At 71.2% G+C, this 54995-nt stretch carries 60 protein-coding genes and 1 pseudogene (2 of these 61 cut by a window edge); 25 read left to right on the top strand and 36 right to left on the bottom strand.

The annotated features are described in order from the left end of the window. Positions 1-294 carry the 3' portion of a BTAD domain-containing putative transcriptional regulator gene (locus tag AB0A63_RS09405; RefSeq protein WP_360387494.1) on the top strand. 3219 nt of this gene lie to the left of the window's left edge, so 294 of the gene's 3513 nt are visible here — the last part of the coding sequence; the start codon falls outside the window, past its left edge; it ends in the stop codon at positions 292-294. Between the two features lie 34 nt (positions 295-328). Further along, a complete protein-coding gene (locus AB0A63_RS09400) occupies positions 329-1009 on the top strand; it encodes a GntR family transcriptional regulator (protein ID WP_360387491.1) in 681 nt (226 codons plus the stop codon). A gap of 6 nt (positions 1010-1015) precedes the next feature. On the opposite strand, the gene AB0A63_RS09395 is transcribed toward AB0A63_RS09400, so the two are convergent. Both AB0A63_RS09395 and AB0A63_RS09390 read right to left on the bottom strand, forming a co-directional pair. Beyond that, the gene (locus AB0A63_RS09395; RefSeq protein ID WP_360387488.1) at positions 1016-1417 is read right to left on the bottom strand and encodes an ATP-binding protein; all 402 of its coding nucleotides are present in this window, start codon (positions 1415-1417) and stop codon (positions 1016-1018) included. Between the two features lie 82 nt (positions 1418-1499). Further along, the gene (locus tag AB0A63_RS09390; protein ID WP_360387485.1) at positions 1500-1910 is read right to left on the bottom strand and encodes an ATP-binding protein; all 411 of its coding nucleotides are present in this window, start codon (positions 1908-1910) and stop codon (positions 1500-1502) included. Positions 1911-2026: 116 nt separating this feature from the next. Between AB0A63_RS09390 and AB0A63_RS09385 the strand changes: the two genes are divergently transcribed. Beyond that, positions 2027-2575 (top strand): copper resistance CopC family protein, encoded by a 549-nt coding sequence (locus AB0A63_RS09385; RefSeq protein ID WP_360387482.1) that lies wholly within the window; start codon positions 2027-2029, stop codon positions 2573-2575. Here AB0A63_RS09385 and AB0A63_RS09380 read toward each other — a convergent pair. The 3 genes from AB0A63_RS09380 to AB0A63_RS09370 all read right to left on the bottom strand — a co-directional run bounded on the left by AB0A63_RS09380 (position 2483) and on the right by AB0A63_RS09370 (position 4606). Next, complete coding sequence (locus tag AB0A63_RS09380; RefSeq protein ID WP_360387479.1) at positions 2483-3700, bottom strand: DUF6596 domain-containing protein; 1218 nt, start codon at positions 3698-3700, stop codon at positions 2483-2485. The genes AB0A63_RS09385 and AB0A63_RS09380 overlap by 93 nt on opposite strands. Next, positions 3697-4047 (bottom strand): YciI family protein, encoded by a 351-nt coding sequence (locus AB0A63_RS09375; RefSeq protein ID WP_360387477.1) that lies wholly within the window; start codon positions 4045-4047, stop codon positions 3697-3699. The genes AB0A63_RS09380 and AB0A63_RS09375 overlap by 4 nt, the downstream gene beginning before the upstream one ends. A gap of 91 nt (positions 4048-4138) precedes the next feature. Continuing rightward, the gene (locus tag AB0A63_RS09370) at positions 4139-4606 is read right to left on the bottom strand and encodes a redoxin domain-containing protein (RefSeq protein WP_360387474.1); all 468 of its coding nucleotides are present in this window, start codon (positions 4604-4606) and stop codon (positions 4139-4141) included. Between the two features lie 162 nt (positions 4607-4768). Between AB0A63_RS09370 and AB0A63_RS09365 the strand changes: the two genes are divergently transcribed. Then, a complete protein-coding gene (locus AB0A63_RS09365) occupies positions 4769-5404 on the top strand; it encodes a DedA family protein (RefSeq protein ID WP_360387471.1) in 636 nt (211 codons plus the stop codon). 18 nt (positions 5405-5422) lie between these two features. Here the strand turns inward: AB0A63_RS09365 and AB0A63_RS09360 are convergent, their stop codons facing one another. After that, positions 5423-6172, bottom strand: a complete 750-nt coding sequence (locus tag AB0A63_RS09360; RefSeq protein WP_360387468.1) for a hypothetical protein — start codon at positions 6170-6172, stop codon at positions 5423-5425. Between the two features lie 208 nt (positions 6173-6380). On the opposite strand from AB0A63_RS09360, the gene AB0A63_RS09355 reads away from it, so the two are divergent. Beyond that, positions 6381-6692 carry a hypothetical protein gene (locus AB0A63_RS09355; protein ID WP_360387465.1) on the top strand — a complete coding sequence of 104 codons (312 nt, stop codon included), beginning with the start codon at positions 6381-6383 and terminating at the stop codon, positions 6690-6692. 16 nt (positions 6693-6708) lie between these two features. Here AB0A63_RS09355 and AB0A63_RS09350 read toward each other — a convergent pair whose 3' ends face one another. From AB0A63_RS09350 to AB0A63_RS09340, 3 genes and pseudogenes are all read right to left on the bottom strand, one after another. Further along, positions 6709-6972 (bottom strand): hypothetical protein, encoded by a 264-nt coding sequence (locus tag AB0A63_RS09350; protein ID WP_360387463.1) that lies wholly within the window; start codon positions 6970-6972, stop codon positions 6709-6711. 152 nt (positions 6973-7124) lie between these two features. Further along, positions 7125-9380, bottom strand: coding sequence for an NB-ARC domain-containing protein (locus AB0A63_RS09345; protein WP_360387461.1), 2256 nt, complete (start codon positions 9378-9380; stop codon positions 7125-7127). Positions 9381-9579: 199 nt separating this feature from the next. Further along, a pseudogene (locus tag AB0A63_RS09340) lies at positions 9580-10463 on the bottom strand (NB-ARC domain-containing protein); the annotation flags it as partial. A gap of 390 nt (positions 10464-10853) precedes the next feature. On the opposite strand from AB0A63_RS09340, the gene AB0A63_RS09335 reads away from it, so the two are divergent. After that, the gene (locus tag AB0A63_RS09335; protein WP_360387458.1) at positions 10854-11369 is read left to right on the top strand and encodes a lytic polysaccharide monooxygenase auxiliary activity family 9 protein; all 516 of its coding nucleotides are present in this window, start codon (positions 10854-10856) and stop codon (positions 11367-11369) included. 1 nt (position 11370) lies between these two features. Here the strand turns inward: AB0A63_RS09335 and AB0A63_RS09330 are convergent, their stop codons facing one another. The 4 genes from AB0A63_RS09330 to AB0A63_RS09315 are packed head-to-tail and all read right to left on the bottom strand — an operon-like array spanning position 11371 to position 14885. Next, positions 11371-11778, bottom strand: a complete 408-nt coding sequence (locus tag AB0A63_RS09330) for a DUF1992 domain-containing protein (protein WP_360387456.1) — start codon at positions 11776-11778, stop codon at positions 11371-11373. Then, positions 11775-12695 (bottom strand): prolyl aminopeptidase, encoded by a 921-nt coding sequence (pip, locus tag AB0A63_RS09325; protein ID WP_360387454.1) that lies wholly within the window; start codon positions 12693-12695, stop codon positions 11775-11777. Before pip ends, AB0A63_RS09330 begins: the two co-directional genes overlap by 4 nt. A 2-nt stretch (positions 12696-12697) precedes the next feature. Beyond that, positions 12698-13888 carry an MFS transporter gene (locus tag AB0A63_RS09320; protein ID WP_360387452.1) on the bottom strand — a complete coding sequence of 397 codons (1191 nt, stop codon included), beginning with the start codon at positions 13886-13888 and terminating at the stop codon, positions 12698-12700. A 4-nt stretch (positions 13889-13892) separates the two neighbouring features. Further along, a complete protein-coding gene (locus tag AB0A63_RS09315; RefSeq protein WP_360387450.1) occupies positions 13893-14885 on the bottom strand; it encodes an ABC transporter substrate-binding protein in 993 nt (330 codons plus the stop codon). 116 nt (positions 14886-15001) lie between these two features. Between AB0A63_RS09315 and AB0A63_RS09310 the strand changes: the two genes are divergently transcribed. The 4 genes from AB0A63_RS09310 to AB0A63_RS09295 all read left to right on the top strand — a co-directional run bounded on the left by AB0A63_RS09310 (position 15002) and on the right by AB0A63_RS09295 (position 18277). After that, positions 15002-15292 (top strand): hypothetical protein, encoded by a 291-nt coding sequence (locus tag AB0A63_RS09310; protein ID WP_360387448.1) that lies wholly within the window; start codon positions 15002-15004, stop codon positions 15290-15292. Positions 15293-15355: 63 nt separating this feature from the next. Continuing rightward, complete coding sequence (locus AB0A63_RS09305) at positions 15356-16336, top strand: NlpC/P60 family protein (protein WP_360387446.1); 981 nt, start codon at positions 15356-15358, stop codon at positions 16334-16336. Positions 16337-16599: 263 nt separating this feature from the next. Then, complete coding sequence (locus AB0A63_RS09300; protein WP_360387444.1) at positions 16600-17541, top strand: NlpC/P60 family protein; 942 nt, start codon at positions 16600-16602, stop codon at positions 17539-17541. Between the two features lie 169 nt (positions 17542-17710). Beyond that, positions 17711-18277, top strand: coding sequence for a LysM peptidoglycan-binding domain-containing protein (locus AB0A63_RS09295; RefSeq protein ID WP_360387442.1), 567 nt, complete (start codon positions 17711-17713; stop codon positions 18275-18277). A 67-nt stretch (positions 18278-18344) separates the two neighbouring features. On the opposite strand, the gene AB0A63_RS09290 is transcribed toward AB0A63_RS09295, so the two are convergent. Next, complete coding sequence (locus AB0A63_RS09290; RefSeq protein WP_360387439.1) at positions 18345-18659, bottom strand: iron-sulfur cluster biosynthesis protein; 315 nt, start codon at positions 18657-18659, stop codon at positions 18345-18347. A 475-nt stretch (positions 18660-19134) separates the two neighbouring features. After that, positions 19135-19779, bottom strand: coding sequence for a hypothetical protein (locus AB0A63_RS09285; RefSeq protein WP_360387436.1), 645 nt, complete (start codon positions 19777-19779; stop codon positions 19135-19137). Positions 19780-19922: 143 nt separating this feature from the next. On the opposite strand from AB0A63_RS09285, the gene AB0A63_RS09280 reads away from it, so the two are divergent. From AB0A63_RS09280 to AB0A63_RS09265, 4 genes are read left to right on the top strand one after another with little or no spacing between them, the layout of a single operon-like run. Continuing rightward, a complete protein-coding gene (locus tag AB0A63_RS09280) occupies positions 19923-20624 on the top strand; it encodes a VIT family protein (protein WP_360387433.1) in 702 nt (233 codons plus the stop codon). 24 nt (positions 20625-20648) lie between these two features. Then, positions 20649-20873, top strand: coding sequence for a hypothetical protein (locus tag AB0A63_RS09275; RefSeq protein ID WP_360387430.1), 225 nt, complete (start codon positions 20649-20651; stop codon positions 20871-20873). Positions 20874-20880: 7 nt separating this feature from the next. Next, positions 20881-21558, top strand: a complete 678-nt coding sequence (locus AB0A63_RS09270; protein ID WP_360387428.1) for a beta-phosphoglucomutase family hydrolase — start codon at positions 20881-20883, stop codon at positions 21556-21558. Continuing rightward, a complete protein-coding gene (locus tag AB0A63_RS09265; protein WP_360387425.1) occupies positions 21555-23903 on the top strand; it encodes a glycosyl hydrolase family 65 protein in 2349 nt (782 codons plus the stop codon). The genes AB0A63_RS09270 and AB0A63_RS09265 overlap by 4 nt, the downstream gene beginning before the upstream one ends. On the opposite strand, the gene AB0A63_RS09260 is transcribed toward AB0A63_RS09265, so the two are convergent. The 3 genes from AB0A63_RS09260 to AB0A63_RS09250 form a co-directional block, all read right to left on the bottom strand. Continuing rightward, complete coding sequence (locus AB0A63_RS09260) at positions 23900-24235, bottom strand: hypothetical protein (RefSeq protein WP_360387423.1); 336 nt, start codon at positions 24233-24235, stop codon at positions 23900-23902. The two genes, AB0A63_RS09265 and AB0A63_RS09260, sit on opposite strands and share 4 nt — an antisense overlap. Position 24236: 1 nt before the next feature. Then, entirely contained in the window at positions 24237-24938 is a 702-nt protein-coding gene (locus AB0A63_RS09255; protein WP_360387421.1) for an SDR family oxidoreductase, read from the bottom strand. Between the two features lie 141 nt (positions 24939-25079). Then, complete coding sequence (locus AB0A63_RS09250) at positions 25080-26054, bottom strand: alcohol dehydrogenase catalytic domain-containing protein (protein WP_360387419.1); 975 nt, start codon at positions 26052-26054, stop codon at positions 25080-25082. Positions 26055-26136: 82 nt separating this feature from the next. Between AB0A63_RS09250 and AB0A63_RS09245 the strand changes: the two genes are divergently transcribed. The 4 genes from AB0A63_RS09245 to AB0A63_RS09230 all read left to right on the top strand — a co-directional run bounded on the left by AB0A63_RS09245 (position 26137) and on the right by AB0A63_RS09230 (position 30468). Next, positions 26137-27303, top strand: coding sequence for a beta-1,3-glucanase family protein (locus tag AB0A63_RS09245; RefSeq protein WP_360387416.1), 1167 nt, complete (start codon positions 26137-26139; stop codon positions 27301-27303). An 82-nt stretch (positions 27304-27385) separates the two neighbouring features. Next, positions 27386-28057, top strand: a complete 672-nt coding sequence (locus AB0A63_RS09240) for a response regulator transcription factor (protein ID WP_360387414.1) — start codon at positions 27386-27388, stop codon at positions 28055-28057. Further along, positions 28054-29382 carry a HAMP domain-containing sensor histidine kinase gene (locus tag AB0A63_RS09235; protein WP_360387411.1) on the top strand — a complete coding sequence of 443 codons (1329 nt, stop codon included), beginning with the start codon at positions 28054-28056 and terminating at the stop codon, positions 29380-29382. Before AB0A63_RS09240 ends, AB0A63_RS09235 begins: the two co-directional genes overlap by 4 nt. Positions 29383-29427: 45 nt before the next feature. Further along, entirely contained in the window at positions 29428-30468 is a 1041-nt protein-coding gene (locus tag AB0A63_RS09230) for an NAD-dependent epimerase/dehydratase family protein (RefSeq protein ID WP_360387408.1), read from the top strand. Here the strand turns inward: AB0A63_RS09230 and AB0A63_RS09225 are convergent. Continuing rightward, complete coding sequence (locus AB0A63_RS09225) at positions 30455-31621, bottom strand: hypothetical protein (RefSeq protein WP_360387405.1); 1167 nt, start codon at positions 31619-31621, stop codon at positions 30455-30457. The two genes, AB0A63_RS09230 and AB0A63_RS09225, sit on opposite strands and share 14 nt — an antisense overlap. Positions 31622-31744: 123 nt before the next feature. On the opposite strand from AB0A63_RS09225, the gene AB0A63_RS09220 reads away from it, so the two are divergent. From AB0A63_RS09220 to AB0A63_RS09205, 4 genes are read left to right on the top strand one after another with little or no spacing between them, the layout of a single operon-like run. Next, a complete protein-coding gene (locus AB0A63_RS09220; protein ID WP_360387402.1) occupies positions 31745-32383 on the top strand; it encodes a glycosyltransferase family 2 protein in 639 nt (212 codons plus the stop codon). Next, positions 32380-33039, top strand: coding sequence for a DUF2064 domain-containing protein (locus AB0A63_RS09215; RefSeq protein WP_360387399.1), 660 nt, complete (start codon positions 32380-32382; stop codon positions 33037-33039). The genes AB0A63_RS09220 and AB0A63_RS09215 overlap by 4 nt, the downstream gene beginning before the upstream one ends. Then, entirely contained in the window at positions 33036-33635 is a 600-nt protein-coding gene (locus AB0A63_RS09210; protein WP_360387396.1) for a class I SAM-dependent methyltransferase, read from the top strand. Before AB0A63_RS09215 ends, AB0A63_RS09210 begins: the two co-directional genes overlap by 4 nt. Then, positions 33632-34675: a molybdopterin-dependent oxidoreductase gene (locus AB0A63_RS09205; protein ID WP_360387393.1), complete on the top strand. Its 1044-nt coding sequence runs from the start codon at positions 33632-33634 to the stop codon at positions 34673-34675. The genes AB0A63_RS09210 and AB0A63_RS09205 overlap by 4 nt, the downstream gene beginning before the upstream one ends. Before the next feature lie 326 nt (positions 34676-35001). On the opposite strand, the gene AB0A63_RS09200 is transcribed toward AB0A63_RS09205, so the two are convergent. Further along, positions 35002-35817, bottom strand: a complete 816-nt coding sequence (locus AB0A63_RS09200; RefSeq protein ID WP_360387390.1) for an ABC transporter permease — start codon at positions 35815-35817, stop codon at positions 35002-35004. Next, positions 35817-36677, bottom strand: a complete 861-nt coding sequence (locus AB0A63_RS09195; protein WP_360387387.1) for an ABC transporter ATP-binding protein — start codon at positions 36675-36677, stop codon at positions 35817-35819. Before AB0A63_RS09195 ends, AB0A63_RS09200 begins: the two co-directional genes overlap by 1 nt. A gap of 99 nt (positions 36678-36776) precedes the next feature. Here AB0A63_RS09195 and AB0A63_RS09190 point away from each other — a divergent pair, with 99 nt between their 5' ends. Further along, entirely contained in the window at positions 36777-37829 is a 1053-nt protein-coding gene (locus AB0A63_RS09190) for a histidine kinase (RefSeq protein WP_360387384.1), read from the top strand. Then, the gene (locus AB0A63_RS09185) at positions 37826-38470 is read left to right on the top strand and encodes a response regulator transcription factor (protein WP_360387381.1); all 645 of its coding nucleotides are present in this window, start codon (positions 37826-37828) and stop codon (positions 38468-38470) included. The genes AB0A63_RS09190 and AB0A63_RS09185 overlap by 4 nt, the downstream gene beginning before the upstream one ends. A 100-nt stretch (positions 38471-38570) precedes the next feature. Here the strand turns inward: AB0A63_RS09185 and AB0A63_RS09180 are convergent, their stop codons facing one another. Together AB0A63_RS09180 and AB0A63_RS09175 are read right to left on the bottom strand one after the other, a co-directional pair. Then, positions 38571-39017, bottom strand: coding sequence for an Lrp/AsnC family transcriptional regulator (locus tag AB0A63_RS09180; protein ID WP_360387378.1), 447 nt, complete (start codon positions 39015-39017; stop codon positions 38571-38573). Next, positions 39014-40135, bottom strand: coding sequence for a Xaa-Pro peptidase family protein (locus AB0A63_RS09175; RefSeq protein ID WP_360387375.1), 1122 nt, complete (start codon positions 40133-40135; stop codon positions 39014-39016). Before AB0A63_RS09175 ends, AB0A63_RS09180 begins: the two co-directional genes overlap by 4 nt. Before the next feature lie 28 nt (positions 40136-40163). Between AB0A63_RS09175 and AB0A63_RS09170 the strand changes: the two genes are divergently transcribed. Beyond that, positions 40164-41108 carry a 5'-3' exonuclease gene (locus tag AB0A63_RS09170; RefSeq protein WP_360387372.1) on the top strand — a complete coding sequence of 315 codons (945 nt, stop codon included), beginning with the start codon at positions 40164-40166 and terminating at the stop codon, positions 41106-41108. Here the strand turns inward: AB0A63_RS09170 and AB0A63_RS09165 are convergent. From AB0A63_RS09165 to pafA, 13 genes are all read right to left on the bottom strand, one after another. After that, on the bottom strand, positions 41105-42274 hold the full coding sequence (locus AB0A63_RS09165) for a GNAT family N-acetyltransferase (protein WP_360387369.1): 1170 nt from the start codon (positions 42272-42274) through the stop codon (positions 41105-41107). The two genes, AB0A63_RS09170 and AB0A63_RS09165, sit on opposite strands and share 4 nt — an antisense overlap. Positions 42275-42406: 132 nt before the next feature. Then, positions 42407-43093, bottom strand: coding sequence for a DUF4333 domain-containing protein (locus AB0A63_RS09160; RefSeq protein ID WP_360387366.1), 687 nt, complete (start codon positions 43091-43093; stop codon positions 42407-42409). Between the two features lie 96 nt (positions 43094-43189). Beyond that, the gene (locus tag AB0A63_RS09155; protein ID WP_360387363.1) at positions 43190-45937 is read right to left on the bottom strand and encodes a DEAD/DEAH box helicase; all 2748 of its coding nucleotides are present in this window, start codon (positions 45935-45937) and stop codon (positions 43190-43192) included. A 195-nt stretch (positions 45938-46132) separates the two neighbouring features. Further along, positions 46133-47977, bottom strand: a complete 1845-nt coding sequence (htpG, locus tag AB0A63_RS09150) for a molecular chaperone HtpG (RefSeq protein WP_360387360.1) — start codon at positions 47975-47977, stop codon at positions 46133-46135. 45 nt (positions 47978-48022) lie between these two features. Next, positions 48023-48883 carry a YegS/Rv2252/BmrU family lipid kinase gene (locus AB0A63_RS09145; protein WP_360387358.1) on the bottom strand — a complete coding sequence of 287 codons (861 nt, stop codon included), beginning with the start codon at positions 48881-48883 and terminating at the stop codon, positions 48023-48025. Then, positions 48880-49803 (bottom strand): twin-arginine translocase subunit TatC, encoded by a 924-nt coding sequence (gene tatC / locus AB0A63_RS09140; protein ID WP_360388362.1) that lies wholly within the window; start codon positions 49801-49803, stop codon positions 48880-48882. The genes AB0A63_RS09145 and tatC overlap by 4 nt, the downstream gene beginning before the upstream one ends. A 114-nt stretch (positions 49804-49917) precedes the next feature. After that, positions 49918-50244 (bottom strand): Sec-independent protein translocase subunit TatA, encoded by a 327-nt coding sequence (gene tatA, locus AB0A63_RS09135; protein WP_360387355.1) that lies wholly within the window; start codon positions 50242-50244, stop codon positions 49918-49920. After that, positions 50237-50509: a bacteriophage holin gene (locus tag AB0A63_RS09130; RefSeq protein WP_360387352.1), complete on the bottom strand. Its 273-nt coding sequence runs from the start codon at positions 50507-50509 to the stop codon at positions 50237-50239. The genes tatA and AB0A63_RS09130 overlap by 8 nt, the downstream gene beginning before the upstream one ends. A gap of 18 nt (positions 50510-50527) precedes the next feature. Further along, positions 50528-51499 (bottom strand): YafY family protein, encoded by a 972-nt coding sequence (locus tag AB0A63_RS09125; protein ID WP_360387349.1) that lies wholly within the window; start codon positions 51497-51499, stop codon positions 50528-50530. Next, entirely contained in the window at positions 51496-52461 is a 966-nt protein-coding gene (locus AB0A63_RS09120) for a WYL domain-containing protein (RefSeq protein ID WP_360387347.1), read from the bottom strand. Before AB0A63_RS09120 ends, AB0A63_RS09125 begins: the two co-directional genes overlap by 4 nt. 90 nt (positions 52462-52551) lie before the next feature. After that, positions 52552-53397, bottom strand: a complete 846-nt coding sequence (locus tag AB0A63_RS09115; RefSeq protein WP_360387344.1) for an alpha/beta hydrolase — start codon at positions 53395-53397, stop codon at positions 52552-52554. A gap of 35 nt (positions 53398-53432) precedes the next feature. Next, positions 53433-54437, bottom strand: a complete 1005-nt coding sequence (locus AB0A63_RS09110) for an oxidoreductase (RefSeq protein WP_360387342.1) — start codon at positions 54435-54437, stop codon at positions 53433-53435. Positions 54438-54469: 32 nt separating this feature from the next. Beyond that, positions 54470-54995, bottom strand: partial view of a Pup--protein ligase gene (gene pafA / locus AB0A63_RS09105; RefSeq protein ID WP_089955448.1) — the final stretch only. The gene runs 833 nt beyond the window's last position; only the last 526 of its 1359 coding nucleotides appear in the window; its start codon lies beyond the right edge, outside the window; the stop codon is at positions 54470-54472.

The following is a 54995-nucleotide window of genomic DNA, read 5'->3' as shown; positions in this document are numbered from 1 at the left end:
CTGCAGCACCCGCTCGTGCTGGCCGCACGGCTCGCGCTGCTCGACGGCCGGCCCGCCGGAAAGTGGGTGGACGAGCTGCTCACCGTGCTGCCCGGCCACCAGATCACCGGGCCCATCGGCGCCGGTCTGCCGCTCGTGCTGGCCGCCACCGGGCACGGGCCGGAAAGCCTCGCCGGGGTCTCGTGGTCGCGGTGGCGCGACGCGGCGGAGGCGTTCCTGCGCGGCGACCGGGCCGCGGCGGTGCGCGAGTACGAGCGGATCGGCTCGGTGCCCGACGTCCGCGAACTGCGATGAGCCGCTGGTTATCGCACGGAAATAGCGTCCGGGTGTGCCCTTCACGCCGCGCTACTACCAGGCCAAGACCCAGTTGGTCGACCTGCTCGCCGAGCTGCCGGACGGCACACCGTTCCCGCCGGAGCGCGAGCTGGCGGAGCTCTACGGCATGTCGCGCACCACGATCCGCAAGGCGCTGGACGAACTGGTGCTGGAGGGCCGGCTCATCCGCAGGGCCGGCCGGCAGGGCACGGAGGTGGCGCCGCGCAGGCCGTTGCACCGGGTGAGCCTCGACGCGCTGGTCAACGACCTGGCGGCGCGCGAGTCGGTGGCGGTGCGCACGATCGGCGCGCAGGACGTGGTCAACGTCGAGGCGGTGCTGGTGCGCGGGGACGAGCCGATCGGGGTGCGGTCGACGTTCCTGCGCGCCTCCCAGTACCCCGGTCTCGCCGAGCGCTACGACCACGAGGTGCCGCTGCGGCGGTTCCTCGCCGACCACTACCGCGTCCGGTTCGGCGACCTGCACCCGTGGTGCACGACCGCTCTCGCGACCCCGCGCGTCGCCGGTCTGCTCGGCGTGCGGCCGGCGACACCGCTGCTGTCGGTCGCGTGGATGGCGCACGACGTCCACGGCCGCGCCGTCGAACGGTCCTGGGTGGTGCTGCGCAGCGACCGGGCGCACCTGACGATGCACCTGCCGCGCACCGACCACGTGGTGCGCAGGTCGACGGCGTGACCCTCGTCAGCGCACGGTCGTGATGTCCGCCCACACCGTCTTGAACTCGGGGAACCGGTTGTGCCCCCACACCTGCGCCAGCCCGTTGACCAGCAACAAACCGCGTTGCCGCCGCCCGAGGAACCCCATCCGCCCCAGCTGCGGGAAGCGGCCGGGCGTGCCGTCCTCGACCTCCACCCGCACGACCTCGCGCTCGGGCAGGGACATGACCCGGACCCGGCGCGGTGGCGCTGCGTGGTGGTAGGCGTTGCTGACGAGCTCGGTGGCCACGACCATCACGTCGACCACCACGTTCTCATGCATCCCCAGAAGGAGGCGACGGACCTGCGCGCGCACGTCGGCGAGCGGCATCATCCCCTCCGGCAGGACGAGGTCCACGTGCTCGCTGGACCGTCCGATGACACCCATCAGCCTCTCCCCGCGCCCTGTTGCTTCAAGGCAGCGGGATCCGTACCCAAAGGCGCGACGATCGAAACCCACCGAACCGAACTCACTTCTCTTCCCTCGGGAGGTCGGCCCACACGACGGTGCCGCCGTGCGCCCTGTCCACACCCCACCGGTCGGACAACCGGGCCACCAGCACCAGGCCGTAGCCCCGCTGCGGCCGGCTGACCTTCCGCAACGGCGGCCGGGCCTGCGCGTCGTGGGTGATCTCGACCCGGATCTTGCCCGGTGAGAGGACGACCCGCAGGAACGACGGCTCGGAGGTGTACCGGTAGGCGTTGCTCACCAGCTCGTTCACGACCAGCAGCACGTCACCGACGCAGTTCTGGTCCTCGCCCATGAGCTCCAGCCGCACCCAGCGCCGAACGGTCGCGAGCGAGGGCCGCTGCCTGCCCAGCGGCAGGTGCGACACGTCGTCCGCTCGTGCTGCCTGGTCGTGCGCCAAACCGCTCCCCAAGGGTCACGTTGATCAGTTCTGCGCGGGTTACCCAAGTGCATCGGCGACCAAACCAGTGACTTGCACCCGATCTTCGAGGGTGCCGCCGGGACCGTTCCCACCACTACTCTGCGCACGTGATCCGTTACCTCATCGCGTTCGTGCTGGTCCTGCTCGCCGCGACGGGCACCGCCGGACCCGCGTCGGCCCACGCCGAACTCAAGAGCAGCACCCCGGCGGCGGGCGCCACGCTCGACGCCGCGCCCAAGCAGGTGGAGCTCGTCTTCAGCGACACCGTGAGCCTGCCGGAGGGCGACGCGGTCGTCATCACCGGACCGGACGGCGCAACGTGGCCGGTCACGCGGGCGGCCGCGGTCGGCAGCACCATCACCGCGACGGTCGACCCGGCCGCGGCGAAGTCCGGGGCGCACACCCTCACGTGGGCGGCGCAGGCCGACGACGGCGACGTCGTCCGGGGCACGGTCGCGTTCACGTTGAACGTCGTCGCGGTCACGACCTCGGCACCGGTCACGACCACCACGTCGGCCGCGGCGGCGTCGACCGCTCCCCCGGCGGCCTCGGCCGAGCAGGGCTCAGACGGGCTGCCCGCCTGGGTGTGGGTCGTGCTCGGGCTGGTCGTGGTGGTCGGCGCGCTCCTGCTGGTCCGCCGCCGCAAGCAGGCGTGAGCGCAGGAGGTCGCGTTCGGCCGGGTGCACGGCCAGGTCGAGCGCGGCCTCCAGCGCGGGACGCGGGTCGGCGCCCAGGCGGCCGAGCAGGTCCGCGCGCACCGCGTGGAACAGGTGGTACCGCTCCAGCCCCAGCTCGTCGACCAGCCGCAGCCCTTCCGCCGGGCCGGCGACCTCGGCGACCGCCACCGCGCGGTTCAGGGCCACCACCGGGCTCGGTGCGAGTGCCATCAGCTGGTCGTAGAGGGCCACGACCTGGGTCCAGTCGGTCGGCGGGTCGCTGTGCACGGCGTTGATGGCGGCCTGGACCTGGTACGGGCCTGGCTGGTTCCGGCGCAGGCACCGGCGCACGAGGTCCTGCCCTTCGGCGACCATGTCCGCGTCCCAGCGGGACCGGTCCTGGTCGGCCAGCAGCACCAGCCTGCCGTCCGCCAGCCTGGCCGCGCGCCGCGACCGGACCAGCAGCATCAACGCGAGCAGGCCCTGCGCCTCCGGCTCGTCCGGCATCAGCGAAGCCAGCACCCGGCAGAGCCGGACCGCCTCGTCGGCCAGCGCTCCTTCGCCGAGGTACCCCTCGGTGAAGACGAGGTAGAGGACGGCGAGCACGGCCGCGAGCCGTTCGGGCAGGTCGGCGTCGCGCGGCACCCGGTAGGGGATGCGGGCGGCGCGGATCTTGCCCTTCGCGCGCACGATCCGCTGCGCCATCGTGGTTTCCGGCACCAGGAACGCCCTGGCGATCTCACCGGTCGACAGCCCGCCGAGCAGCTTCAGCGTCAGCGCCACCCGCGCCGGCAGGGCGAGCGACGGGTGGCAGCAGGTGAAGATCAGCCGCAACCGGTCGTCGGGCACGGCACCCACGTCCTCCACCTCCGGTTCGCGCGGCACCAGCGCCGACTGCTTCTCCCGGCCCTTGGCCTCGCGGCGCAGCCGGTCGACGGCGCGGTTGCGGGCCGTGGTGATGATCCAGCCGGCCGGTGCGGGCGGCACGCCGTCGACCGGCCAGCGCGCGGCGGCCGTCGCGAAGGCGTCCTGCACCGCCTCCTCAGCGAGGTCGAGGTCGCCGAGGAACCGGGTCAGGACGGACACGGCGCGGCCGTACTCCGCGCGGAAGACCTCCTCGATCATCCGGACGCGACGGGCCGCACCTCGACCGCCAGCGGGCTCAGCACGGTGGCGAGCCGGCGCCCCCACTCCAGCGCCTCGTCCAGGTCGGCGGCCCTGATGACGGTGAACCCGCCGATGTGCTCCCTGCCCTCGGCGAACGGCCCGTCGGTCAGCAGCACGTCACCGTCCTTCGCCCGCAGCACGGTCGCGGTCGTCGGCGGGTGCAGGCCGGCGGCGAACACCCACGCCCCGCGCGCCTTCATCTCCTCGTTGAGCGCGCCGAGGTCCCGCATGATCGGCTGGAGCACCTCGGGGGGCGGGACCTCACCGTCGGGCTGGTAGATGCTGAGCAGGTACTGCTGCGTCATGGTGGACTCCTCTCGCCCTCCACACGAACGCGGGCGGCCCGATTCGACAGGGTGAGCCCATGATCCCCGCTCGACGCCCCGGACGGGGTGGTCACGGCGTGAGGGCCGCGACGCGCTCGTCGAGCTGCTCCTCGGTGGGCGCGCCGATGAGGAGCTCGACGGACCCGTCACCGCGGACGAACGCGAAGGTGGGCTGCGCGGTCACCCCGAACCGCTTCCACACCGCCCCGTCGAGGTCGGCGAGGTGCGGGAACCCGTCGAGCCGGTGGCCGGACACGAACTCCTTCATCGCGTCGAGCCGGTCCTCGGCCGCGACACCGACGAACTGCACCTCGTGGTGCTTGCCCGCGACCTTCGCGACGGTCGGCGCCTCGGCGTTGCAGGACGGGCACCACGGCGTCCAGAACCACAGCACCGCGGGGTTCCCGACGAGCTTGTCGCCGCGGAACTCGGCGCCCTCCAGCGTCGTGGCCGTGAACTGGAACTTCTCCGGCGCGGGCGGCGGCTGCGCGCAGCCCGCGAGCACCAGCACCGCGAGCAGGACCCCAAGGACGCGCACGGTCCTCACCTCCTGCCTGGGCCTACGGCCTCGCACCTCCTGCGGTTCAGCGGCAGGCCGCACGGAAAGCGGCGAATGTTGAAACGGACGAACAGCTCAGATGCCGATTGCGGCGATGTCGCGGAGGCAGCCCCGTTCCGGCACCGGGGATAGAGTTGCGAGGTGCCGGTCGAACAGTGGCTCGAAGCCATCCCTCCTCTGCTCGTGTACGCCATCGTGGGCCTCGTGATCGGCTTCGAGTCGCTCGGCATCCCGCTCCCCGGCGAGATCGTGCTGGTCACCGCGTCCCTGCTGGCCTCGCAGCACGACGAGCTGAGCCCCCTGTGGATCGGCGTGTGGGCGAGCGCGGGCGCCATCATCGGCGACAACTTCGGCTACCTCATCGGCCGTCGCGGCGGTCCGCGCCTGTTCGCGTGGATGGGCCGCAAGTTCCCCAAGCACTTCGGCGAGGCACAGCTCACCCACGCCCGCCGCGTGTTCCACAAACGCGGTGCCTGGGCGGTGTTCTTCGGTCGTTTCGTGGCACTGCTGCGCATTCTCGCCGGCCCGCTGGCCGGTTCCATGCACATGCCCTACGGGAAGTTCCTCGTCGCCAACGCCCTCGGCGGCGTCGTCTGGGCCGGCGGCACCACGGCGGCCGTGTACTACCTCGGCGTGGTGGCCGAGAAGTGGCTGAAGGGCTTCTCGTACGCGGGCCTGGCCATTGCCGTGGTGGCCGGCGTGGTGGGCACCGTCGTGATCAAGCGCCGCCTGGCCCGTGCCGCGGAGGAGCCCGCGGAAGAGGTCACCTCCGCCTGAGCCGTCCCCGGACGGCGCTCACCCGGTCTCCGCGTCCGGTTCGACCACGGTGCCCTCCAGGACCTCCGTTCCGTCCTCCCCCTCCGGCCACGCCTCGGGCGCCGGCCCGAAGGCCCGCCGCGCGGCTCGCACGGCCAGTGCGGCGACGGCGGCGTTGGCACCGCCGCCGATCACCGCGCCGATGCCGAACGGCGCCGCCCGGCCGAGCACGATGATCCCCTGCTTCGTGCCGTACTTGGTGACGAAGTTCTTGCCCAGCACCTTGTTGATCCGCAGCAGCGTCGCCGCCGGCACCTTGCCGACGAGCTGGCGCGCCCAGTGCTGACCGGTGCGCTCGGCGACCTTGCCGATCGTCTTCGACCCGGACTCGCCGAGCAGGACCCCCAGCACGAGCGTCCGGCGCCGTTCGACCTCCTCGACGCGCACCCCGTGCACCTCCGCGACGGAGAGCACGAACAGGGCGCTCAGCTCCAACGACGAGAACGCCTCCCCCGCCGACAGCGCGATCGCGACCCCGGTCCCCACGGCGGGAGCGGCGGCGGCACCCCCGACCGCGGCACCGGTTCCGGCGAGGGCGCTGACGTACATCCGTTCCAGGGTGCGGACCACCTCCGCCGGGGTGGCCTCCGGGTTTCGCTGGCGGGCCCTGGCGATGTTCTTGCGCACCAGCGGTGCCTGCAGGCCGATGGCCTTGTCGAGCAGGCCGAGCACCGGGTTGCCCCGCTCGCCGGGGTCGGGAACCGGTCCTTCCGGGACGTCAGCGGACACGCCGAACTCCTTCACCTCGTCACGTTCGCGGGCAGTCTCGCACCGGCGCGGCCGGAACCGGTGCGGCACCGGAGGGCGACCTGCGGGTTCCCGGGAAACTGTCCAGAACCGGCGTCGAACAGGACACGGGCCGGGGTCTCGGCCGGGTTCGCCGGCCGATCCGCACGAACCTGGCGGAGCATCAGCTCGCCGACCTGCAGCCCGCCAGGTGGACCTGGACATCCATCCCTGCCGTTGTCCGGACCTGGTTGGCGGTTTCGGCGCTCTGGGACGGCGGAGCGGCATCGTGGGTGTCGAGGTCGTCGAGCTGTTGTCGGACGCGGTCGGCGTCAGCGTGACGGCCTTGGTCCCGGTACAGCTCCAGTGCCTCCCGCCACACCGTGCGGGCCTGCCCCTACCGGCCGAGGACGGCGTGGGGCTGGCCCACGTGGTCGAGGGTGTTCGCGACCTCGCAGGCGTCGCCGAGGCGGCGGCGCAGGGTGAGGGCGTGGTGGATCTTGGTCGACGGGCCGCCGCGTGACCGGCCGATAGCATGATCATCTGGTTCGGTCTGCCCGCCACACGACCCGCTCGCCCCCTGTGCACGCAGGCGTGCGGCGGCGGGCACCGGCCGTGTGCTGATGGGCGCGCACGATGCTGGAGCCGACCGAGACCTCCCGGTCCAGCTCGTCGACCGCCTCCGCGATCACCCGCACCTTCGACACCGGCATCGTCAGGATGCCGTTGCGCGAGCACCGCCAGAACCGGTTGCACACCGTCTTCCACGGCCCGTACCGCTCCGGCAGATCACGCCACGACACAAGGTCAAAGCACGTCAGAGCAACCAGCTTTGAGGACGGGCCCCGGCACCCGTCCTCCCAGGGACTCCGTTTCGAGGGACCAGGATGTGCGCGCCAGGTGACGAACCGATCGGCGGCCTCCGCCGCGCCGCGGTGTGAGCCGCGCGTCCAGGTCACTCGGGCAGGAGCGCCAACTCCGCTTCGACGCGTTCTCGCATCGACTGGTTGACCGGTCCGTCCAACCGGGCGTGGGCGAACGTCAAGCACCTGCGTGCGCGGTCGACGTCGCCCACGTTGCGCCACGCGACGCCCTCGCTGAGCGCCAGTTCTGCCTCACTCCGGTAGCGGGCCTGGTCGATGCCCGGCTGTGACCGCGCCGCGCGGTAGGACTCCGCCGCCTCTTCCCAGCGGTTCAGCCCGGCGAAGGAGTCACCCGTCAGCGCGAGCAGGTGCGCTTCCATCTTCGACACGAGGCCGTGGTTCGTCTGATCACTGCGATCCCTCGTTTCGACGAGCAACGCGCTGTGCAGCTCCAGAGCCTCCTGGAACTCACCCGCCGCCAGAAGCGACGTGCCGAACGACAGCGTCGCCCACAGGCGCTCCTCGAAGAAACCGAGGTCCTTCGACACGAGGTAGGCCTGTCTGCTGTGTTCGACGGCTTCGGCCGGCCGCCCCAGCGCTGCCGAGGTGAGCCCCAGTGCTGAATGCGACGCCAGGACCATCCTCCGGTGGTCGATCTCCCGGGAGAGAGCCAGTGCTTCGTGGAGCACGTTGAGCGCGCGGTCGCTTTCACCGGCGGACGCGTGCAGCGTCCAGCCCATCAGTGCGAGCATCTCGGCTTCTTTGACGCGGTCCCGGAGCGCTTGCGCCGCCTGGAGTCCGCACTCGAAGATCTTGTTCCAGCCGTACCCGTACTCCCGGCCGGGCATGTAGGTGTGCAACGACCAGACGAAGTCGTACACCTGTTCGTGCCAGCCCAGCTGCACGGCTTCCCTGCACACTTCGGACCACGTCGTGACGTTCTCCTCCAGCCAGTCCTCCGCCTCCCGCTGCGACCGGAACGGACAGTCTTCCGAGATCTCCCGCACGGTCGGGAGGAAGAGCCGGCCGGCGGCGGTGCCCAGGCTGAGGACATGGGCGTACAGCTCGTCGCGGAGCCGGTCTCGCTCCTCCTCCGGTTCCTCGTCGAGCCAGCACTCGTACGCGAACAGCCGGACCAGGTCGTGGAACTGAAGTCGAACGGGATCGCCGATGACGTTGATCAGCGACATCTCGACCAGCGAGTCCAGCACCGCGCCGATCTCGTCCGCCGGTGTGCCGGTCGCGACCGCGGCGAGGTCGTCGTCGAAGTGAGCGCCGGGAATGATGGCGAGACGCCGGAAAGCGGAGCGCTCACCTTCTCCCAGCCACTGGAGCGACGTCGCGAAAGCCGCCCGCACGTGCAGATCGCCCACCGACAACGAGTTCAGCCTCTTCCGCTGGTCCCGCATCTGTCCGACCAGGTAGGCGATCGACGAGAACCGCCGGGTGGCCAGTCGGTTGCCCACGATCCGCACGGCCAGCGGCAGGTTCCCGCAGAGGGAGACGAGCTCATCCGCTGCCTCCGGTTCGGATCGGACCACGTCATCGCCCACGATCGACGCGAGCAGGTCCACCGCGTTCGCCGTGGTCAGCATGTCGATCGGCAGCCGGTGCGCCGACTCCAGGCCCGCCAGGGCACGACGGCAGGTCACGATGGTCAAACTGTGCTCGCCGCTGGCCAGCAACGGCTTGACCTGAGCTTCGTCCATCGCGTTGTCCAGGATCAGCAGCACGCTTCGATCCCGCAACAAGGTGTGGAAGAGCGAGCTGCGCTCGCCTTGCGTCGGGGGTATGCGGCCCGGCGGCACCCCCAGCGACGTCAGCACGCGTTCAAGAGCGACGCTGGAGCTCATCGGCTGGTTGCCGACGCCACGCAGGTCCAGGGCAAGGGTGCCGTCCGAGAACCGGGACATCAGGTAGTCCGCGGCCGCGACCGCCAACGTGGTCTTGCCCACGCCCGGCGGGCCGGCGATCACCACGACGCCGCCCGCATCGGCCATCGTGGACAGGCTGCGGAGCTCGTCCTCTCTGCCCACCACGTTCGGCGTGACGGGCAACGCGTACAGCATCGCCCTGTTCTCCCCGTGCGCGGAGCGACGGCGCTTCTGCGTCGCCAGCACCACGAAGGACACCCGCTCGTCACCGGTCAGTCCGAGGGCGTCCGCCAGCAGTTCGGTCGAACGCTCCTGCGCGGCGGCCGCCCTTCCGTGCTCCAGGTCCCTCAGTGCCCGAACGCTCATGCCCGAAGCCAGGGCCAGCGCCGCTTGCGACAGTCCGGCTGCCGTCCGGTGGCGCAGGAGCGTCTGACCGAAGGTGGATTTCGACTGCGGACCGTGCGGTTCGCTCATGCGTGACAGTGCACCCCCGACCTCCGCCGGTGGCAAGCGTGCTCGCCGTGGAGCGACCACTTCGTTGCCGAGGCGGCGAGTGGGCGTTGAATCGCTCAACGCCCACCCGTCGGATCACGCCGTGTTCCACCGGCCCACCCGGATCCGGGCTCCACGCGGCTTCTGGAGCCGCTTCCCGCACGTGCTCGGGCAGGGTGGTGTGGGCGGTGTCCCTGGCGTAGCGGCGGATCAGGTCGTGCATGGCGTAGCGGCCGCCCGACCGCCGTTGCAGCAGCGAGGCGTTCTCCAGCCCGTTCGGTGAGCCAGCGCAGGGACCAGGACAGCACGGTGGGCCCGGCGGTGCGCGCGGTGATCGACAACGCCAGCGGGTGGCCCCGCACAGCCCGATCAGCTCGTCCACCGCCTCGGGTTCGGCGACGACGCGGTCGGCGCCCGGGCGGGCGGCCAGCAGGCCGCGGGCCTCCTCGTGGGTCAGGGCACCGAGGGGCAGGTGGCGGGCACCGTGCCGGTCGATCAGCGAGGCCAGCTTCTGGCGGCCGGTGACCAGCACGGTGCAGGTCGGCGAGCCGGGCAACAGGGGGTGACCTGGTCGCTGGTGGCGGCGTTGTCCAGCACGATGAGCATCCGCCGCCCGGCCACCAGACTGCGGTAGAGCGCGGCCTGGGCGTCGAGGTCGTTGGGGATGCGGTTCGCCTCGACGTCCAGGGCGTCGAGGAACCCGCGCACCGCCACCGCCGGCTGCATCGGCTCGCCGGCGGGGCTGAAGCCGTGCAGGTCGACGAACAGCTGCCCGTCGGGAAACCGCTCCAGGTGCCGATATGCCCACGCCAGCGCGAGCCAGGTCTTGCCGATGCCCCCGGCCCCGCCGATCGCCGACACCACCAACACCTCTGCCGAGGGGGCCAGGGCGGCGGTCAGTTGGTCAAGCTCGGCGGCGCGTCCGACGAACCCCGAGGGAACGGCGGGCAACTGCCGCGGCATCGGCTGCCCCGGAACAGCAGGGTGATGGTGGTGGACGCCGCCGGTAACCGTGTGGGCCTGCCCTGCGCTCGAAACCGAGGTCGCGACCACCGTGTTCCGCACCTCGACGACGGGTGGCTGCTCACCCGGCGGGCCTGCCTCGCCGATGTCGTCTTCGTGTTGGTCCCGGACCGTCATGCCCCACCCCCGGCACTACCACCTGGAAGACCCACGACGCCATTGGACGATCATCCCGTCCGGTCTGGGATACCGGGACGGCACCACCCGGACGGGCGAGCACCCCCCTCGAACGCACCCGCCATGTACTTCCCAACTCCGCCACCACCTCCGCTGACCAGGTCCGAACACCGCCGTCTTCGCCCGGACAGGACAGTTCGCCAGCCGATCCGCAGGCACACCTTGTGGCTCCTTCGTCACTCGCGGTATGGTCTAGACCTTCACCGCCGCCGCGATGTAACGCACAACCCGCAACATCAAGGCAAAGGAAGTCACATGAAAATTCGACGCAGGGTCGCGGCCGCTGTGGCCGGTGTGGTCGCTGCACCGTTGCTCGTCGTGGCTCTCCCCACCGGCACGGCGTTCGCGCACGGGTACGTGTCCTCGCCCGCCAGCCGTCAGGCCCAGTGCGCCAGTGGCGTGGTCTCCTGCGGCAACATCAAGTACGAGCCGCAGTCGGTCGAGGGCCCGAAGGGGCTGCAGAGCTGCCACGCCAACCTGCCGCAGTTCGCCGAACTGAGCAACGACAGCAAGGGCTGGAAGGTGCACCAGACCGGTCGTTCGGTGACGTTCAACTGGACGTTCACCGCGCGGCACCGCACGCGGGACTACGACTACTTCGTGGACGGTCGCAAGGTGGCCACGTTCAGCGGCAACAACCAGCAGCCGCCGGCGAGCGTGCAGCACACGGTGAACGTGGGGTCGGCGGGCCGGCACAAGGTCCTCGCGGTGTGGAACATCGGCGACACCGCGATGGCGTTCTACTCCTGCATCGACATCAACGCGAGCTGAGCTAGTCGGTACGTGAGGTCCCCTTCCGCTCACGTACCAGCTTTTCGACGTTGAACGGCATCAGGTTCAAAGGCGGACCGGACAACGGTTTGCGCAGTGCGTCGAGGATGCGCGTGTTGATCGCTTCGATGATCGCGCGCGCGTCCTCGTCGGTGGGAGCCGTGAGCGCGCGTTCCTTCGCGCTCTCGGCTTCCTTGCGCAGCACGAGGGAAGGCGGCAGGCCCGCTGTCCCCTCCTCCTCGCGCACCTTCCGCTTGATCCACCAGTCCTCGTCGAGCGGTTCCCCCGCGCCGGGCAGCGGTTTGCCGGCGCTGGGCAGGCCGTCGAACTCGCCGCGCTCCTGGGCCTCGCGGATCTGGCGGTCGATCCACGACTCGAAGTCCATGCCGTGCGGTTTCCGTTGCGTCATGGGGAGAACCTCCTCGCTGCGGCCTCGATGGCGGCGACGAACGCGGGACTGCCCTTGTGGCCGCTGTCGTCCACGACGGTCAGCGTCGCATCCGGCCACGCCTCCGCCAACCGCCAGGCCGTGTCGGGTGGGCAGCTCAGGTCGCGGCGGCCGTGGATGATCTCACCGGGGATGCCGGTGAGCCGGTGCGCGTCGCCCACCAAGTCGCCGACGAAGCCGTGGTTGGCGTAGTAGTGCGCGCAGATCCGCACCAGCGCGAGCATCTCGTCGGAGGGGCGGCCGGTCCAGCTGCCCTGCTTGCCGAAGTTCTCCAGCGACAGCACGGTGTCCTCCCACCGCGACCACTCGATCGCCGCCCGTTCCCGCACCGCGCGGTCGGGGTGCTCCATCAGGTCCGCGTAGGCGCGCACGACGTCCGGCGGATCGCCCGCGTGCGCGCTGAAGCGGGCCCACGCCTCCGGGAAGAACCGGGACGCGCCCCGGTACAGCCAGTCCAGCTCGCGCTGCGAGGACAGGCTCACCGCCACGAGGATCAGCTCGCTGACCCGGTCCGGGTGGCGCTGCGCGTAGGCGACGGCCAGCGTCACGCCCCAGGAACCGCCGAACACCAGCCACTTCTCGATGCCGAGGTGCTCGCGCAGCCGTTCGACGTCGGCGATCAGGTGGTCGGTGGTGTTGACGCTCAGGTCCGTCGCCGGATCGCTCGCGTTCGGCGTGCTGCGGCCGCAACCGCGCTGGTCGAACAGGACCGTCTTGTAGTTGCCCGCGCTCAACACCTTGCGCGCGCCGACCGAGCAGCCCGACCCCGGTCCGCCGTGCAGGTACACGGCGGGTTTGGCGTCCGGCTCGCCGACGACCTCCCAGTAGAGCCGGTTGCCGTCGCCGACGTCGAGCAGGCCGTGGTCGAGGAGGTCCATGATCACGAGGCTACCGAGCCGTGCCGGCGCAGGGCGACCGCGACCCAGACCGCCACGAGCACGCCCGCGCCACCGGCCACGACGAACGTCAGCCGGGGTCCGGCCGCGTCGAGCAGCAGGCCGCCGCCGACGTACGACAGCGCCGCGGCGACGCCGATCCCGCCGTAGAAGTTGCCGAACACCCGGCCCGTCCGGTCGGCGGGCACCAGCCGTTGCAGCAGCGTGCTGTGCGCGACGTCCATGCCCGCGATGCCCAGCCCGCGCACCGCCTGCAGCGCGAACGCCGACGCGACGCCCCACGCCAGACCGGTGAGCAGGTTGCCCGCGCTGCTCAGCACGAACCCGGTGACGAGCAGCGCGACCATGCCCAGCCGCGCGGACCCCTTGGCGAGCAACGCGTACCCGGCGAGCAACCCGGCGCCGACCGCGGCCAGCACCACGCTCGCCGCGCTGTCGGAGCTTCCGAAGACGTCCTTGGTGAGCTGGATGACCGCCACGTCGTCGATCGCGGTGCACGCCACGACTCCGCAGAAGCCCAGGAACACGATCCGCACCGTGCGGTTGTGCCAGATCTCGCGCAGCCCGGCACGGGCGTCGCCGAGGACCGTCTCCCCCGGTTCCGCCGGCACCACCAGCCGCGGCAGCCGCAGCAGCAACACCGCGGCCAGCGCGAAGGAGGCGGCGTCCACGAGCAGCACACCGCGGGTGTCGAGGAACGTCAGCAGCACGGCGGCGAGCAGCGGCCCGAGCACGTCCGCGCTGTTGGTGCCGAAGCCCAGCGCGGTGTTCGCGGGCCCGAGGTCCTCCTCCGCGACCAGGCTCGGCACCGCCGCCCGCGACGCCGGCAGGAAGACCTGCCCCAGCAGCGCCCGCAGCCCGACGAGCGCGAGCAGGACCGGCAACGGCGGCAGGGTGAACGCGATGACCGCCAGCAGCACGCACTGCGCGGCCTCGCAGCCGACCATGACCGTGCGCCGGTCGAAGCGGTCGCTCACGAGGCCGGTGAACGGGCTGAGCAACGACGGCGCGAAGTCCCCGACGAGCAGCAGGGCGGCGACCGCCAGCGCCTGCCCCAGCGCCGACTGGACGTGCAGCATCAGCGTGACCAGGCTCAGCGCGTCCCCGACAACGGAAACGACCCGTGCGGTGGTGAGCACGCGCAACGGGCCGTTGTCCTTCAAAAGCGTCAGCACATGGTCATCGTGCCAAGGCCGCGTCCAACTGGTCAGCCAATTTGTTCATGATCCCGGCGTAGGAGGTGTAGCTCAGCGGGGCGACCGCGTTCCACTCCACGAACCGGCCGGCCTGCACGGCGGGCAGTGCCTGGAAGACCGGGTGGCCCTCCTTCATCTTCTCCGGGTCGAGCACGTGCTGGCGGGTGTCCCACATGATCACGTGTTCCTTGTACGTGCCGACGTTCTCCCACGACAGCGACTGGAAGTAGCCGCCGCCCTCGGCGTCGGGCGTGGCCGGCGTGAGCAGCGGCAGGCCGAGCTCCTTCGCGTACCAGTCGAGATCGGGGTTGCGGGCCGGCACCGCGACGTAGAAGAGCTTCGGGTCGGCGCCGACCACCTGGATCTTCTGGTTCGCGGCCGTCATCTTGGCGCCGATGGCCTTCAACCGCTCGGCGGCCTTGGTGAACGCCTGCTCGTCGGCCTTCACCTTGGCCGAGTCGACGTCGGCGCCGAGGGACTGGGCCAGGTCGCGGAAGCGCTTGATGCCGTCCGGCAGCTGGATCTTCGACTGGCCGATGCCGACGGTCGGGGCGATCTTCGCGACCTTCTCCTCGAACTCGGCCGTGAGGTGCCAGAGCCCGCTGACCTCGGGGTAGTAGCCGGCGACGACGAGGTCGGCGTTCAGCGCGGCGAACTTCTCGATGTCGATCTCGCCGTAGCCGGGGCCGGTGATGTCGGTGACCTGGCTCGGGTCGATGCTGCCCGCCTCGGGGTCGGTGGTGCCGTCCGCGCGCTTGAGCGGGCCGAACGTGCCGACCACGTTGACACCGTAGTCCTTCAGCGCGCCCGCGGCGGACACCTGTGCGACCACGCGCTCCGGCCGCTTCTCGGCGGTGACCTCCTTGCCCCGGTCGTCCTTGAACGACCACTGGCCCTGCTGCTGCTCCGCGGGGGTGGTCCCACCACACCCGGCCACCAGTCCGAGCAAGAGCACCGCGGCGACTGTCCTGCGCACCTGTCCACCTCCTGAGTTTAGGCTTGCCTAACCTATCAAGCGCCCATGGAACCCGCGCAGGGTGCCTGATCGGGTGGTGTTGGTGTCGAACCGGCGAGTGGTGCCGTAATGGAGCCATGAGCACCTCTAGGTTGCGCGTCGTGTCCAAATACTCACGTATCGCAACCTCTGTTCTCGCGGCCGCCGGTGCCGCACTCGCCGCCGCGTCCCCCGCACTGGCCGACCCCGGTTCGATGTTCGGCCCGGACGTGCAGGTGCCCGAGAACCCCTGGAACCACAGCGCCGTGGCCGTGTGCGCGACGGACGTCCTGACCGCACCCGTGTTCGGCAGCTCGGTCGGAGAGGTGCTGAACCACTGCGGCAACGGCGCGGTCGTCGCCGAGATGCTGGATCACGCCCAGGGCTGAACCCGGTCGGCCCACCGGCCGTACGCCTCCTCAGAAGTTGTTCCCGACTCCTGAGGAGGCCGCGTGTCCGGCCGACGTGCTGCAAGGACCGCGAGGACGGCCGCTCTCGCCGCGGTGGTGGCCGCGACGGTGGTGTCGACGCCCTCCGCGCACGCCCAACCGGCCGCCGACGCGCTGAAGGCCTACACGGAGCTGACCCACCACGCCGAGGAGCTCACCCAGGACCACCTCAAGGCGCAGGTCGACCTGGCGGCGGCGAACACGCGGCTCGGCACCGCCACCGAGACCGAGAAGCAGGCGCTGACCGCGTCCGAGCAGTTCCGCGGCCAGGTGGACCTGCTGACCGAGGCGTCGTTCCAGGGAGCGCGGTTCAGCGACATCTCCGCGCTGCTGACCAGCACGTCCCAGCAGGACTTCCTGGAGCGCATGCAGGCGCTCAACGTCCTCGCTGCGGAGAACAACGAGGCGGTGGCCCGGCTCGACGCCACGCTGACGGCGGCCGCGAAGGCCAGGGCCGGCGCGGCCTCGGCGGCCGAGGCGGCGACCGAGCTCGTCGCGGACGTGGCGGCCCGCAAGACCGCGATGGACCAGCAGGTGGCGACCGCGCGGGCCAAGTACCAGTCGCTGTCGAGGCCGCAGCAGGCGACGCTGGCCGCCAAGGGCGACACCTCGGCGGTGCCGGTGCCCGCGGGTGCGGCCGGCACGGCGCTGAACTTCGCGCTGGCGCAGCGCGGCGAGCCGTACGTGTTCGGCGCCAACGGCCCCGACCAGTGGGACTGCTCCTCGCTGGTGCAGGCCGCCTACCGGGCCGCGAACGTCTCGATCCCGCGGGTCACCTACGACCAGGCGAAGGTGGGCCGCGCGGTGACGCGGGCGACCATCGCGCCGGGCGACCTCATCATCTACTACGCAGGTCAGTCGCACGTGGCGATGGCCGTGGACAGCGTCCGCGCGGTGCACGCGTCCACGGAGGGCATTCCGGTCAAAATCGCCGACATCGACTCGATCGGTCCCATTTCGGTGATTCGCCGCGTCGTCGGGTGACGCGTCTCTCCACCCCGCGATAAGCCGACGTAGACGACTGTGAGAGCGTGCGTTCGCCGAACTGGTGAGGATCCGGTGGTAGACGAACACAAGGTCATTCCGTAACCTGTCCGAGACCTTCGGCCCAGCAGTTAACCCACTCGGGGCACACGCCAAGGTTGCCGCCTCACGCGCAGTAGTTCTCAGCGTGGCGGCTGCCAGGAAAAAGGAGGACCCGCGACGTGGTGTCGCAACCCTCACGCCGTACCGTGCGTGGAGCGATCGTGGCGGCTGCTGTCGTCGCCGCCGCACTGCCCACGGCCCCGGCCACCGCACAACCGACGGCCGCTGACGCGCTCAAGAAGTACAACGAGCTCAACGAGCAGGCGTCGCAGATCAACCAGGACCAGCTCAAGGCCCAGGACGACCTGAAGGCCAAGCAGGGCGAGCTGGACAAGGCGAAGAACGACCTCGTCGTCGCCAAGCAGGCGGAGGAAACCCTCCGCGGCCAGGTCGACCTGCTCACCGAGGCCTCGTTCGGCGGAGCCCGCTTCAACCAGCTCTCCGCGCTGCTCGTGAGCAACTCGCAGCAGGACTTCCTCAACCGCATGACGGCCATCAACATCCTGGCCACGGACAACGCGGAAGCCCTCAAGAAGCTCACCGACGCCGTCGAGGCCGCGGACGCCGCCACCAGGACGGCCAACGAGGCCACCGAGGCGTCGAAGAAGCTGCTCGCGGACATCGAGCAGAAGAAGGCCGCGCTCGCGAAGCAGATCGAGGAAGTGCGGGCTCAGTACAACCAGCTGAACACCGCGACCCAGAACGCCCTGAAGAGCAAGGGCGACATGTCGACCATCCTGGTCCCGGCCGGCACCGCCGGCAAGGCCCTGGAGTTCGCCCTCGCCCAGCGCGGTGAGCCCTACGTCTACGGCTCCAACGGCCCGGACTCGTGGGACTGCTCCTCGCTGATCCAGAAGGCCTACGCCTACGCGGGCGTGTCCATCGGCCGCACCAGCTACGCCCAGGCGGCAGCCGGTCGCCCGGTCTCGCGCAGCGAGGTCAAGGCGGGCGACATCATCGTCTACTACTCCAGCCAGTCCCACGTGGCCATGGCGATCGACAACGTGCGCGCCGTGCACGCGTCGACGGAGGGCCAGCCGGTGAAGATCGCCGACATCAACTCGATCGGCCCGGTCACCGGGATGCGCCGCATCGAGGGCTGACCAGGTTCTCCGCAACGCCCCCGTCCCGCTGCCCCGGGACGGGGGCGTTGTGCGTCCATCACCGCATCGGGTGCAGGAGCCGCGCTGACCCTGCGGTCCCGGCCGCACCGCACTACGGTCCGGGTGGCCGCCCGGACCCGGCGGCCTTCGCGTGCGAAGTGGAGCGTCGATGAACACTCTGGAAGCCGGCCAGGAGCTCACCACCGGCCAGCAGCTCACCACTGCCAACGGCTACTCCCTGACCCTCCAGTCCGACGGCAACCTGGTGCTGACGGAGAACAACGGCACCGTCTGGGCCAGCGGCACCAACGGCAGGGGCGCCGTGCGCGCCGCACTGCAGGACGACGGCAACTTCGTGCTCTACAACGGTGACAACAACCCGGTGTGGGCCACCGACACCGCCGGCAACACCGGCTCGCGCCTCGTGCTGCAGGACGACCGCAACCTCGTCGTGGTCGGCGGCGACGGCAGCGCCAAGTGGGCCAGCGGCACGAACACCGACACGCCGCAGTCCACCCCGGCCGCCGCAGAGCCCGCCCCCGCCGCACCGGCCCCGGCCGAACAGGCCCCGCCGGCACCGGAGGTGCTCACCTACACCGTGCAGCCCGGCGACTCGCTGTGGGCGATCGCCGAGAGCTGGTACCGCGACGGCAACCGCTACACCGACGTCGCGGCCGCCAACGGCATCGAGAACCCCGACCTGATCCACCCCGGCCAGGTCCTGCGCATGCCCTGAGCTCCCGCGCACACGCGAACGGGCCGGTCCTCTCCTCGGAGGACCGGCCCGTTCGCGCACGTGGCGTCTACACGGAGGCGACCCCGTCCTCGGGCGCCTGGCGGGCGATCGCGAAGGCCGGGTTGCCCTCCTCGTCCTGCCGCACGTCGAGGACCTTGTCGTCCAGGAACTCCGCGGCGGCCGGCTCCATGATGACCTTGGCACCCGCGTCGGCGGTCACCACCTGGTCACCGTCCACCGGCTCGCTGAGGGAGAGCTCGAGCGCCGCCTGGCTGTCCTGCTCGGTGGCGAGAGCGAACCTCAGGCCGACGTCGTCGTTGGTGGTGGACTGTGAAGTCAGCTCGTTGATGACTTCCGCAGCCACCGGCGTCACTTCGAGCATGTCGGCCCCTTTGTCTGGAAACAACGAACGCGCCCCGTGTTCCCGGTGAGCACCTGCCTCAACCATCGGATGCCGATGGATGTGGAGAACGCGCAGGTAGAAGGCCCGAGATCGGTGGCGGGGCCAGGGCGGACGGGGCGAACGGGCGGATCACCGGGCTCGGCGGGGCAATCGAGCGGATCAACCGCCAGGGTCCGGTGGAGGGACTCCGACGCGGACCGGTCGCAGCGGACAGCGCGGCCACCCGCGTCCAGCGCCCGCAGCACGGCACCCGCGCCCAACGCTCCCCACGCGCCCAGCGCCCGCAGCACGGCACCCGCGCTCAACACTCCCCACGCGCCCAGCGTCCGAGCACGGCACCCGTACCCGGAACGCGCCGCCCGCGTCCCAGCACGTCGCCCGCAACCCGAACCCCGGCACGCCCACGCCCGCTCCCACCGCCCGCACCGGGCAGCCCAAGAGCCGAAACAGGCCCCTAAGCCACCCGGTGCGTCGCGGGACGAGCGGTCTCCTGCCGCACGTGGCCGCAGGCCGAGCACACCCGCGGCACCGGCACGAGCTCGGCGACCAGCCGCCACGAGTCGGCGAAGCTCGGTGCCTGCACGCCCGGCACCAGGAGGCTGTCCAGCGACTCCTGGCGGCGGCGGCCCTTCTCGCGGCTGCGTTCCACGGGGTCGCGGCGGTGGGCCAGGGCGCGGGAGGCCGCGCGGGCGCGTTCGCCCTCCGTGCCCAGTTCGCGGGCGCGGCGCGGGGTGTTGAGCAGGGCGTTGCGGCGGTTCACGCGGAACCACTCGCCCAGCGTCATGCCCGGTAACGGCGGGCGGGCCAGGGTGCCGTCCGCCGTCCACGAGCGCAGGCGGGCGCGCAGGAACTCGTGCGCCACCTGCGAGCGGGAGCGGGGGCGGCCCTGGCGGGTGCCGTCGGGGTGCGTGTCGATCGCGGCGAGCACGGCGTCGACGGACCAGCCGGCGGCGAACCAGGGTTCGAGGGTGCGGCGGACCCAGTGGCGGTTCGCGTCGGGCCAGGAGGCGCGCACGCACAGCGACTCGACGGCGGTGGCCACGTCGGCGTCGGTGGCGGGGACCACGCGGCCGGGCCAGCGGCTGGGTTCGATCTGCATCTGGACTGACCTCCTGGAAGCACCGTGACGAACATCTGTTCGACAGTGTGCCACCGGGGTCTGACAAAAAACGACGTCCAACCGGTTGACCTGGGCAAACACCGGTCGAAGCACGCCTGAACAGTGCACGATAGCCTGCGGAAATGACGCATCACGAGCCCCACGACGACGTCAGCGGCAACCGGATGAACTGGCTGCGCGCCGGGGTCCTGGGCGCGAACGACGGCATCGTCTCCACCGCCAGCCTGGTCGTGGGCGTCGCGGGCGCCACCGCGGACAGGACCCAGATCCTCGTCGCTGGCCTCGCCGGGCTGTTCGCGGGCGCGATGTCGATGGCCAGCGGCGAGTACGTCAGCGTCAGCAGCCAGCGCGACGCCGAACGCGCGCTGATCGCGCAGGAGAAGCGCGAGCTGCGGGACACGCCCGACGAGGAGCTGAAGGAGCTCGCGGGCATCTACCGGGACAAGGGCCTCGACGCCGAGACCGCCCGGCAGGTCGCCGAGCAGCTCACCGAGCACGACGCGCTGGCCGCGCACGCCGACGTCGAGCTCAAGATCGACCCCGACAACCTCACCAACCCGTGGGCCGCCGCCATCGCCAGCTTCGTGAGCTTCACCATCGGCGCGCTGCTCCCCCTCATCGCCATCGCCACCACCTCACCGTCGCTGCGCGTGCCTGTGACGGTCATCGCCGCGATAGCCACCCTCGCGCTGACCGGCTACGTCAGCGCGCGCCTGAGCAACGCGCCGAAGCAGCGCGCTGTCCTGCGCAACGTCGTGGGCGGCCTGATCGCCATGGGCATCACCTACGCGGTCGGGGCGCTCGTGGGCCAAAGCATCGGATAGACCGAATGCGGGTACAGGTGCGCCATGAGTGAAGACAGGGGTAGCTACGCACCCGCCGACACCGACGACTTCGAGGCCCTCGACGAGGACAACCTCCAGAAGGACCCGCTGGAGGAGGGCATGGACCCGCCGGAGGGCTGGGCGGGGGCCGACCGGTACGGGACGACCGAGTACGAGCAGGCCCACCCCCGGCCGCTCGACGAACGCCTTCAAGAGGAACGGCGCGAGAACGACGAGACGGGTGCATGATCACAACATGAGCCTCGGCATCCCGGACCGGATCACGGCGTTGCTGTTCGACCTCGACGGTGTGCTCACGAGCACCGCGGTCCTGCACCGCAAGGCGTGGCGGCAGACCTTCGAGGACATGGGTCAGCCGTTCAGCGAGCAGGACTACCTCTCCTACGTGGACGGCAAGCCGCGCTACGACGGCGTCAGGAGCTTCCTGGCCTCGCGCGGGCTCACGCCGCCGGAGGAGGAGGTCCGCCGCATCGGTGACCGCAAGAACGACCTGGTGAACCACATCATCGACGAGGAGGGCATCACGCCCTACCCCGGTTCGGTGCGCTACCTGCAGAAGGCGCGCGAGGCCGGGATGCCGATCGGGGTGGTCACGTCCTCGGCGAACGCGATGCGCGTGCTGCGCTCGGGCAACCTGCTGGACTACGTCGACGCGCTGGTGGACGGCAACGTCATCGCGGCGGACAACCTGCGCGGCAAACCGGAACCCGACTCCTTCGTCGAGGGCGCGAAGAGGTTGAAGACGGCACCGGAGCACGCCGCCGTCTTCGAGGACGCGCTCGCCGGTGTCGCGGCCGGGCGCAAGGGCGGGTTCGGGTTCGTCGTCGGCGTCGACCGCGGCAACCAGCGCGACGCCCTGCGCGAACACGGTGCCGACCAGGTGGTCGACGAGCTCGACGAGCTGCTGTCATGAGCTACGCGATCGAACCGTGGCAGTTGCGCTGGCAGGGCCTCGCGGTCGACCAGCTGCACCGGACCGAGTCGACGTTCGCCCTGGCCAACGGGCACATCGGCTTCCGCGGCACCCTCGACGAGGGTGAGCCGCGCGGTCTGCCGGGCACCTACCTCAACGGCTTCTACGAGGAGCACCCGCTGCCCTACGGCGAGGGCGGCTACGGCTACCCGGAGGCGGGCCAGACGGTCGTCAACGTCACCGACGGCAAGATCATCCGGTTGCTGGTCGAGGACGAGCCGCTGGACATGCGCTACGGCACCGCGCTGGAGCACGAGCGGACGCTGGACTTCCGCTCCGGCACGCTGCGCCGCCGCACGGTGTGGGAGTCCCCGACCGGCCGGAGGGTGGTGGTGCGCAGCGAGCGGCTGGTGTCGTTCACGCAACGCGCGGTCGCCGCCATCCGCTACGAGGTCGAGCCGGTGGACGACGTGCAGCTCGTCGTGCAGTCCGACCTGCTGGTCAACGAGCCCATCGAGAAGCGCACCAACGACCCCCGCGTCGCGGCCGCGCTGAACGCACCGCTGGTCGCGGACTTCGTCACGGCCGAGAAGGCCAGGGCGGTGCTCTGCCACCACACCAGGGAGTCCGGGCTGCGGATGGCCGCGGCGATGGACCACGAGGTCGACGCGGGCGGTGTGGACCCGCGCACGGACATCCGCGCCGAGGACGACCTGGCCCGGTTCACCGTCGCGGTCGACGTGGCCGGGGGCAGCAGCCTCAAGCTCACCAAGTACCTCGGCTACGGCTGGTCGGCACAGCGGTCGACGCCCTCGCTGCGGGCGCAGGTCGAGGCCGCGCTCGCCGGTGCGCTGCAGACCGGCTGGACCGGGCTGCTGGCCGAGCAGAGGGCGTTCCTGGACGACTTCTGGGAGGTCGCCGACATCGAGCTCGACGGTGACGACGAGCTGCAGCAGGCGATCCGGTTCTCGCTGTTCCACATCCTGCAGGCCGGTGCCCGCGGGGAGACCCGCGCGATCCCGGGCAAGGGGCTGACCGGTCCCGGCTACGACGGGCACGCGTTCTGGGACACCGAGACGTTCGTGCTGCCGGTGCTCACCTACACCGTCCCGGACGCGGCCCGCGACGCCCTGCGGTGGCGGCACTCCACGCTGGACAAGGCCCGCGACCGCGCGAAGGTGCTGGGGCTCGGGGGTGCCGCGTTCCCGTGGCGGTCCATCAACGGTGCCGAGTGCAGCGCGTACTGGCCGGCGGGCACGGCCGCGTTCCACGTCTCCGGCGACGTCGCCTACGCCACCCAGCAGTACCTCAACGCGACGAACGACGAGGACTTCGACCGGGAGGAGGCCGTCGAGATCCTCACCGAGACCGCACGGCTGTGGACCTCGCTCGGCCACCACGACCCGCACGACGGGTTCCGCATCGACGGCGTCACCGGTCCGGACGAGTACTCGGCGATCGTGGACAACAACGTCTACACGAACCTGATCGCCCAGCAGAACCTGCGTGCCGCCGCCGACGCCGCCGAACGGCACCCGGACCGGGCGGGGGCGAGCGAGGAGGAGATCGCCGAGTGGCGCAGGGCCGCGGACAAGATGGCGCTGCCCTACGACGAGATGCTCCAGGTCCACCCGCAGGCGGACAACTTCACCAAGCACGCCGAGTGGGACTTCGAGGGCACGCCGCAGGAGAAGTACCCGCTGCTGCTGCACTACCCGTACTTCGACCTGTACCGCAAGCAGGTGGTGAAGCAGGCGGACCTCGTGCTGGCGATGCACCTGCGCGGTGACGCGTTCACCGCGCAGGAGAAGGCCCGCAACTTCGCCTACTACGAGGCGCGGACCGTGCGGGACTCATCGCTGTCGGCCGGGACGCAGGCGGTGATCGCGGCCGAGGTCGGGCACCTGGACCTGGCGTTCGACTACCTGGTCGAGGCGGCGTTCACCGACCTGCACGACCTGCACGACAACGTCCACAACGGACTGCACATGGCCTCGCTGGCCGGTGCGTGGCTGGCGCTGGTGGCCGGGTTCGGCGGCATGCGCGACCACGGCGGCGAGCTGACGTTCGCGCCGCGGATGCCCGCCGCGCTGCGCCGGTTCTCGTTCCGGATGTCGTTCCGGGGCACCAGGATCGGGGTCGAGGTGACCGAGACGGAGGCGACCTACCGGATCGTCGACGGCACCGAGCTGACGACGAGGCACCACGGGGAGCGGATCACGATCACCGAGGGCAACCCGGTGACGATGCCGCTCCCGCCGGCGCCGGAGCTGGAACGGCCGAAGGGCCCGTACGGCCGGGAGCCGCGCAGGGCGGCTCCCGGACAGCCGGGCACGGAGCGCTAGGGCAGTGGGGAGACCTGGTAGTGCGTGATCAGGTCTCCCCGCACCAGCACGCTCAGGTTCACCGCGACCGCCGGCCGGTCGGCGAACGAGAAGTCGACCGCGAGATAGCCGAGCGTCAGGTTCTCCGCCAGTTCTCGCGTTTCGAGGACCTCGTACTCGGCTTTCAGGCCGATCGGCTGGGAGTCGTAGTAGGCGGCGACCGCCTCACGTCCCACCCCGTAGGGCTTGAGGCCCTGGAAGATCGCGTCCTCGGTGAACAGCTCCGCCACGCGCTGCGGTTCGTGCGCGTCCACGGCGGCCTTCCACCGGTCCATGACGTCGATGAGGGCCATGTCAGTGCCCCGCGCTCTGACCGCCGTCGACGTGCAGGACCTCGCCGGTGACGAACCCGGCCTGTTCGAGGAACAGCACCGCGTCGACCACCTCGTCGACCTCGCCGATCCGCTTGACCGGGTGCAGCGAGGCCAGCGCCTCGTGGGTCTCCGGGGCGTGCATCGGCGTGCGGATGATGCCGAGCGCGACCGTGTTGAAGCGGATGTCGCGGGTGGCGTACTCGACCGCGAGCGACCTGGTGACGGCGTTGATGCCACCCTTGGTCAGCGACGCGAGTGCCGACGGCACGGCGGAAAGAGCGTGGTCGACCAGGGCGGTCGACACGTTCAGGACGTGCCCGCCGGTGGTTTCCATAGCGCTCACCGCGCTGCGCGTGATGTCGAAGAACCCGCGCAGGTTCGTGCCGAGCACGGTCTCGTAGTCCTCGTCGGTGTACTCGGTGAACGGCTTGGCGACGAAGACGCCCGCGTTGTTCACCAGGGTGTCGACGCGGCCGAACCGCGCCAGCGCTTCCCCGACGACCCGCGCGCCCTCCCCGGGTACCGCGAGGTCGGCGCGCACGGCCAGCACCTCGGGGTCGTCGGAGGCCTCGACGGACCGCGACACCGCGACCACCGAGTAGCCGAGCTTGCGATAAGCGGTCACCAACGCCGCACCGATTCCCTGCGACGCGCCCGTGATCACTGCGACCTTGCCGGTCATGTCCTCGCCCTTTCGCAGCGTGAGTGGAACTGACCAGCACAACAGCGGTTCCCGGCGGGCAATTTCGGCTTGGTGCGACCTGTTCCCTCCTGCTTGGGAGGCTCAGCCTACGAGCGTTCCGCGACGGTGGCGGAGTTGTTCTCAGTCCAGCTCCAGCACCACCTTGACGTCGCCGGGGCGTGACTCGAAGGCCTCCGCGCAGGACTCCAGCGGCACCCGCCTGGTGATCATCGCCGAGAGCCAGGCGTCGTCCGCCCGGTCGAGCACCGCGGAGGCCTCGCGGTAGTGCCGGACGTTCGAGTTGACCGTCCCGAACGTGATCCCGTTGCGCAGCACCAGGTCCCGGTTCGCCTGACCGAGGTCGACCGGTACCACCTCGGTCGAGGGCACCCCGGTCAGGCACACCAGCCGCCGTCCGAGCAGCTGCGCCACCAGCTGCGGCGCACCGGTCGCCTCGATCACGACCTCGTGGTCGGGCAGCGTCCGGTGGTAGGTGGCGCCCAGCGACTCGACGAGGTCCGGCTTCGGGCCGTCCGAGGCGACGTCGAACACGTGCACGTCCAGCCCGCGCTGCACGCCGATCATGGCCGCCAGCAGCCCGATCGGACCGGCACCGGTGACCAGCACGCTGTCGAAGTCGAAGAACGCGAACCGCTCCAGCCGCTCCCACGCCTTGACCACCACCGACGCGGGTTCGAGCAGCACACCGGCCCGTGAGCTGACACCGACGGCGTACTGCGCCGGCACCGTCCACAAAGTAGCGCCGTAGCCGTCGATGCCGGTGATCCCGCGCTCGGTGTACCGGCCGTTGAGGCACATGTCGAACTCCCCGCGCGCACAGGGCGCGCACGGCACCGGGTCCGGCCTGCGCACCACGCCCACGACCAGCGAGCCGGGCGCGAAGCCGGGACCGCTGATCACCCTGCCCAGCGACTCGTGCCCGATCACCAGTTCGCCACCGGTGCCGAACTCGCCGCGGACGATCTCGCGGTCGGTCCCGCAGATCCCGATCGCCAGACCCTCGACCAGCAGCTCGTCCGGTCCCGGCACCGGGTCGGGGAGTTCGGTCAGCGACAGGGAGCCGGCTCGTGCGGGATCTACCGTGAGTGCGCGCATGAGATCCATTCTTGACATGCCGACCCGATCGCGCTGACCATGGGAGCGCTCTCACGCAACCCTGTCTGTGAGGAGATAGTCGATGCGCAAGCTCCTGCTGCTGGCGACATCGGCCCTGGTCGGGCTGACAACGTTGTCTGCACCTGCTCAAGCCGCTCCACCGAGCCTGCTCCCGCTCACCGTCCAGAACACCTCCGGTCGCGGCGACGCCGTGCACCTGTACGTGTTCGGCGAGATGGGCGGCCGGCTCGGGTACGTGAACGCGAACGGCCAGTTCACGGCCTGGTCCGGCGGGAGCATCCCGCCCTCGCCCGCGCCGGACGTCTCGATCCCCGGCCCCGTCAACGGGGCCAGCAAGACCCTGCAGATCCCGCTCAACCTCGCGGGCGGCCGGCTCTACATGTCCTTCCGCGACAAGCTCAAGTTCTCGCTGGTGCCGGGCGGCCTCGTGCAGCCGGCGCCGTGGGCGGCGGGTGACCCGAACCGCGACATCCTGTTCGACTGGAGCGAGTTCACCTACAACGGCGGCGGGCTGTGGCTCAACAGCTCGCAGGTGGACATGTTCAGCGTCCCGCACGCGGTCGAGGCGACCTCGCAGGCCGGCGCGACCAAGCGCACCGGCGTGCTGGTCAGCGGCGGCCGCAACCGGATCTTCGACCAGCACCAGCAGATGGGCGGTGACTGGTCGCGGTTGGTCCACACGCGGTCGGACGGCACCCGGCTGCGCGTGCTGAACCCGAGCAAGGGCCTCGACGCGGGCCTGTTCTCCAGCTCCTACTACGCGGGCTACGTCAGCAGCGCCTGGTCGACGTACCAGAACACGCCGCTGACCGTGGTGCCGTACCGGAACGAGCCGAACCGGAAGTTCACCGGCCGCACCAGCGGCGGGGTCCTGCGGTTCACGAACACCGCCGGCCAGCAGGTGGCGTCGTTCGAGCAGCCCTCGACGCGGGACGTCCTCAACTGCGACGGCCGGCTCGCCGCGCCCAACAACGACGTCGGCGCGATCTCCCGGTCGCTGTGCGCCGCGCTCAACCGCTCGACGCTCGGGTACCTGCACACCCAGCCGACCTACGACGCCGCCGAGTTCTACACCCGCGCGACGGCCAACCACTTCTCGAAGATCGTGCACCGGAACATGGTCGACGGGAAGGCCTACGGGTTCGCCTTCGACGACGTCGGCGCGTTCGAGTCGCTCGTTCACGAACCGAACCCGCGATCGGCCAAAATCACCCTGACAGCATTTTAAACCAAAGCTTTCTTGCTTTTGATCGACTTTCACTCCACTGTGTGAGGCGCCGTCGCCGCGGCTCTCACACAGTGGAGTCGTCGTGTGCGTACGGGTCCTGCTGGTCGAAGACGACGAGCGAATCCGCCAGGCGTTGCGCCTTGCGCTGGGAGACGAGGGATTCACCGTCGACGAGGCGTGTTCCGGCGAGGTGGCGTTGCGGCGCCTGGAATCCGAGTCGTTCGACGTGGTGCTGGTCGACCTGACCCTGCCCGGGGTGGACGGGCTGGAGGTCGTGCGCACCCTCCGCGGGCGCGGTGACCTGCCGATAATCGTCGTCACCGCGCGGACGGACGCCTGCGACGTGGTCGCCGGACTGGAGGCGGGCGCCGACGACTACGTGACGAAACCGTTGATGGGCGGCGTTCTCGCGGCCCGCATCCGCGCGTTGTTGCGGCGCCGCGGACCGGGGCGCAACACCGTTCGGGTGGGCGATCTGGAAATCCGTCCGCAGGAAGGTCTCGTGCACCGGGCGGGGGAACGCGTTCACCTCACGAGAACGGAATTCCGGCTGCTGCTGGAACTCGCTGGTGCGGCCGGCCGAATCGTCACCAGGGAACAGCTGCTGCACCGGGTCTGGGGATATGACTACTTCGGCGACACCCGCTTGCTCGACGTGCACATAAGGCGGTTGCGGCGCAAGGTCGAGGCGAACCCGGACGACCCGGCCCTGGTGCTCACGGTGCGCGGCGCCGGGTACCGGATCCGTTCGTGAGGCTCACGCTGCGGTGGCGGGTGGCGCTGGCGTTCGGCTTCGGGCTGCTCGCGGTCACGAGCGTGCTCGCGTTCGCCACCTGGAACCTCGCCTGCGGCTACATGATGCGCCAGCGCGAGGCCTCCGCGACCCGCCAGGCCGAGGTGAACGTGCGGCTGGTCGAGCGCTCGCTCGCCTCCCCCGGCCTCGACGAGCTGCTGACCGGGCTCACCACCGGCCCCGACTCGACGATCCTGGTGATCACGCCGGGCGGTCTGGTGACCGCGGGCCGGCCGGTCGACCCCGGCCTGCTGCCGGTCGGGCTGGTGCGGCACCCGCCCGGTGGCGGGCGGATCACCGTGGACGGCCAGCCGATGCTCGCCGTGGTCCGCCCGGTCGCGGGCAACGCCGTGTACGTGGAGCTGTTCGGGCTGGAGCAGCTCGACCGCGCGTCCCGGTTCCTCAGCGCGGCGCTGATCGGCGGCACGGTCGCCTCGGCGCTGCTGGGGGCGGCGCTGGGGTCGTGGGCGTCGAAGCGGGCGCTCCGGCCGCTGGCGGAGCTCAGTTCGGCCGCGGGGCGGATCGCCGGTGGCGACCTCGGTGCCCGGTTGCCGGTGCGGGACGACCCGGACCTCGCGGCGCTGGCGGCGAAGTTCAACTCGACGGCGCACGCGCTGGAGCAGCGGGCGTTGCGGGACGCCCGGTTCGCCTCCGACGTGTCGCACGAGCTGCGGTCGCCGCTCACGACGATGGTGAACGCCGGTGCGGTGCTGCGACGGCGGCGCGAGCACCTGCCGGGCACGGCCGGGACGGCGCTGGAGCTGCTGACCTCGGAGGTGGACCGGTTCGCCCGGATGGTGGTGGACCTGCTGGAGATCTCGCGGGCCGACCAGACCGACGACCCGCGGCACGAGGAGATCGCGCTCGACGCGCTGGTGCGCAACGTGGCCGCGACGCGGGCCCCGGTGCCGGTGGAGCTCGAACCGGCGGTCGTGCTGGGTGACCGGCGGCGGCTCGACCGGGTGCTGACCAACCTGCTGGACAACGCGGACCGGCACGCGGGCGGAGCGGTGCTGGTGTCGGTGCGGCGGCACGGCGGGCACGTCCGGCTCGCCGTGGAGGACGAGGGGCCCGGTGTGCCGGAGCCGTTGCGCGAGCAGGTGTTCGAACGGTTCGCGCGAGGTGTGATGGCGGGCAGCAGGGGTGACGACACCGGCAGCGGGCTGGGGCTCGCGCTGGTCCGCGAGCACGTGCACCGGCTGGGCGGGCGGGTGTGGGTGGAGGACCGCGTGCCGGTCGGTGCGCGGTTCGTGGTGGAGCTGGTCTTACGGAGTTCTGACGGCTGACCGTTCGGGGCCGCCCGGACCCCCTGGCGGCCCTACCGTCGACACATGCGAGTACTGATCACCGGCGGGGCCGGGTTCATCGGGTCGCACGTCGCCGACGAGCTCACCTCCCAGGGCCACGACTGCGTCCTGCTGGACGCCCTGCTGCCCGAAGCGCACGGAGCCGCACCGGTGCTGGACCACGAGCTGGTCGTCGGCGACGTCGCCGACCCGGACGTGCTGCGACCACTGCTGTCCACAGTGGACGTGGTCTGCCACCAGGCCGCGATGGTCGGGCACGGGGTCGACCCGTTCGACGCGCCCTCCTACGCCCGGCACAACGACCTGGGCACGGCGGTGCTGCTGGCCGAGATGCACCGGGCCGGGGTGTCGCGGCTGGTGCTGGCGTCGTCGATGGTCGTCTACGGCGAGGGCCGGTACCGCTGCCTGACGCACGGGATCGTGCGCGGGGAGCGGTCGCCCGCCGACCTCGCCGCAGGCCGGTACGAGCCGAGGTGCGCCTGCGGTGACTTCCTGGTGCCCGAGCTGGTGCCGGAGGACGCGCCGCTGGACCCGCGCAGCACGTACGCGGCGACCAAGCTGGCCCAGGAGCACCTGGCGGCGGCGTGGGCGCGGCAGACCGGCGGCAGCGTGTGGGCGTTGCGCTACCACAACGTCTACGGCCCGCGGATGCCGCGCGACACCCCCTACGCCGGGGTGGCGTCGATCTTCCGGTCCGCGCTGCAGAACGGCCGCGCGCCGCGGGTGATGGAGGACGGCCGGCAGCGCAGGGACTTCGTGCACGTGACCGACGTGGCACGGGCGAACGTGCTGGCGCTCTCGTCGGCACGGCCGGGGTTCGAGGCCGTGAACGTCTGCTCGGGCTCCATGCACACGATCGGCGACCTGGCGTTCGCGTTGGCCGACGCGTGCGACGGACCTGCCCCGCAGATCGTCGGTGGTGCCCGGCCCGGCGACGTGCGGCACGTCGTCGCCTCGCCCGCGAAGGCGGCCGACGTGCTGGGGTTCGAGGCGTCCGTGCGGTTCGAGGACGGGGTGCGGGCGTTCGCTGCGGACCCGTTGCGGGCGGCGGTCACCAGTTCGTGAGCACGAGGTGGTTCACCGCGAGGGCCGTCAACGCCTGCGCGGTGAGCCACCTCCTGCGGTGGTCCAGCCTGGCCGCGCCGACCATGAGCCAGACGGCGAACGGCAGCCAGATGCGTTCGGTCTCGGCCTTGCTCAGCCCGGACAGGTCGGCGGCCAGGACCGCGATGCCGGCGGCGACGACCCACCTGTCCCTGCGCAGCCCCTGGATGCCGGCGGGGCCGAGCACGAGTGCGAGCGCGGCCAGGTTCGCCCAGACCCAGTACCAGTACGGCCGGACGTCGCCGATGCCCTGGTAGTAGCGGAGCTTGACGAGCTCGTAGCCGTCGAGCCACCAGAACCCGGCGAGCGCGAACGCCGCCACGACCGCGAGTGCGCCCGCGACCGCCCAGCCGATCCTGCGCCCTGCCGCCACGATCGCCAGCGGGGCGAGCAGCACCAGGCCGTAGGACAGGAACACGCACCAGCCGAGCACGACCCCGCCGAGCAGCGGCCACCGGGTGAGCAGGTAGAGGCCGACCGCGGCGACGCCCATGAACATGCCGTCCGCGGACGCGCCGACCCACACCGCACCGGGGAACAGCACGAGGTACGGCAGCACCGCGGTGTCGCCGAGGGCCTTGGGGATCGCGACGACGGCGAGCGAGCCGACGAGGACGCAGAAGAGGGAGGCGGCCGCTCCCCCGCCGAGCCCGATGCGGTCCAGCGCGACGAACGTGAGCAGCGCGCCCGGTGGGTGGCCGGAGACGTGCGTGGTCCACGAGTCGGGCTGGAAGTCGGGGATGCGGTGGGCGAACTCGCGCACCATCGCCGGGACGTCCGTGATCTGGGGAACCTCGTGCAGGTACTCGTCCTCGGTGGTGAGCCGGGTGGTGAAGTGGTCCCAGCCGTCGACCATGGCCAGCGAGAGGGTGAACGCCACCGACGTCGCGTAGGCGATCGGGAGGGCGTGCCGGTGCCGGGCCAGCTCGGGTCCCTTCGCCACCACGAGGAAGGCGAGGAGGACCGCGGCGGGCGTGCCGGGTCCGACGTGGGGCCGCCAGTCGCCGAAGAGCGGCGCGGCGGAGGCGAAGAGCAGACCGGGGTGGTTCAGGTTGACCAGCAGTCCGGTGACGACGGCGGCGACGACGAGCAACCCGGCGACGAGGAGGCGCACCGCTCCCAACCTAGGGGGTCCCGGGCGGTGTCCGCCAAGGGCGCAAGACAACCGTAAGAACTCTTCCGCGCGTCACAATTCCGTAAGCACCACAACACTTTCCGCCGGTCCAGGATGGACCGCATGGATGTCGTCCTGCCCTGCCTCGACGAGGCCGCCGCACTGCCCGCCGTGCTGAGCTCCCTGCCTCCCGGACACCGCGCGATCGTCGTGGACAACGGCTCCGGTGACGGGTCTCCCGCCGTGGCCCGCGAGCTCGGCGCCCTGGTCGTGCACGAGCCCCGCCGCGGTTACGGGGCCGCCGTGCACACCGGGCTGCTGGCCGCCACCTCCGACCTCGTCGCGTTCGCCGACTGCGACGGCTCGCTGGACCTCGCCGAACTGCCGGCGATGGCCGCCCTGCTGCCGTCCTGCGATCTCGTCGTCGGCCGCCGGGTGCCGGTGTCGGCGGGCGTGTGGCCGTGGCACGCCCGCGCGGGCAACGCCGTGATCGCCTCCCTGCTGCGCCGCCGCGGCCTCGCCGTGCACGACATCGCACCCCTGCGGGTGGTCAGGCGGGAAGCGTTGCTGGCGCTGGACGTGCGGGACCGCGCGTTCGGCTACCCGCTGGAGCTCCTGGTCCGCGCGGCCGCCGCCGGGTGGCGGGTGCGCGAGGTCGACGTCGCCTACCGGCCGCGGGCCGCGGGGACGCGGTCGAAGGTGTCCGGCTCGGTGCGCGGCACGCTGCGGGCTGCGCGGGACATGGCGGGGGTGCTGCGATGAGGTTCTGCCTGCTGGTCATGGCGAAGTCCCCGGTGCCCGGCCAGGTCAAGACGCGCCTGTGCCCGCCGCTGACGCCCGAGCAGGCCGCGGAGGTGGCGGCGGCGGCGTTGCTCGACACGATCGACGCGGCCCTGGCGACTCCCGGCGCGGTGCCGGTGGTGGCGCTGGCCGGGGTGGTGCGGCGGGAGGACGTGCGGGACGCCCTGGGCGGGTGCGTGGTGGTCCCGCAACGCGGCCGGAGCTTCAACGAGAGGTTGGTGAACGCGCACGCGGACGTCGCGCGGTTCGGGCTGCCGGTGCTGCAGGTCGGCATGGACACACCGCAGGTGACGCCGTCGTTGCTGGCGTCCGCGGCGGAGTTCGACGAGGCGGCGCTCGGGTTCGCGCTCGACGGCGGCTGGTGGGCGCTGGGGTTGCGGGACCCGCTGCGGGCCTCGGTCCTGCTGGACGTGCCGATGTCGCGGGACGACACCGGGGCGCAGACGCTGGAAGCGTTGCGGGGGATGAAGGTCGACGCGCTGCCGCCGTTGTCCGATGTGGACACCGTGGCGGACGCGCTGACGGTGGCGGCGCAGGTGCCGGGGTCGCGGTTCGCGCGGGTCCTGGGGCGTCTCGGCGCGGCGTCGGCCTCGCGCGGCGCGGTGGTGGCGCGATGATGTTCGACCAGGCCCTCGACGGCCACCCCGGCTGGCTCGACCTGGCAGGCACCGCCCCGCGCCCGCTGCCGGTCGCCCGCTGGCACGCCGACGCGGACGACGGCGACGACGTCCTGCTCGACGCGTGCACCGGGCCCACCCTCGACGTCGGCTGCGGCCCCGGCCGGCTCGTCGCGGCACTGCTCGCGCGCAACGTCCAGGCGCTCGGCGTCGACGTGTCGCCCGTGGCCGTCCGGCGCACCACCGACCGCGGCGGTCTCGCCCTGCGGCGCGACGTGTTCGACCTGCTGCCCGGCGAGGGCCGCTGGCAGCACGTGCTGCTCGCCGACGGCAACATCGGCATCGGCGGCGACCCGGCCGCGCTCCTGCTGCGGGTCCGGCAGTTGCTGCGGACCGGCGGAACCGTCGTCGCCGAGGTCGAGACGCCCGGTTCCGGCCTCACGCGGGGGCAGGCGCGGGTCCGGGCCGGCGGCGAGCCCGGCCCGTGGTTCCCGTGGGCGTGGAGCGACGCCGACTCGGTGCCCGCGGACGGGTTCTTCCGGTTGTGGCACCGGGAACGGGCCGGCCGCTGGTTCGCCTGCTGGGAGCGGCTGTGAGGACCCCCGCCTTCCGGTCGCCCGCGCACCACACCGGTGTCACCAGCCGCGTCGGCACGTGGCTGGGCATCACGTTCGGCCTGTGCTTCGTCACCGGTCTGCTCAGCCACGGCGTGCAGCACGACTGGCCGTGGCCGACCCGCCCGGTCGACCTCTACCGGGTCACGCAGGGCGTGCACGTGCTGTCCGGCGTGGCCTCGATCCCGTTGCTGCTGGCCAAGCTGTGGTCGGTGTACCCGAAGCTGTTCGAGCGGCCGCTGGTCGCATCCGTGCCGCACGCGCTGGAGCGCGGCTCGATCCTCGTGCTGGTCGCGGCGTCGTTCTTCGAGGTCGTCACCGGGTTGTTCAACGCGGCGCAGAACTACCCGTGGTCGTTCTACTTCCCGGCCGCCCACTACGCGGTGGCGTGGATCGTGATCGGCTCGCTGCTCGTGCACATCGCGGTGAAGATTCCTCTCATCCGGCGTTCGCTCGAACCCGCTTCCGAGCACAGGACCGTCTTGTCCCGCCGGGCTTTCCTGCGCACGACCGCGCTCACCACCGGTGTCGCCGTGGTCGCGACAGCGGGTGTCACGGTGCCGTGGCTGCGCAAGGTCTCCGTGCTGGCTTGGCGTTCCGACGGCACGCTGCCGGTGAACCGGACCGCGCGGGCCGCGAACATCGTGGTGCCACCGGACTGGCAGCTCGAAGTCGGTGACCGCGCCTACTCGCTCGCCGAGCTGCGGGCCATGCCGCAGACCACCGTCGAGCTGCCCATCGCGTGTGTGGAGGGCTGGAGCCAGACCGCGACCTGGACCGGTGTCCGGGTGCGCGACCTGATCAGCGGCGGTGACGTCCGCGTCGAGTCGCTGGAGGAAGACGGGCTCTACCGGGCGACGACGCTGCCGGAGGCGTTCGCGCGGGACCCGCTGACCCTCCTCGCGTTGCGGCTCGACGGCGAGGAGCTCAGCCCCGACCACGGGTTCCCGTGCCGGCTCATCGCGCCCAACCGGCCGGGCGTGCTGCAGACCAAGTGGGTCACGTCCCTGGAGGTCCGGTGAGGACCGCGCTCGCCCTCGCCGGCATCGGACTCGGCGCGTGGGGTGCGTGGCTGCTGCTCCCCCAGGTCACCGCGGAGCTGCTCGCGTGGCTCGGCGGCGGTGTCGTGCTGCACGACCTCGTGATCGCCCCGCTGGTCGGTGCGTCCGGTCTCGTCGTCAAGCGCGCGTCGGTCGGCATCGGCCTGACGGTCTCCGGTGTGGTGCTGCTGATCGCGGTCCCGGTGCTGTGGCGGGAGCACAGCGGGCCGGTGAACCCCGGGCTGCACGACCGCGACTACCCCCTCGGAGTCGCGGTCGTGCTGGGCCTGGTCTGGGCGGCGGTGGCGCTACACGAGGTCGCGGCGCACCTTCAGCAGCGTCGCCGTGCCCGCGAAGAACACGACGTAGCCGACGAGGAGCAGCGCGGCGGTGGGTCCGCCCAGGTCGGTCAGCACGCCGGGGGCACCGGTGCCGCCGACCGCACCGGCCAGGTTGCCGGCCGAGCCGCCGGGCAGGACCTCGGTCAGGTCGCCGACCGGGCCGAGCAGCGACCCGACGCCGCGCAGCAGGTTCTCGACGACGATCGCCCACATCAGCCCGAGCCCGACGGCCAGCGCGGGTCCCCTGGTGAGCACGCCGAGGAACACGCCGAAGGCCGTCCACATCGCGGCGATCAGCAGTGACGCGCCCAGCGCCTCCAGGGCACCGGTGCCCGGCAGGTTCCAGTCCCAGCCCTCCAGCGACGCCACGGTGACAGCCGCGCCGAGGTCGACGACGAACGTCAGCGCCACCAGGACGACCACGACGATCCCCAACGCGCCCAGGGTGCCCGCCATCGCGGACACCCGGCGCGGACCGGCGGTCAGCGTGGTCTTCCAGGTGCCCCAGCCGTACCCGGAGCCGACCGCGAGCGCCGCCAGCACCAGGATGAGCGCGCCGCCGAACATCGGCAGGCCGCGCACGACGGCGGCACCGACGTTCTCCGGCTGCATCGCGCTGACCAGCTGCTGCTGGGTGAGGTCGCGGGTGGTGGAGCCGCCGTTGAGGGCGAGGTAGTTGAACACGTAGCCGAACGTCAGCGTCAGCACCAGCCAGAGGCCGACCAGCACCCACGTCGCCGGCCACTTCCACAGCCGCAGCAGCTCCGCCTTCACGCTGCCCATCACGCCGCTCCCGTCATCTCGAAGAAGACCTCTTCCAACGTCCGACGCAGCGGCCGGACCTCCTGCACGTCCACGTCGGCGTGCACGAGCGCGCGCACCAGCGCCCCGGCGTCCGGCTCCCGCACGTGCAGCACGTCGCCGCGCAGCTCGCTGCCCTCGATGAGCACGTGCGCCTTCTCGATCGGGTCGGCCTTGACCAGCAGTACGCTGTCGCCGCGCAGCTGCTCGACCGTGCTCTCGGCGACGAGCTTGCCGTTCGCGATCACGCCGACCCGGTCGCAGATCTCCTCGACCTCGCCGAGCAGGTGGCTCGACAGCAGCACGGTCTGGCCCTGCGCGGACAGCGCGCGCACCAGGTCGCGCATGTCGGCCATGCCCGCCGGGTCCAGGCCGTTGGTGGGCTCGTCGAGGACCAGCAGTTCCGGCCGGCCGAGCAGGGCCGCGGCGACACCGAGCCGTTGTTTCATGCCCAGCGAGTAGCGGCGGAACTTCTCGTTCGCGGCCGTGGTGAGGTCGACCTGGTCGAGTGCGGCCTCGACGTCGGCCCGGCTGGCTCCCCGGCGGGCCGCGTGCACCCGCAGGTTGTCGCGGCCGGACAGGTACGGGTAGAAACCCGGCCCCTCGATCAGCGACCCCACCTTCAGCAACGCCGCCGGGTCGCCCGGTGGCCGCCCGAGCACGGTCGCGGTGCCGCTCGTCGGCCGCACCAGGCCCAGCAGCATGCGGATCGTGGTCGTCTTGCCCGCGCCGTTGGGGCCGAGGAACCCGTAGACCTCGCCCCGCCGCACGGACAGACCGACCTCGTCCACCACGGCGCGGTCGCCGTAGCGCTTCGTCAGCTTCTCCGTCGTCACGATCATGCGGCCAAGCCTGTGCCTGGCAGAGACTCCGGTCGTCCGCTCCGGAGCGGCAGGAAGATACGCACATCTGCGTACGTCCCCGGTCGTATCGTCGGCGGCATGCGCATCAAGTGGCAGGACATCGCGCTGACCGCGGCGCTGGTGTTCTTCGGACTGGGCGGCACGCGGTTCGCCGCGCGGTGGCAGACCGGCTCGTTCGAGGTGGACGTCCTCGCGTACGTGCTGATCACCGTCGCGGCCGCCGGTCTGCTGCTCCGCTCGACCCGTCCGCTGTGGACGGTGGGGATCACGACCGCGGCCATCACGGCGTACCTGGCGATGGGGTACCCGTTCGGGCCGGTGCTGGTGAGCGGGGTCGCCGCGATGTACGCGGTGGCGGTGTACGCGCGGATCGAGCTCGCCGCCGCGAGCGTCCTGGTGTACGCGCTGGCGATCCTGCCGTGGTGGAACGACTCGGTGACGTCGTGGATCACCTGGTCGGCGGGCTGGATCCTGCTGCCCGCCGCGGCCGGTGTGCTGATGCGGCTGCGCCGGCGGTCCGCTGTGGACGTTCGCGAGCGGGCCGTGATCTCGGAACGGCTGCGCCTGGCCCAGGAGGTGCACGACGTCGTGGGCCACGGCCTGTCGGTGATCGCGATGCAGGCCGGGGTGGCGCTGTACGTGCTGGACAGGGACCCGGTGAAGGCCCGCGCGTCGCTGGAGGCGATCCGCGCCACCTCGAAGGAGGCGCTGGAGGGCCTGCGGTCCGAACTGGACACCCTGCGCGGCTCGGCACCGTTGCGGCCCACCACCTCGCTGGCCGACCTGCCGGCGCTCGCGTCCCGGATGCGCGAGGCGGGCCTGGAGGTGTCGGTGGAGGCCGACGGGGTCGCCGTGCCCGGCACCTACGAGCTGGCCGCGTACCGGATCGTGCAGGAGTCGCTGACGAACGTGCTGCGGCACGCCTCCCCCGGCGTCACGGCGGCGGTGAAGGTGTACGAGGCGCGCGGTGTGCTCGTGGTCGAGGTGAGCGACACCGGCACGCCGGGACCGGTCGAGGAGGGCCACGGCATCACCGGCATGCGGTCGCGGGCCGAGGCGCTGGGCGGCACGCTGGAGATCCGCACGACGCACGGCTTCACGGTCGTCGCACGGATACCGTTGCCCGCATGATTCGCGTGGTGGTGGCCGACGACCAGGCCCTGGTGCGGATGGGGCTGCGGACGCTCATCGAGACCGAGGACGGTGTCCAGCTCGCCGGTGAGGCCGCGGACGGGCGCGAGGCGCTGGGGTTGATCCGGTCGCTCAAGCCGGACGTGGTGTTCCTCGACATCCGCATGCCGCTGATGGACGGCCTGGAGGTGCTGCGCCGTGTCTCCTCCGACCCCGCACTGGCCGAGGTCAAGATCGTCATGCTCACGACGTTCGACCTCGACGAGTACGTGTTCGAGGCGCTGCGCACCGGCGCGTCCGGGTTCCTCGTGAAGGACTCCGACCCCGCCGACCTGCTGCGCGCCGTGCACGTGGTCGCCGACGGCGGCTCGCTGCTGTCCCCGTCGGTCACGCGCAGGGTGATCGACCGGTTCGCCTCGGGCGCGAGCGCGCGACCCGTGCCGCACCTGGACAAGCTGACCGACCGCGAACGCGAGATCATGCGGCACGTCGCGTCCGGGGCGTCCAACGACGAGATCGCGGCCACGTTGGTGATCTCCCCTGCGACGGTGCGCACGCACGTGTCGCGGGCGATGGTGAAGCTGGGGGCCCGTGACCGGGCCCAGCTCGTCGTGTTCGCCGTGCAGTCCGGCCTGACCTGAGCAGGTTTCCAGCTGTTGTGCCTGTGACGCCCCAAGTCCCCGCCCCCTGCTTTGCCGGCGTCTGCAAGGAGGGGGCGGGCAAGACTTCCGGCCCAAGTGCTCAGACGGCCGGTGGGCGGTCTTCGTACGGAGTGGACAGCACGACCGTTGTGCGGGTCGACACGTTCGCCGACTCGCGGATCTTCTGCAGCAGCTCCTCCAGCGCCACCGGCGAGGCCACCCGGACGCGCAGGACGTACGAGGCGTCCCCCGCGACCGAGTAGCAGGCCTCGATCTCCGGCAGGTGCTCCAGCCGCCTCGGGTAGTCGTCCGGCTCGGAGGGGTTGATCGGGAAGAGCGAGATGAACGCGGACATCGGCAACCCGACCTCCGCGCCGTCCAGCCGGGCCGCGTAGCCCTTCACGATGCCGCGCTGCTCCAGCCGCTTCACCCGCTGGTGCACCGCCGACACGCTCAGGCCGACGCGTTCGGCCAGGTCGGTGAAGCTGCAGCGGCCGTCGGCCGCGAGCTCCTTCAGGATCGCTCTGTCGATCTGCTCGAGGGTCAAAGCACCACCAGCTCGTGAGGTCGGTTGTTGAAGGACTCCACGCCGTCCTCCGTCGCGACGACGATGTCCTCGATGCGGGCACCCCAGCGGCCGGGCAGGTAGATGCCGGGCTCGACGCTGAAGGCCATGCCCGCTTCGAGCGGCAGCGCGTTGCCGCTGACGATGTAGGGCTCCTCGTGCACGTCCAGGCCGATGCCGTGGCCGGTGCGGTGCACGAAGTACTCGCCGAAGCCCGCGTCGGTGATGACCTGGCGGGCCACGTCGTCGATCTGCTCGCAGGTCACGCCCGGCTTGACCGCCTCGACGGCGGCCTTCTGCGCGGCCTGGAGGACGGCGTAGGTGTCCCACACGTCGTCGTGCTTCGGCTCACCCATGACGTACGTGCGGGTGGAGTCGGAGTTGTAGCCCTCGGCGACCGGGCCGCCGATGTCGATGACCACGACCTCGCCCGCTTCAATCACGCGGTCGGAGTCGCGGTGGTGCGGTGACGCGCCGTTCGGGCCGGAGCCGACGATCACGAAGTCCGCGACCGTGTGGCCCTCCTCCACGATGGCGGCGGCGATGTCCTTGGCCACCTCGCGCTCGGTGCGGCCGACGCGCAGGAACTCGCCCATGCGCGCATGCACCCGGTCGATCGCCTGACCGGCCTTGCGCAGCGCGGCGACCTCGCTCGCGTCCTTGCGCATGCGCAGCTCGCGGATGATCGGGCCGGCCAGCGACTGGGGCCCGCCGATGGCGTTGCCGAGCTTGATGGTGTGCAGGGCGGGCATCATGTCCGCCACGGCCGTGCGGTTGCCCTTGACCGCGGCCTTGACCAGCGCGTACGGGTCCTCGCCGTCGACCCAGGTGACGACCTCGACGCCGAGCTCGTCGGTCGGGATGCCCGCGTAGCCGGGCTGCTCCAGCTTCGGCACCACGAGCGTGGGCGTGCCGTCGACCGGCAGCGCGAGGCACGTGAGCCGCTCGAACGAGTCGCCACCGGCACCGATCAGGTACCGCAGGTCCGAGCCGGGCGAGATGAGGAGGGCGTCCACGCCCGCCTGCCGCGCGGCGGCGGAAGCGCGGTCGAGCCGCGCACGCAGCGCGGACACGTCGATGGGCCCGGTGATCGTTGCCATGGGCCGAAGCCTAGTAGCTTGTCGGGTTGTGAGCTCTCCCCTGGTGCTGCTCGACTCCGCGAGCCTCTACTTCCGGTCGTTCTACGCGCTGCCGGACTCGATGACCGCGCCCGACGGCACGCCGGTGAACGCCGTGCGCGGCTTCGTCGACACGATCGCCCGTGTCATCACCGACCGCGGCGCCGCCCGCCTGGTCGCGTGCCTGGACGCCGACTGGCGCCCCGAGTTCCGGGTGAAGGCGCTGCCCTCCTACAAGGCCCACCGCGTCGCTTCCGATGCCGACGACGGGTCCGAGGAGGTGCCGGACATCCTCACGCCGCAGATCCCGATCATCCTCGACGTGCTGGACGCGGCCGGCATCTGCACCGGCGAGGCCACCGGCTACGAGGCCGACGACGTGATCGGCGCCCTCGCGCACCACGAGAAGAAGTCACCCGTCGAGGTCGTCACGGGCGACCGCGACATGTTCCAGGTCGTGCGTTCCGAACCGACGCCCGTGCACGTGCTGTACGTGGGCCGCGGCTGGAACAAGGTCGAGGTTCTCGGCCCCGAGGAGCTGGCCGCCAAGTACTCGCTGCCGGTCGAGAACGCCGGCTCCGCCTACGCCGACATGGCCGTGCTGCGCGGCGACCCCTCCGACGGCCTGCCGGGCGTGGCGGGCATCGGCGAGAAGACCGCGGCGAAGCTCATCACCGAGTTCGGCTCGCTCGACGCCGTCCTGAAGGCCGTGGCCGACCCGATGGACCGCAAGCTCACCACCAAGGCCCGCAACGCCCTGATCGCCGCAGAGGAGTACCTGGCGGCGGCACCGGTGGTCGTGCGCACGGCCCTGGACGCACCGGTGGTGCTGGACCGGTCCGACGAGGTGCCGCGGGTGCCCGCCGACCCCGAGCGGTTGCGGGAGCTGACGCAGCGCTGGGGGTTGGGCTCGTCGGTGCCGCGCCTGGTGAACGCGATGGAGCGGCGCGCCTAGAAGAACGTGCCGCAGTACGGGGCCCGCGCGACGGCGAACAGCGCGTCGGCCTCGGCCAGCTTCGTCCCGGTGAGCCAGCCCGTCGCGGCGAGCTGCGAGAACGTCGTGTCCCCGAAGTAGCACGCCCCCAGCAGGTCGACCGGCACCGTGACGTCCGCGGCCGCGTCGACCCGCTCCACGCCGTCGGGCGTCACCCGGTAGCGGCCGTCGTTGGCGGGCAGCAGCCTGTCCCGCACCTCGACGACCACCGGGTCGGCGTGGCCGTACGTGCGGGCGGCGAGCATGCGCGGCACGTCGGTCAGCCGCAGCCAGACCTCGTCGAACACGTCCTTGGTCCGCACCACGCGCGGGTCCTCGAACAGCCACGTCACCGGCTCGTCGAGCGGCACCTCGCACTCGATGTGGTCGACCAGGTCCAGCCGTGCCGCGTAGCGCCACAGGTCGCGCCACGCCTCGGGGGTGGCCGCCACGAAGTCGTGGATGGACAGCCGGTGCTTGAACTCCTCCTCCGTCTTCACGACGTAGGTCAGGAAACCGTCGTCACCGCCGGGTCCGGTGTGGACGACGGTGACCGAGTTCTCCGCGTCACCCTTGCGGTCGCGGGCACGGGCCCACCAGCCGGTCCAGCGGCCGATCTGGCCGGGGCGGGTGAGGCCGAGGGTGGCGTGCAGCTCGGGCAGCAGCTCGTCGGCGGTGTCCTGGTCGAGCATCCGCACGCGACCGGTCGGCGTGCCGGGGACGACGGCTTTCCGCGCATCGATCTCGACGAGGCGGACGCGACCGGCCAGGCCGTAGCCGAAGCGGCCGTAGATGCGTCCCTCGGAGGCGCGCAGGGTGGCGACGGGGTCGGGCAGCGTGGCGAGTTGTTCGCGCATCAACGCCGTCAGCACGCCACGGCGCGTGTGGTCGGCACGCACGCCCACGCGTGACACGGCGGCATGCGGGACCACGGCGCCGCCGGGCACCACGAGAGAGGAGCCGAACGACTGCGTGGTGCCGACCATCTCGTCACCGTCGAACGCGGCGAGCACGCGACCGGGCTCGTAGGACGCCTTGATGACCTCCCACTGCTCGTCGGTGGGCGGGCCCCAGTGCATGGCGCGGCGGAACACGCCGCTGTGGGTGCGGAACTGCGCTTCGTCGGTGAGCACACGGATCTCGGTCACGACCGCGATCGTGACCCAGCACGACCACGGGCGCACCTCAGTTTCCGCACCCGCCGCCGTGAACGCGGACCAACGCGAAGAAGACCTTCCCCCGGCAACGCCGTGGGAAGGTCTTCCGGAAACTTCCGCAGGTCAGCCGGTGGGCTGGCCGACCTCGTACTCGCCGTCCTCGGTCTTGACGACGATCTTGACCTTCTTGTCCTTGCCGCCGACCTGCACCTTGCACTCGAACGAGGTGTTGGGCTTGACCTCGTTCTCGCCCGAGCAGGTCGCGCTGCCGACGTCGGAGATCTTGTACTCGTCCTTGAGGATCTGGACGATGCCGTTCTGCACCGAGGTGTTGTCGAAGACCTTCTTCTTGAAGAACGCCGGCGACACGAACCCGGTGAACAGCACACCGCCGACGATCAGCACGACGACGACCGCCGCGACCCAGATGGCCGCGCTGGACTTCTTCTTCTGCTGCACCGGCGGGCCGTAACCCGGCTGCTGGCCGTACGGGTTGGGCTGCTGACCGTACTGCTGCGCCTGCTGGCCGTACGGGTCCTGCGCCGGGTTGCCGTAGGGGTTCGACTGCGGGGCCCCCTGCGGCACGCCGTACTGCTGCGTCTGCTGCTGCGACGGGTCGAACCCGGGGTACGGCTGCTGCGGCTGGCCCTGCTGGGGCTGCTGCGGCTGGCCGTACGGGTTCTGAGCCGGGAAGCCGCCGGACGGGGTGCCGGGAGGGAAACCGCCACCGTAGGGCTGCTGCGGCTGCTGCGGCTGGCCCCAGGGCTGCTGCGGATCGTTCCCTCCGGACGGTCCGTACGGGCTGCTCATCTGTCGACCTCCGTGTGTACGACGTTGCGGCGCGATCCAACCACACCGTTGTGGTCAGTCTTCACTCCGACTCGCAAAACCTTTGTCAGGCGAACGTCACATCATCGCCACGACACCGCGCCGCAGCGCGTCGACCGCCTTCGAGGCGGCCGCCCCGACCGGGTCGCCCTTGCCGGACACGTCGCGGATCTGGTCGAGCAGGTCGATGACCTGCCGGCACCAGCGCACGAAGTCACCGGCGCCGAGCTCGTTGCCGCCCGCCTCCGCGGCGCTCAGCACCTTCTCCAGCGACTCGCCGCGCGCCCACCGGTACACCGGCCACGCGAAGCCGGGGTCCGGCTGGCGGGTGATGCGTTCGAGCTTCAGACGGCGCTCGTCGTCCTCGATCTCCGCCCACAGCCGCACGGTCTTGAGCATCGCGTCCGCGACCGGGCCCTGCGGCAACCGCGCCTCGACCGGACCGTCCCGCCGCGCCTCGTAGACCAGCGACGACACCACCGCCGCCAGCTCCTCTGGCTTGAGACCCTTCCACAGACCGTGGCGCAGGCACTCGGCGGCCAGCAGGTCCGACTCGCTGTAGAGCCTGGTCAGGCGCTTGCCGGCGGCCGTGACCTCGTCGACCTCGCTGAGGTAGCCGCGCTCGCGCAGCAACGCCCTGATCCGGTCGAACTGGCGGGCCAGCGAGTGCGTGGTCGCCGCGACCTTGCGCTCCAGCTGCTCGGTCTCGGCCAGCAGCCGGTGGTAGCGCTCCCCCCACCGGGCGTGGTCCTCGCGCTGGTCGCAGCCGTGGCACGGGTGCGCGCGCAGGGCCCGGCGCAGTGTCGCGAGCTCGGGGTCGTCGTCCGCGGTGGTCTTGCGGCGGCCGCGCGAGGGCACCGTGATGCCCGTGTTGCGGATCGTCGCGGCCAGGTCGCGCCGCGACTTCGGCGACCGCACGTCCACCTGCCTGGGCAGCCTCACGTGCCCCAGCACCTCGACCGGTGCCGGGAAGTCCGCCGACGTGAGCCGGCCCGACCAGCGGTCCTCGGTGACGACCAGCGGCCGCGCCTCGCCCAGCGGCTCGATGCCGGGGTCGATGACGACCGCGAGACCGGACCTGCGCCCCGACGGCACCGCGATCACATCGCCCTTGCGCAACGTCTCCAGCGACTTCGCCGTCTCGATCCGCCGCGCGTTCGTGTTCTGCTTCGCGAGCTGCTTCTCCCGGTCCGCGACCCGCCTGCGCAGCCCCGCGTACTCCGCGAAGTCGCCCAGGTGGCACGTCATGGACTCCGAGTAGCCCGCCAGCGCCTCCTTGTTGCGCTCGATCCGCCGCGCCAGGCCCACCACCGAGCGGTCGGCCTGGAACTGCGCGAACGACTGCTCCAGGATCTCGCGCGCGGCCGAGGCGCCCAGCTGCGACACCAGGTTGACGGCCATGTTGTAGCCGGGCCGGAACGACGAGCGCAGCGGGTACGTGCGCGTGGAGGCGAGCCCGCCGACCGCCTTCGGGTCGATGCCCGGCTGCCACACGACGACCGCGTGGCCCTCGACGTCGATGCCGCGGCGGCCCGCCCGGCCGGTCAGCTGCGTGTACTCGCCCGGCGTGAGGTCGACGTGCGCCTCGCCGTTGTACTTCACCAGCTTCTCGAGCACGACCGTGCGCGCCGGCATGTTGATCCCCAGCGCCAGCGTCTCGGTGGCGAACACGACCTTCACCAGGCCGCGGACGAACAGCTCCTCGACGGTCTCCTTGAACGCGGGCAGCAACCCGGCGTGGTGCGACGCGATGCCCCGCTCCAACGCCTCCCGCCACTCCCAGAACCCGAGCACCATCAGGTCGGCCTCTGGCAGGTCGCGGGTCTTCTCGTCGATGATCCGGCGGACCTCCTCGGTCTCCTCCGGCGTGTTGAGCCGCAACCCGGCCCGCGCGGTCTGCGCGACCGCCGCGTCGCACCCGGCCCGGCTGAACACGAACACGATCGCGGGCAGCAGGCTCGCGTTGTCGAGCCGTTGGATCATGTCGATGCGCGAGGGCGGCTTGAACCCGCTGCCGCGCGCCGGCCTGCCGGGACCACCGCCGCCACCGCGGTTGCGGCCGCGGCTGAACGGCACGTGGTAGCGCGCCAGCTCCTCGGTCTTGCGCAGCACCTGCGAGTTGATCCGCGCGTGCGTCTCGTCGCCCTCGAACAGGTCGAGCATCTGGTTGCCCACCAGCATGTGCTGCCACAGCGGCACCGGCCGGTGCTCGTCGACCACCACCGCCGTGTCGCCGCGCACCTCGACCAGCCACTCGCCGAACTCCTCGGCATTGCTGACCGTCGCGGACAGGCCGACCACCTGCACGTGCTCCGGCAGGTGCAGGATGACCTCCTCCCACACCGGGCCGCGGAACCGGTCGGCGAGGTAGTGCACCTCGTCCATCACCACGTACGCGAGGCCGTCCAGAGTGGACGAACCCGAGTACAGCATGTTCCGCAGCACCTCCGTGGTCATCACCACGATCGGCGCACCACCGTTGATGCTCGTGTCGCCCGTCAGCAGGCCGATGTTCTTCGCGCCGTAGCGCGCCGTGAGGTCGGCGAACTTCTGGTTCGACAGCGCCTTGATCGGGGTGGTGTAGAAGCACTTGCGGCCCTCGGTCAGCGCGAGGTGCACCGCGAACTCGCCCACGACGGTCTTGCCGGCACCGGTCGGGGCGCAGACGAGCACTCCGTGACCGTCCTCGAGGGCCTCGCAGGCCTGGCGCTGGAACGGGTCCAGCTCGAAGGAGATGACGGAGCCGAAGTCGGTCAGCTTGGGCCGCTGAGCGTTACGCCGTGACTGGGCGTAGGCCTCGGCCGGGGACCGCGAAGCACGTGACACCCCTCCAGGCTGTCACACACCACCGACAATTGCCGCCGAGATAGATTAACTTCAGCCCTCACTGAACCCATAAACCCCACTCCCCTCGCCAAGCCCACCGCAGTTCTTCCTGTCACGCGGGGGCCCCGCGTTCCCCTGTGGGTAACGCGGGGCCCCCGCGTGCGCCAGGAGAGTACGAAAGCTCCCCGCGTGCACTCAGAACGTGCGCTGGACGCGGTCGGCCACCAGCTTCACGAAGCGAGACGGATCGGCCAGCTCGCCGCCCTCGGCCAGCAGGGCCAGGCCGTGCAGCAGCTCGGCCGTGTCGGTCAGCGAGTCGCGTTCACCCGCGGCGAACGCCCGGTGCAGGCCCTCGACCAGCGGGTGGGACGGGTTCAGCTCCAGGATCCGCTTGATCTTCGGCAGCTCCTGCCCCATCGCCTTGTACATCTTCTCCAGCGTGGGCGTGATGTCGTGCGCGTCGCCGACCACGCACGCCGGCGAGGTCGTGAGGCGCGAGGAGAGCCGGACCTCCTTGACGCTGTCCTCCAGCAGGCCCTGCAGCCACGTGAGCAGGTCGCCGAACTCCTCGGCCTTGGCCGCGGCCGCCGACTTCTCCTCCTCCGTCTCCAGGTCCACCTGGCCCTTGGCGACGGACTGGAACGGCTTGCCGTCGAAGGAGGGCACCGACTCCGGCCACATCTCGTCGATGCCGTCGGTGAGGATCAGCACCTCGTAGCCCTTGGCGCGCAACGCCTCCATGTGCGGCGAGTGCTCCACGGCGGCGCGGGACTCACCGTTCATGTAGTAGATGTGCTCCTGGCCCTCCTTCATCCGCGACACGTAGTCGGCGAGCGTGGTGGGCGCGTCGGCCGAGTGCGTGGACGCGAACGAGCAGATCTCCAGGATGGCGTCGCGGTTGTCGGCGTCGGCGAGCAGGCCCTCCTTGAGCGCCGCGCCGACCTCGCCCCACAGCTTGGCGTAGTCGTCGGGGCGGTTGCCCTGCAACGCCTTGATCGAGGACAGCACCTTCTTCACGAGCCGGCGGCGCATCAGCTGGATCTGGCGGTCCTGCTGCAGGATCTCCCGCGAGACGTTCAGCGACAGGTCCGCCGCGTCGACGACGCCCTTCACGAACCGCAGGTACTCGGGCATGAGCTCGCGGCAGTCGTCCATGATGAAGACGCGCTTGACGTAGAGCTGCACACCGCGCCTGGCGTCGCGCATGAACAGGTCCATCGGGGCCTGCGCGGGCAGGAACAGCAGCGCCTGGTACTCGAACGTGCCCTCCGCCTGCATGCGGATGGTCTCGAGCGGCGCGTTCCAGTCGTGGCTGATGTGCCGGTAGAACTCGGCGTACTCCTCCTCGGTCACCTCGGAGGCCGGGCGCGCCCACAGCGCCTTGCGGGAGTTGATCTCCTCACCGCCCAGGCGCACCGGCCAGGTGATGAAGTCGGAGTAGCGCTTGACGATCTCGCGGATCTTCGCCGGCTCGGTGTAGTCCGGCAGCTGGTCCTCGTCGTCGGACGGCTTGAGGTGCAACGTGACGGAGGTGCCCTGCGGCGCGTCGTCGACCTCGTCGATCGTGTAGGTGCTCTCGCCGGTCGACTCCCAGCGCACGCCCTTCTCGGCGTGCGGGTGCTTCGTCACCAGCGTGACCTTGTCGGCCACCATGAACGACGAGTAGAAGCCGATGCCGAACTGGCCGATCAGGTCCGAGGCGTTGCCGGACTGCTGTTCCTTGAGCTTGCCCAGGAACTCGGCGGTGCCGGACTTCGCGATCGTGCCGATCAACCGGACGACGTCCTCGCGCGTCATGCCGATGCCGTTGTCGCGCACGGTCAGCGTGCGCTCGGCGGGATCGGACTCGATGACGATGTGCAGGTCGTCGGTGTCGGCGACCATGTCCTTGTCGCGGAAGGACTCCAGCCGGAGCTTGTCCAGCGCGTCCGAGGCGTTCGACACCAGCTCGCGCAGGAACGTGTCCTTGTTCGAGTAGATCGAGTGGATCATCAGCTGCAGCAGCTGGCGAGCCTCGCTCTGGAACTCCAGGGTTTCCATACATCCCTACCGAAAAGATCAAAGCGGACCGAACAGCCCTATAAGTTAGCGACCCACGACGGTGAGCGCGTCAGGAACCGTCCGAACGGAGATGGGCAACGCCTCTTGACGCTCGCCGTCGGCGTACGCGACCCAGCCGTTGCCCCCGGCCAACGAGACCTCACGGGCGCGGAACGTGCGCACCGCCGGATGGTCGGTGTGCCGGCCCGTGCGCAACGTGGGCAGCATCCGCACCAGCATCGAGCGGCTCGCGCGTTCCACGACGGTCACGTCGAACAAGCCGTCGGCGGCGTCGGCGTCGGGGCACACCGGGATGCCGCCGCCGTAGTTCGGCGTGTTGCCCACCGCGACCAGCGTCGCGTCCAGCGAGAACGTCTCGGACTCGGTCGTGACCAGCAGCGGAGCCGACCGCAGTGACGTGAGCTCGGCCAGCACGGCGAGGTCGTAGCGGCGCGGGCCGGCGGGCCAGCGCATCACGTTCGCCCGCTCGTTCACCGCGGAGTCGAAGCCCGCGCACAGGACCGTGGCGAACCACTGGCCGGTGGACAGCCGACCGAGGTCGAGAGTCTTCTTCGTGCCGTGGACGACGTCCTCGACCGACCGGGACCCGATGGCGTTGGCCAGGTCGTTGCCGGTGCCCGCCGGGACGATCCCCAGTGCCGTGGACGTGCCCGCGCACGCCTGGATGCCCAGGTGGGCGGCACCGTCACCGCCCAGCACGACCAGCAGGTCGACGCCGTCGGCGACGGCTTGGCGCGCCAGCGCGAGCGTGCCCCCGGCGTCGTGGGCGACGAGCTGGCGCAGCTCGGAGACGTGCGGTCGCAACGCGGCGGCGGTAGACCCGGCGATCCGGGCCGCCCGCCCCTTGCCCGACGCGGGGCAGACCAGCAGGGCCGCCCGTGTCACGTGGCGTCGTCGTAGTTCACGCGCTTCGCGGGTTCCGAAGCGACCGCCTTCTGCCCGGCGCCCTTGTCGTCGGCGTCGTTGCCGTCGGCGTCGGACGGCGTGTAGTGGAACGGGGCCGCCTCGTTGTCGTCCAGCGCGTCCCAGCCGTCGGCCGCGCGCAGCCTGGCGGCGCGCCGGTCGTGGATCCTGGCGATCTGGATGGCCATCTCGAACAGCAGCGACAACGCGATCGCCAGCGCGATCATGGAGATCGGGTCGGTGCCCGGCGTCGCGATCGCGGCGAACACGAACAGGCCCATGAGCAGGCCGCGCCGCCACTTCGAGAGCGCCTCGTAGGTGATCACGCCCGCCCGGTTCAGCATCACGACCACGAGCGGCAGCTCGAAGCTGACGCCGAAGATGAAGAGCATCGTGATGATGAACGAGATGTACTTCTCACCGGTCAGCGCGGTGATGAAGTTGTCGCCACCGAAGCTGATCAGCACCTGCAGGCCCTGCGGCACGACCCAGTACGCGAGCACCGCGCCCGCCGCGAACAGCACGGCGGCGAACGAGACGAAGGTGCGCGCGAAGTTGCGCTCCTTCGCGTACAGGCCGGGCGTGATGAACGCCCAGAACTGGTAGAGCCAGAACGGGCTGAGCAGCACCGCACCCGCCGCCGCACCGACCTTGAGCCGGATCATGAAGACCTCGAACGGCTCGGTCTGCAGCAGCTTGCAGCCCTCCTCGCCGGGGAACTTGACCCGGTAGGGCTCGAGGTCGGGCTGGCAGTAGGGGCCGGTCATGATCTCGCCCAGCGACGGGACCGGCCCCAGCCGCACGTCGAACCAGATCCAGCCGAAGATGGCACCGATCGCGATGATCAGCATCGCCAGGCCGAGCCGGTGCCTCAGCTCGTACAGGTGATCCTTGAGCGACATGGTGCCGTCGGCGTTGGCTCGACGGCGCTTGGCGCGTTCCCGGCGCTCCGCGAACCACCGGAACGGACTTGCCACCTCGGTGACCGTCCTTACGAAGTCGGAGACCGGGGGAGGTCAGTTGATGTTGTTGGCCTTGTTCTGCGCGGTCTGCTCGATCGGGGGCGCCACCTGCGGCTGCTGCACGACGGGCTGAACGGGCTGAACGGGCTGCTGCACCTGCGGCTGGGCCGGCGGCAGCTGCTGGACGGGCTGCTGCACCACGGGCTGCTGCTGGACCGGCGTGTCGTCCGCGTCCTGGTCGCGCAGGCCCTTGGTCTCCGCCTTGAAGATCTTGGCCGACTTGCCGAGCGAACGGGCCATGTCGGGAAGCTTCTTCGCACCGAACAGCAGAATGATCACCACTGCGATGATGATCAGCTCGGTGGGTCCGAGGTTACCCATTGGTGATCCTCCTGTCTCCCCCGCCACGACGATCGTACGCGGGGTCGTCCCTGGTGGGGACCTGTTCCGTGCGCCGCCGCTCGGCGAGGGCCACCTTCAGCGCTGCTGATCGCGCCTTGAGCAGGCCCACTCCGTCGCCGACCCTGTCCCCCACCAGAGTGCGGGCACTGGCGAATCGACGCAAGGATCGGAGGACCAGCCTGCCGATCACGACGAGCACGATCAGGCCGAGGACGAGCAGCGCCAGGGTCGGTGTGTACGGCACGACCCCACGTTATACGGCTCAGGTGGACAGCAGGTGATCTGCCCGGCGCAATGCCTCCTCTGCCCGCCGGACCACCTCGGCCGCGAGCTCCGGCGGCTGTTCGACGTGCACGTCACCGCCCAGCCCGAGGAGCAGGCGAACCATCCACGACGGGTCGTCGTAGCGCATGAGGACACGCGTGCGGCCGTCGGAGATCTCCGCCGCGTGGTCCACCGGGTAGTACTCCGCCACCCAGTGCGCGTCCGGTTCGAGCAGGAGGACCGCGATCTTCTGGTTGTCCCTCGGCTGGAACAACCCCTCCGATGTGTCGGTGTGCTTGGCGTGCGGCGGTGGCACGCTCGCCTCGTCCAGGACCTCGACCCCGTCGATGCGGTCGAGCCGGAACAACCGCACGCCGAGCGCGGACCGGCACCACGCTTCGAGGTAGCCGCGGCCTTCCAGCAGCAACAGGCGCATCGGATCGACCACACGGTCGCTCATCGCGTCGTGCGACTGCGAGTAGTAACGGATGCGCACGGCCCGTTCGCGCTTCACGGCGTCCTGCACGGCCGCGCGGATCTCGGCGGTCTCCTCGCGCTCGAACGCCGCGAGCCCCACGACCATGCCCGCGGGCTGGGCCTTGCCGACCGCCGACTCGATCTTGGCCAGCGCCCGCTGCACGGCGTCGGTGTCGACGACGCCCGGGGTGTCCGCGAGCGCCCGCAGCGCCACGAGCAGCGACGACGCCTCCGCCGCGGTGAGCCGCAGCGGCCGGTTCATGCCCGCGTCGAAGCTGACGGTGATCGTCTCGCCCTCGAAGCTGAGGTCGATGAGGTCGCCGGGGCCGTAGCCGGGCAGGCCGCACATCCACAGCAGCTCGAGGTCCTTGCGCAGCTGCTTCGGGGTGATCCCGAAGTCGGCGGCGGCCTCCTTGACGGTGATCGCCGGCCGGTTGAGCAGGTACGGCACGAGTGCGAGCAGCCGCGGCAGCCGTTCGTTGGACGCGGTCACCGCGCTCCCTCCAGTGCACCCTGCAGCCGGTCGCGGACGCTCTTGGCGAGCACCTCGGGTTCCAGCACGACGACGTCGGGCCCGAACCCGGCCAGCCACTTGGCCGCCGAGTCGGGGAACTTCAGGTCGATCTCGACGACGTCGCCGCCGTCGCGGTGCTCCACGACCTTCGCGTGCCTGCGCACGCCCTGCGCCCTGCCCTTCGCGACCCAGATCCTGGCCGGCGCCGTCTCGTGCGGGTCGGCCTGGGTGCGGGCGATGAGGCTCATCAGGTCGGTGCCCTCCGGCACGGTGAACGCGCCGGGCCTGCCGACGGTCCTGACCTGCCCGACCACCCGTGACAGGCGGAAGCAGCGGGTGTCGCGGCGTTCGCGGTCCCAGCCGACGAGGTACCACTTGCCACGCCACGCGACCACGCCCCACGGTTCGACCGTGCGCTCCTTCTGCCCGCCCGGCGGTGGCTTGCGGTAGTCGAACGCGACGGCCTGCCCCGCCTGCACCGCCTGCAGCAGCGGCGGGAACGCGGGCTCGTTGGCCCTGACCTTGGGCTCGACGGCCGCGGGCGCGTCCTGGTCGACGTCCACACCGGCCGCGCGCAGCTTGATCAGCGCACCGTGCACGGCACCCGTGAGCTGCGGTGAGTCCCACAGCCGTGCGGCCAGCGCGACGGCGGCGGCCTCGTCGGGTTCGAGGTCGATGTCGCCGAGCTCGTAGTCGCGGCGCGCGATCCGGTAGCCGTCCTCCGCGCCCTCGACGTTCGACTGGCGGCCCACCTCCAGCGGCACGCCCAGGTCCCGCAGCTCGGACTTGTCGCGTTCGAACATGCGGAAGAACGCCTCGTCCGTCGGCGCTTCGTGATAGCCGGGGACGATGGCGCGGATGCGCTCCGCTGTCAGGTACTGGCGGGTCGACAGCAGGCACAGCACCAGGTTGACAAGGCGTTCGGCGCGTGCGATGGCCACGGCAGTAACCCTAACCTCGCACGTGCTGAAACCTAATCACCACCTGTCGTGAACGGTCCGTTCAGCGCACTGCGCGCGTTGACCCGCACGTCACAGCAGTGTGCGCAACTCTCTTACGAGCTCGTCCGGCGCTTCCTCGGCCACGTGGTGCCCGGAGTCGATGGGCCGCACACGGACGTCGTCGGCCCATTCGCTCCAGATGCCCGGCAGGTCGTCGTAGAGGTCGCCCAGGTCGTCCTCGGTCGACCACAGCGCGAGCACCGGGCACGCGATCTTGCGCCCGTTGGCGAGGTCCTCGTCGTCGTGCGCGCGGTCGACCTCCAGCCCGGCCCGGTAGTCGCCGCACATGGCGTGCACGGTGTCGCGGTCGTTGATCGCACGCTGGTAGTCCGCCCAGTTCTCGACCCCCATGGCCGCGGGCGTGTCCCGGTACCGCCCGCCGTACCAGAGGCCGGGGTCCTGGCTGATCATCGCGGCCGCGATGTCCTGCTGCGCGAGGAAGAACCAGTGGTACCAGGCCTGCGCGAACCGCGCGTCGCACCGCGCCAGGTGCGCCCCGACCGGCAGCCCGTCGAGCACCGCGAGCCGCGTGACCCGTTCGGGGTGGTCGAGCGCGAGCCGGATGGCCGCGGCCGCACCCCGGTCGTGCCCGACGACGGCGAACCGCTCGTGGCCGAGCTCGCGCATGAGCCGCACGAAGTCGCGGGCCATCGCCCGCTTCGAGTAGTCGCCGGGCTTGCTGGACTCGCCGTAGCCGCGCAGGTCCGGGCACACCACGGTGTGGTCGGCCGCGAGCTGCGGCGCGACCCGGTGCCACGTCGTGTGCGTGCGAGGGTGGCCGTGCAGCAGGAGGACCGGCGGCCCTGCACCACCGGTCCTCACCCGCAGCACTGCCTCGCCGACATCGATGCGGCGCAACGAGAATCCCTCGAACACGCGCCCTGGTTACCCCACCGCACCGCAAGCGGAAACTAGTTCCGCCCCACCCGTCCCTTCTCCCCCGCGGCCCAGCAGGCCCCGCCGACGCAGTCGACCGTGTCGAAGCTGCCCGCGTCGGCCACCCGCCAGCTCTTCCCGTCCCCGGACACGTCCGTCCCCGACGGACCGACCGCGACGAGCCCGTTGCCCCGGTAGGCGATCCCGGACCGGTACCCGACCGGAGCCGTCGTCCCGGCCTTCCAGCCGCGTCCGTCGTTGGTGGCGAACGCCGGCGTCGGATCCGTCGGCTTGAGGTAGTCGCCGCCGATCGCCACGCCCCGCCACGGCGTCTTGAACGCCACCGCGAACACCCCGGCCGCCTCCCCCGCCGGCAGCGGCACCTCATCCGCTCGCCACGACCGGCCACCGTCGCGCGACTCCAGCACCCGTGCCTGCGCACCGCCGCCGGTGGCGATCCAGGCGTGGTTGCCCGCCGTCGTCACGCACTGCCCGGACGCGGCGAACGCGAACTCGCCCGGCAATGCGTCCGGCATGCCCTTGGGGTCGTTGACGTGCCACGACCGGCCGCCGTCCCACGTCCTGAGGACCCGGAACTTCCCGTCCACCGGGTCGCTCAACGCCAGCCCGCGGAACCGGTCGAAGAACGCCATGCAGTCGTAGAACGCCTTGGGGTCGGTGTTGCGGAACTCCTCCTGCCACGTCTTGCCGCCGTCGCTCGTGCGGTAGATCCGCGACGTCTCCCCTTCACCGATCGACAACGCCACCGCGGTGCGCGCGTCGAAGGCCTCGATGTCGCGGAAGTCCAGCGCGGCGGTGCCCGGCGGCGCGACGGACTCCCACGTCCGCCCGCCGTTCGTGGTGCGCAGGACGGTGCCCTTCGACCCGCTGACCCACGCGACCTGGCCGTTCACGGCGGACAGGCCGCGCAGCCGCGCGTCGGTGCCGGTGGGGGTCAGCTCCCAGTAGGGGTCCGGGGCCGCTGCCGCGACCCCGGGCAGGAGCAGAAAAGCAGCGAGTGCCGCCGCGATGATCCTCATGCGACGGCACTCTGCCAGTTCTCACAACGCTGCTAAAGCGACGAGATGAGCCTTTCCACCCGCTCGTCCACCGCGCGGAACGGGTCCTTGCACAGCACGGTCCGCTGCGCCTGGTCGTTCAGCTTCAGGTGCACCCAGTCCACGGTGAAGTCACGTCCGGCGGCCTGCGCCGCGGCGATGAAGTCGCCGCGCAGCTTCGCGCGGGTGGTCTGCGGCGGGGTGTCCTTCGCGGCCTCGATCTCGCCGTCGTCGGTCACGCGTTCGACCTGGCCCTTGCGCTGGAGCAGGTCGAAGACGCCGCGGCCGCGCCGGATGTCGTGGTAGGCGAGGTCGAGCTGGGCGATGCGGGGGTTGGACAGGTCCATGTCGTGCTTGGCCATGTACCGCTCCATCAGGCGGTTCTTGATGGCCCAGTCGATCTCGCGGTCGATCTTGGAGAGGTCCTGCGACTCGACGGCGTCGAGGGTGCGGCCCCACAGTTCGAGGACGCGCTGCGCCATCGGGTCGGGAGAGCGCTTGGCGACGTGTTCGACGGCCTTCTCGTAGTACTCGCGCTGG

Source organism: Lentzea sp. NPDC042327, from assembly GCF_040647275.1.
Classification (GTDB): domain Bacteria; phylum Actinomycetota; class Actinomycetes; order Mycobacteriales; family Pseudonocardiaceae; genus Lentzea.
The sequence above is the reverse complement of the archived record's forward strand: the minus strand, read 5'-3'. Positions and strand labels throughout refer to the sequence as shown.

Bases quoted from the DNA above. Each gene is read 5' to 3' on its own strand.
- AB0A63_RS09345 (WP_360387461.1), bottom strand. From the start codon at position 9,380: ATGAGCGAACCGCACGGTCCGCAGTCGAAATCCACCTTCGGTCAGACG.
- AB0A63_RS09330 (WP_360387456.1), bottom strand. From the start codon at position 11,778: ATGACGCAACGGAAACCGCACGGCATGGACTTCGAGTCGTGGATCGAC.
- AB0A63_RS09110 (WP_360387342.1), bottom strand. From the start codon at position 54,437: ATGAGGATCATCGCGGCGGCACTCGCTGCTTTTCTGCTCCTGCCCGGG.
- pip (WP_360387454.1), bottom strand. From the start codon at position 12,695: ATGGACCTCCTCGACCACGGCCTGCTCGACGTCGGCGACGGCAACCGG.
- AB0A63_RS09295 (WP_360387442.1), top strand. From the start codon at position 17,711: ATGAACACTCTGGAAGCCGGCCAGGAGCTCACCACCGGCCAGCAGCTC.
- AB0A63_RS09190 (WP_360387384.1), top strand. From the start codon at position 36,777: ATGCGCATCAAGTGGCAGGACATCGCGCTGACCGCGGCGCTGGTGTTC.
- AB0A63_RS09175 (WP_360387375.1), bottom strand. From the start codon at position 40,135: ATGGCAACGATCACCGGGCCCATCGACGTGTCCGCGCTGCGTGCGCGG.
- AB0A63_RS09285 (WP_360387436.1), bottom strand. From the start codon at position 19,779: ATGCAGATCGAACCCAGCCGCTGGCCCGGCCGCGTGGTCCCCGCCACC.
- AB0A63_RS09260 (WP_360387423.1), bottom strand. From the start codon at position 24,235: ATGGCCCTCATCGACGTCATGGACCGGTGGAAGGCCGCCGTGGACGCG.
- AB0A63_RS09275 (WP_360387430.1), top strand. From the start codon at position 20,649: ATGAGTGAAGACAGGGGTAGCTACGCACCCGCCGACACCGACGACTTC.
- AB0A63_RS09220 (WP_360387402.1), top strand. From the start codon at position 31,745: ATGGATGTCGTCCTGCCCTGCCTCGACGAGGCCGCCGCACTGCCCGCC.
- AB0A63_RS09230 (WP_360387408.1), top strand. From the start codon at position 29,428: ATGCGAGTACTGATCACCGGCGGGGCCGGGTTCATCGGGTCGCACGTC.
- AB0A63_RS09395 (WP_360387488.1), bottom strand. From the start codon at position 1,417: ATGGGTGTCATCGGACGGTCCAGCGAGCACGTGGACCTCGTCCTGCCG.
- AB0A63_RS09245 (WP_360387416.1), top strand. From the start codon at position 26,137: ATGCGCAAGCTCCTGCTGCTGGCGACATCGGCCCTGGTCGGGCTGACA.
- AB0A63_RS09255 (WP_360387421.1), bottom strand. From the start codon at position 24,938: ATGACCGGCAAGGTCGCAGTGATCACGGGCGCGTCGCAGGGAATCGGT.
- AB0A63_RS09215 (WP_360387399.1), top strand. From the start codon at position 32,380: ATGAGGTTCTGCCTGCTGGTCATGGCGAAGTCCCCGGTGCCCGGCCAG.
- AB0A63_RS09290 (WP_360387439.1), bottom strand. From the start codon at position 18,659: ATGCTCGAAGTGACGCCGGTGGCTGCGGAAGTCATCAACGAGCTGACT.
- AB0A63_RS09375 (WP_360387477.1), bottom strand. From the start codon at position 4,047: ATGACGCAGCAGTACCTGCTCAGCATCTACCAGCCCGACGGTGAGGTC.
- AB0A63_RS09195 (WP_360387387.1), bottom strand. From the start codon at position 36,677: ATGATCGTGACGACGGAGAAGCTGACGAAGCGCTACGGCGACCGCGCC.
- tatA (WP_360387355.1), bottom strand. From the start codon at position 50,244: ATGGGTAACCTCGGACCCACCGAGCTGATCATCATCGCAGTGGTGATC.
- AB0A63_RS09270 (WP_360387428.1), top strand. From the start codon at position 20,881: ATGAGCCTCGGCATCCCGGACCGGATCACGGCGTTGCTGTTCGACCTC.
- AB0A63_RS09185 (WP_360387381.1), top strand. From the start codon at position 37,826: ATGATTCGCGTGGTGGTGGCCGACGACCAGGCCCTGGTGCGGATGGGG.
- AB0A63_RS09210 (WP_360387396.1), top strand. From the start codon at position 33,036: ATGATGTTCGACCAGGCCCTCGACGGCCACCCCGGCTGGCTCGACCTG.
- AB0A63_RS09160 (WP_360387366.1), bottom strand. From the start codon at position 43,093: ATGAGCAGCCCGTACGGACCGTCCGGAGGGAACGATCCGCAGCAGCCC.
- AB0A63_RS09250 (WP_360387419.1), bottom strand. From the start codon at position 26,054: ATGCGCGCACTCACGGTAGATCCCGCACGAGCCGGCTCCCTGTCGCTG.
- htpG (WP_360387360.1), bottom strand. From the start codon at position 47,977: ATGGAAACCCTGGAGTTCCAGAGCGAGGCTCGCCAGCTGCTGCAGCTG.
- AB0A63_RS09265 (WP_360387425.1), top strand. From the start codon at position 21,555: ATGAGCTACGCGATCGAACCGTGGCAGTTGCGCTGGCAGGGCCTCGCG.
- AB0A63_RS09200 (WP_360387390.1), bottom strand. From the start codon at position 35,817: ATGGGCAGCGTGAAGGCGGAGCTGCTGCGGCTGTGGAAGTGGCCGGCG.
- AB0A63_RS09310 (WP_360387448.1), top strand. From the start codon at position 15,002: ATGAGCACCTCTAGGTTGCGCGTCGTGTCCAAATACTCACGTATCGCA.
- tatC (WP_360388362.1), bottom strand. From the start codon at position 49,803: ATGTCGCTCAAGGATCACCTGTACGAGCTGAGGCACCGGCTCGGCCTG.
- AB0A63_RS09335 (WP_360387458.1), top strand. From the start codon at position 10,854: ATGAAAATTCGACGCAGGGTCGCGGCCGCTGTGGCCGGTGTGGTCGCT.
- AB0A63_RS09280 (WP_360387433.1), top strand. From the start codon at position 19,923: ATGACGCATCACGAGCCCCACGACGACGTCAGCGGCAACCGGATGAAC.
- AB0A63_RS09380 (WP_360387479.1), bottom strand. From the start codon at position 3,700: ATGATCGAGGAGGTCTTCCGCGCGGAGTACGGCCGCGCCGTGTCCGTC.